The following is a 57,265-nucleotide window of genomic DNA, read 5'->3' as shown; positions in this document are numbered from 1 at the left end:
CCACTATTAGTCAGGTTAGCTTGACCAACACCCAGATCTACAGAAACGTCACCAACAGCACCAACAAGGCCTACAGAGTGAAGGAAATCAAATGCTTGTTTGCCTTGAGGAGTGCGTTGTACAGTTTCCCACCAAGGTGCAGTGTGTTGATCTGCAAAGCCGTAGCCCAGAGTCCAACCGTTCAGATCTACGAACGCTTTACCACCACGGTAAGTACCTGGCACGAAAGACCATACGTTACCGATGGTACCAACGCCCATCTGAGTCAGACCGATATCACCACGTACCGAACCAGTGTTGAACTTCAAAGCCACTTTAGTCGCTTTAAAAGAACCATTGGTATCTTGTGAGCCCCAACCGTCACAAAGAACGATTTCAGAACAGTTGCTAGTTTGCTCGTATAGTGTACCACTCAGGTAACCGCCAAGATCTACACCAACACCAGTCTCACCGCCAGTGTAACCAGACGCAAAGTTAACGCCTAAGTTCCAGTCACTGTAGTTGAATGCTGCATCAAAGCCATCACCAGTGTCAGTTTGACGGATACGAGTATCTGAAATAGCTACTGCAGAAAGAGATGCACCAGAAAGAAACTCATTCAGTTTCTCTACATATTGATCACCAGCCGCGCTTTCAGTAGCAGCTTGTGCAGGCATTGCTACAACACCCAGGATTGCAGCAGTCAAAGCAGACACTTTGAAAATGGTTGAACGTTTTTCCATGGAAAATAACTCCTAAAGGGATTTTTCAGAATTCCAAGTCATCGCCGTTATGGTTGGCCGCCGTAGCAATGACTCGTTTATTCGATTTTCTAAAACGACCCAAATTCATCGCTTTAGATTTTTTGTCACCGATTGAACTCTCCCTCAACCGATGAGTCTCAGACTACTTTCACCTGAAAAAACATCAACGAGAACTTTATTTGTTATTAAAAAAATATGACTCGGTGCAAAGTTCCATCCATGTTCGTGATCGAGATCCCTTATTTAGACAAACACATAAAAATAAAAACATAAAACATTAAAATACAATCACTTGTGAGCTTTTCGCAGTCAGTAAAAATACTAAAAACACTGTATTGAGATCGTTATCACATATTCATTTTCGAGACATAAAAATGAATTTCCAGTCGTTTTAATGGTCAAATTTCACCTCGTGAAATATCTGAATTGGATCGCAAAAGCGCTTGGGGCGGGGCATAAAAAAACGCCAGCGTGATGCTGGCGTTTGTGGAGAATTTGTATTCAATGAAATTAACGTGACAGCAATCTCACCATTCCGTCTTCATCTAAAATTTCAATGCCAAGTTGCTGTGCTTTAGCCAACTTAGAGCCGGCGGCTTCACCTGCAATCAAGAGATCGGTTTTTGCGGAAACGCTTCCCGTCACTTTTGCTCCTAATGCTTGAAGCGCCGCTTTTGCATCGTTACGGGACATTTGCGATAGGGTTCCGGTCAGAACAACAATTTTACCCGCCAGTGGTTGAGGTTCATTTTCGTCACGCTCTTCAATGGCAGGCCAAGTAATGCCACTTTCCAGCAATGCTTCAATCACTTCTTTGTTGTGCTCTTCACTAAAGAAGTTCACCACATGTTTAGCGACAATGACGCCCACATCTTGCACTTCGACTAACTGTTCTTCTGTCGCCTCACGAATCGCTTCAAACGTGAAGAAGTGGTTAGCGAGGTTTGCTGCCGTTGCCTCTCCTACTTCACGAATACCCAGAGAGTAGATGAAGCGAGGCAATGTGGTTTCTTTCGCTTTAGCTAGAGCGTCAACAAGGTTTTGTGCGGATTTTGGTCCCATACGGTCGAGTATGGTCACTTGGCCCGCTGTGAGCTTGAACAAGTCCGCAGGTGTGGTGATCAATTCTTTCTCAATTAACTGCTCAACAATTTTGTCGCCAAGCCCATCGATATCCAGCGCTTTACGCGAAGAGAAATGCTTAATGGCCTCTTTGCGTTGTGCACGGCAAATCAAACCACCGGTACAGCGAGCAACGGCTTCTCCTTCCACGCGCTCAACGTGAGATTGGCATACCGGGCAAGCATCGGGGAAAACGACATCCTTTGCATCATCGGGGCGACGACTATCCACGACGCTGACGATTTGCGGGATCACATCGCCTGCACGGCGAATAATGATGGTATCGCCAATCTTTACGCCAAGGCGCGCAATCTCATCCGCGTTATGCAATGTGGCGTTGGAAACGGTTACCCCGCCGACAAACACAGGCTCCAGTTTAGCAACCGGCGTAATAGCACCGGTGCGGCCAACCTGAAACTCGACATCTTGTAATACCGTTATTTCTTCCTGAGCAGGGAACTTATAGGCAATAGCCCAGCGCGGCGCTCGGGCGACGAAACCTAAACGCTCTTGTGTATCAATGGCGTCAACTTTGATCACCACACCGTCAATTTCATACGGCAAGTCATTGCGACGCGCGCCGATATCCTGATAGTAAGCTTTGACGTTCTCGATGCCTTCGACTTTTTTGACTTCCGGGCTGAGTGGAATGCCCCAGATTTTCAGTTGTTCTAAACGACCGATATGGGAATCACCAAACGCTTCGGACATCACACCCACTGAGTAGGCATAGAAACGAAGGGGACGGGTTGCGGTAATTTTTGGATCTAGCTGACGAAGGCTTCCTGCCGCGGCATTGCGCGGATTCGCAAATGCTTTTTCACCTTTTTTGATGTTTTTTTCGTTAAGTTTTTCAAAGCCTTCCTTAGGCATAAAGACTTCGCCACGCACTTCCAAACGCTTAGGCCAGCCTTCCCCTTGAAGCTGCAAGGGAACATTGCGGATGGTACGGACATTGTGAGTGATGTTCTCACCTGTCGCACCGTCACCACGGGTAGCGGCTTGCACTAAAACACCATTCTCATACATCAAGCTCACTGCCAGACCATCTAGCTTAGGCTCACAGCTAAAGATGAAATCACCTGAGATGTTCAGCCTGTCCTTCATGCGCTTTTCAAACGCTTCAAGCTCTTCATCACCGAAGGCATTGTCGAGAGACAGCATTGGAATTTCGTGACGAACCTGTTCAAAGGCGCCCAGAGGTGCACCGCCGACGCGCTGGCTTGGCGAATCTGCCGTCATCAACTCTGGGTACTCGGCTTCTATCGCCAGCAGTTCTTGCATCATGCGGTCATATTCCGCATCCGGAAGTTCGGGTTTGTCTTCGACGTAGTAAAGGTGGCCGTGATAGTTAAGCTGCGTTTTCAGCGACTGCAGTTTTTGTTGAATTTCCGTGGTCATCAATGCTGCCTAGTTTGCTTCACCACTTTTTAGTGGCTTGGATATTGAGAATGTGGGCCAGTATACCCGAACTCCCACAAGGCGCGAAAATACCGCTTGTTGATAATGCATCCAAGCGATTATGATGCTGGCAGATTTATCATTGAGTGACACCATGAAGGGTAACGCATTAAGACACAACGGCTGTTGGGGCACTTTGCTCGCGTTGCTGCTTGTCTTTTTTTCGCTGCCATCATTCGCGGCAGACTCTGTCGACACTAACAGCGATCACTCAAACTGTCTGGTGGTCACTCAGCATGAAGCCCAGACATCAGCACAAGATGCGCTCACTTCATTAAATGCTGAGCACCGGGCGCCCGCCAAATCGCTAACACCAAGCCTATCCACCTTACTCAGAAACGGCTCATGGCTGCCAGAAAGGCTTGCCAACACTGAACCTGAATATGAGCTGGTTATCGAGCTGGCAAACGTTGCCACTTTGCTTGATTACTATCATTACGACGACACATTCAGCCACTGGCACGACTGGACTCGCTCTCCCCCAGCGACCAGACACCGTATCGCTGGCTGGAAAGATTCCAACCTGCAATACCGGTTCATTTCTCAAGCTCAAGCCTGAACTTCAAATCCAAGCTGACTTCCATCGGCGCACTAAACACGCCCACTCACTAACCAGTGGACTAAAGATTTGACGTATTTGCCGTAAATGTTTTGCGGTGACGAGCGAGAGCTATGCAAAAAAACACTCAAAATACTAAGCCAAAGAGAACAGGCCGAGCGACCCTGTTAAACCACTATCCTGCATGGAAATACGTGGTGCTGATCACCACCATCATCATTATGCTGTTCAGCGCCCTGCCGTCTTGGTTTGGCGAAAGCCCGGCTATCATGATTTCCCACAAAGGGAATACGCCATCGGCTGTCGCGATCAAAAGCATCCTGGATAACAAAGATGTCGCCGTGACACGTATTGACCAACAAGGCAATAAAACCACCGTGGTGCTCAGCGAAGCATCGCAACAAAATGCGGCTAAGCAGATTTTGGCAAAACGTATGCCGGAAGATGACACCGTGACACTAGCCATGGTGCCAGCAGCACCAGCTTGGCTACTGGAGATGGGTTTCAAGCCAATCAAGCTTGGTCTTGACCTTCGCGGCGGCGTGCAATTCCTGCTGGATGTCGACATGCAGCAAGTTTTCCATGCTCATGCAACACAAGCCGCTGATGCGGTCCGCGAGCACGCGCGCGAGCTTCGTGTCCGTGGTGTGCGCGTTCAGGTTAATGCCGATAGTGACTTAAAAATCGTTGCACCATCCAGTGCTTCTGAAGGCGAACTGCGCCAATTCCTCCGCGAGCAATATCCGCAATGGGAAGTAAAAGGTAGCGGTGACAACACCCTGACAATGAGTTTGAAAGAAGCGGAAAAGCAAACACTCACTAACCTAACTGTGCAACAGAACCTGCAAACCATGCGCTCTCGTATTGAGGAGCTCGGCATCACAGAAGCAGCTGTTCAACGTCAGGGCGAACACCGCATCCGCATCGAACTGCCAGGCGTTCAAGACCCAGCCGCCGCCAAAAACGTGATTGGCGCAACTGCAAGCCTTGCGTTCTATGAAGTGGTAAGTGATTACAAACCTGGCTCTATGGTGATCCCAGAGCAAAACGGTCGCCCGGTGCACGTTAACCGCAAACCGGTTCTATCAGGTGAGCACATTGTCGATGCGCGCGCCAGCATGGGTGAAATGGGCATGCCGGAAGTGAACATTTCGCTGGATTCAACCGGCGGTAAAAAAATGTCTGACTTCTCAGCGCAGCATATCGGCAAACCTATGGCGACAGCTTACAGCGAATACAGCCGCAATGCAGAAGGTAAAACTGAGCAAGAAACGTCCATCATCAGCGTGGCGACCATTCAGTCCCAACTGGGTAACCGTTTCCGCATTACCGGCGTCGGTACCCTGCCTGAAGCACAGGATTTAGCGCTATTGCTGCGTGCCGGCTCTCTCACCGCACCAGTAACCATCGTTGAAGAACGCACCATTGGTCCTTCTTTGGGTGCTGAAAACATTCAAAACGGCTTTGCGGCACTGGCAATGGGGATGGGTTTAACCCTGCTGTTTATGGCTGTGTGGTACCGCAAGCTTGGCTGGGTGGCAAACCTCGCCCTTGTCGTCAATATGGTAATGCTACTGGGTCTGATTGCCCTACTTCCTGGGGCAGTACTTACGCTGCCGGGTATCGCTGGACTAGTGCTTACCGTCGGTATGGCAGTGGATACCAACGTACTTATCTTCGAACGTATTAAAGAGAAAGTCCGTGAAGGAAGAAGTCTGGCTCAGTCGATTGATTTGGGTTTCAGCAGTGCGTTCGCCACTATCCTCGACTCCAACATCACCACACTTATCTCTGCTGCAACCTTATATGCCATTGGTAATGGCCCTATCCAAGGTTTTGCTCTGACATTGGGCTTAGGTTTGTTGACCAGTATGTTTACCGGAATCTTCGCGTCTCGCGCAGTGATCAATCTGGTTTGGGGTAGAGATTCACGTCGCGGTGTGAGGGTATAACAATGATTACGATGAAAAACGCAACAAAACTTCGCCGTATTGGCAGCCTGATTTCCTGTGTACTCATGGTGCTTTCTATCTTTACCTTGAGCACCAAGGGCCTCAATTTCGGCCTCGATTTTACCGGCGGTATGATCAGTGAAGTTCAACTGGACTCAACGCTGACTGCCAACCAAATTCAAGACAAATTGGAAGCTGCGCTCAAACAGCCTGTGACCGTGGTGTCAGCCGGAGAAGCCGGTGATTGGGTACTTCGTTACGCCGCGCCGGAGAAATTGAGTGAGCAGCCTGAGCTCAAGCCTATCCTTGAGTCTTTCTCTCAAACTGTCGAGATGATTAACGTCAGTCTGGTCGGCCCACAAGTCGGTCAAGAACTGGCAGAGCAAGGAGGATTGGCCGTGCTTATTACTCTGTTGGTGATTCTGGGTTACCTGAGTTTCCGCTTCGAGTGGCGACTGGCATCCGGCGCACTCTTGGCACTGGTACATGACGTCGTTCTCCTGCTGGGCTTTTTCTCTATCACAGGAATGGAGTTCAACCTGACAGTGTTGGCAGCACTCTTGGCGGTGCTGGGTTACTCCCTGAATGATTCCATCATCATCTCTGACCGGATCAGGGAACTGCTGAAAGCGAACGTGACCTTGCCAATTGCAGAGCTCAACAACCGCGCGATTGCTTCTACTATGTCCCGCACTCTCATCACTTCAGGAACCACACTGATTTCAGTGGGGTCACTGTGGCTGTTGGGGGGAGAGCCACTATATGGTTTCTCCATCACCATGTTTATCGGTATTGTCGCCGGCACCTGGTCAACCATGACGGTCGCCACCATTATTCCGGAAATGACGAATCTGCGACCCGAACATTACATGCCAACACCGGTGTCTGACGCACCATAAAGCCTTAAATTCCAAGCCCGCTTCTGCGGGCTTTTTTATACCCACTCCATCATCCTGTAATCAATGTCTAACGAACACGGTCACTTACATATTAGGTATTCCTGCCGCTTGCAATCTGTCAGCGCGCTCAACAGAATGCTGTGCAAAATTGGATCAAATCTTTAGGCCATGTATCACCACACTTCAATAAAAAGCACTCGAGTAATCATCGCTTTACTTGCTTTGATGTTTTTTGTGTCGCTACCAGTGAAAGCCCAAACACCGGATACCGGATGGCTGACAAACCCTGCTCACCCACCGGTCAAAGCCCGCGTTGCGCTGACTGGCAATGCCAATGAATCAACCCACGCCGTTGAAGGCTTTCTGGAAATCAACCTCTCCGGTGGCTGGAAAACCTACTGGCGCTCTCCCGGAGAAGGTGGCGTTGCGCCAAGCCTGAACTGGAAAGCTTCAGAAAACATTAAAGATGTGGACTGGCAATGGCCTGCCCCACAACGTTTCGATTTGTTGGGTATTGATACGCTGGGCTACACAGGCGATATCATTTTTCCCATCACGCTCTACGTTGAGGACATCAACAAACCCGCAAACTTTGCAGGTACCTTAACGGTCTCTTCCTGTACCACAGTGTGTGTGCTCACGGACTACGAGTTTGAACTGGCATTTACAGCAAACAATCTAAAACCCAATGCAGAGTTGCTGCACACGCATGCGCAGGCCGCTAGCCAAGTCCCTAAAGCATCACCTCAACTGAAAAATATCAGCGCCATATGGGATGATACAAAACAGCAACTGCAAGTTTCCGCAAGTAAAGCTATCGATTGGCAATCACCCGATATCATTGTTGATGGCAGTTCGGACGCACTAACCGATGTGGCTTTTTCTGTGCCGACAATCTCAGTGAATGGCGAGACCGTCACTGCCACCTACTCCGTCAGCAGTTGGATGAAACAGCCTGCGTTAGCCGATGAGATTGTGACCATCACATTCATTGACAAAGATTTTCTGGCTGAACAGAAAATCACGGCAAAGGCGGGCACCATTGTTGAGGCAGTACCGGACTTTTCCTTTGCATCTGCCATGGCCTTCGCGCTGCTAGGCGGACTTATTCTTAATATCATGCCTTGTGTGTTGCCGGTGCTTGGCCTAAAGCTCAGCGCCGTGATTACCGCTCAGGGTCTGGCGAAAGTACAAATACGTAAACAGTTTCTTGCCTCAGCGGCGGGTATCTTGTTTTCATTTTGGTTACTCGCTGCCTTCCTACTGACCCTCAAACTCACTGGTAACGCGATCGGTTGGGGCATTCAATTCCAAAGCCCGCTGTTTATCGGTGTGATGGTGGCGATTACGATGCTGTTTGCTGCCAACATGTTGGGATTATTCGAGATCAGGCTGCCCTCTTCGGCGAATACCTGGTTGGCAACCCGGGGAGATAACTCCTATGTCGGGCACTTTACACAAGGCATGTTTGCCACATTACTTGCTACCCCGTGTTCTGCACCGTTTCTAGGTACCGCGGTTGCGTTTGCTCTAACCGCATCAACGCCAACCCTGTTTGCGATTTTTTCCGCGCTAGCTGTCGGTATGGCGCTGCCTTGGTTGCTCGTTGCCGCAATACCTTCCCTAGCAAAGAAATTGCCAAAGCCTGGCCCCTGGATGAACCGAGTGAAGTGGTTATTTGGCTTTATGATGCTCGCAACCAGCGTCTGGCTGCTGACATTGCTGGCCAATCATTTATCGCTGCTTTGGCTTATCATCCTGAGCTTCATCGTCATTGCCTTTTTCATCACCAGAACCCACAAAGTTCACGGTAAAAAAACAGCAGTAATCATCAGTGGCGTGGGCATTTTTCTGACGGCTGTGACGCTGGTCATTGCAAGCCTTACAGCCTCTAAATGGGTGACGCCTCTGCCACCTGATTTAGCGTGGCAAAAGCTCGATGAATCGCAGATAGCGCAAGAAGTGAAAGCAGGAAACACCGTGTTTGTGGATGTCACTGCAGATTGGTGTATCACCTGCAAAGCGAACAAAATTGGTGTTTTACTGCAAGAGCCCGTCTACTCCAGGCTTCAAGCCGAAGATATGGTGACATTTCAGGGTGATTGGACTTCTCCGAACGGTTATGTGACTGACTATCTGCGTAAATACGGCCGCTATGGTGTGCCTTTCAATATTGTTTATGGCCCAGCGGCGCCAGAAGGCATCCCGCTTCCTGTCGTGCTGTCTAGTGAAGATATCATTCGTGCCATCAATCATGCTAAAGGAGGTTGAAACCATGGACACTCCAAAAGACAAGAGTAAATGGAAACAGCCCGGATTCTGGATAAAGGAAATCCTGACACTAGTGATCTTGTTTTCCGTTGTTTCATTCGCTGTGGATCTTTGGCGCAGTCAAGACATGCCGAACGAGCAGTTGCCAAATGTTGCTTTACAGGATCTTTCAGGTGAAACCATAGATTTAGTCGCGCTAAGTGAAGACAAGCCCGTGGTTTTATACTTTTGGGCCACTTGGTGTGGCGCATGCAAATTTGTGACACCAACCGTGGATTGGTTAGCGGAAGATCATGATGTCGTCTCTGTTGCGATCACTTCAGGCTCAAATGATCGTGTCTCGGCCTACCTTCAACATCACGACCTGAAATTCGCCACCATCAATGATGAGCGAGGATCTTTTTCAGGTATGTGGGGCGTGCGCGCGACGCCGACCATAGTGATTGTTAAAGAAGGAAAAATCGCATCTATCACTACCGGTATCACCACACCGCCCGGTTTATTGGCTCGCCTTTGGTTGGCTTAACCCATCGCTTTCACAGGCTCTTTTTAAACAAAATACCCGGCCATTGATTAGTGACATGAATTCCTAATCATGCCGGGTATTTTTCATATCTATGAAAATTTGGAAAACCTTTTTCGAGCCACCTTTAATTTGTAGAAACCGACAAAATCCCGCCGCCTAATTTTCAACCAAATCAGTGTGTAATAACAAAAAAGCAACAAAAACAACCAACACTGAGAGGAAACAACATGTTACGCACTCGACTACTCCCTTTGGTAGCAGTGGTATCGGCGACAATACCTCAACTCGCCTTTGCACACGGCTATATGGACTACCCTCCCTCACGTCAGGAAATTTGTGACAGCGACGGTGGCTACTGGGAATCAACGGATGGCTCAACCATCCCGAACGCCGCTTGTCGCGCTGCTTTTAAAGAGTCAGGCTGGTATCCGTTTGTGCAAAAGCCGGAGTTTGCCAAGCTAGTTTCTGATTTCACCAATCAAGCTGCTGTTGAAGCGGGCGTACCAGATGGCGCACTGTGTTCGGCGGGTGACCCGAAAAAAGCCGGTATCGACATTCCCTCTTCTGAATGGCAAGCCACACCCATTGACCCAAGCTTGAACGGGAAACTCACTCTGCTATACCGCGCATCAACGCCCCACAATCCAAGCTTCTGGAAGTTCTACCTCTCAAACGCCGCTTACAACTCGGCAACTGATGCATTGAAATGGTCAGATCTGGATTTGATCGCTGAGTTTGGCAATGTACCCGTTGTGATCATCAACGAGAAAAAGTACTACCAAATGACTATCACCCTGCCAACAGACCGCACCGGCAACGCAGTGCTTTATTCACGCTGGCAGCGCGATGACCCAGCAGGCGAAGGCTTCTACAACTGTTCAGACATCAGCTTTGGTGGCGACATCGTTGTTCCAACATGGCAAAGCCTTGGTGCAGCAGTCAAAGCGACTGACGACGCCAATAGTGGAGATACCGTTTGGTTCCGCGTCTTCGATGGCAGTGGAACAGAAACCGTGTTCGAAAAGCTCGCTATTGACGTGACCAACCAAGACGAAGCGGTTTGGGCAGCTCAGTTAGCAGATATCATCAACAATGGTTCGACCGGTGTTCGCCTCGGTAAACTCTCACAAGACGGTTTGGTGTCTTGGAACAGCACCGATCTTTACGGCAATCTGGTTTACGTGAAAGACCAAAGCGCTACCTTCCAGCTCGATATCAAACGGGAAGTTGTGAACAATGTACCGGTTCTCAACGCCCCGCTGACAATGAATGTTGAAAGCGGTCAATCTACTCAAGTTGCTGTTTCAGCAACAGATGCTGACAACGATGTACTGACATTCAGTGCTAGCCAAGGCACTGTGACAGTCACTGGCAATGATGCAACCATTAGTTACACTGCGCCAGCAACCACCACTGACCTTAACGACACGATTACTGTGACAGTCACTGACGGCACTGCGAGTGCTCAGGCTGTGATCAGCGTAAACGTGAAGGGTAGCGGCGGCACTGGCGGTGAAACAAACTGGGATGCGAACGCAACCTACCTGGCTGGCGCCAAAGTGACACACTTTGGCGTAACTTATACGGCGCAGTGGTGGAACAAAGGTGAGGAGCCGGGAACGTCTTCCGTATGGGTAGCGGACAAAGGTGCTGGCGACCAAGCCTGGAGTAAAGATATTGCCTACAGCGGTGGCGATACTGTGGTTTATGAGACCAAAACCTACAAAGCAAAATGGTGGACCAAAGGTGATCTACCAACTAACGGTGGACCTTGGGCAGAAGTGAAATAGCCAAACCCAAGTGCCATGCATAAAGAACGCCCCTCGAAAGGGGCGTTCTTTATCTGTTCCAATTAAATCAAGCGTGTGCGTGGAACTGTTTTATCTTGTCGCGGTAACCATCAAGGCGCTGAGGCGTCATCATGTTTCGCTTGTCGTCTGTGACCAAACCACCAAGCTGGTCAGCAACTTGCTGGGCTGTTTGAAGCATGAGCTTAAAGTTCTGCTCGGCTTCACCGTAACAAGGCAGCGTCATAAACAGAGTAATGCCCGGTGTTGTGAACTGATGAATCGTTGCCAGCGGGAAGCTACCTGGGTTAAACATGTTTGCTGCGCTGAACAAAACTTTACCTGTGCCAGCTAAATCTGCGTGGCGGTGGAAAATTTCCATCTCACCAAAAATCATACCGTGTTGTTCGAGGCAGTTAATCAGCTCTTCGCCATCAAACTCACTGTTATTTGCAGCCTGAACGTTCATGATCAGTACCTGCTGCTCTGGCTCTTTTGGTGCTTCTTCTTCAACTTGTGGTACATCATCAACAACAGTTTCTGAAGCATCTTTATCTTCTGCAAAAGACACGTTTTCTGGTGCTTCAATCACTGGCTCTGCGACTGCGTCAACAACAGGGGCTTCTTCCTGAGGCGTTTGAATCGAATGCACAGGCAGATCAGTCTCTTTATCTTTATCTGCATCGCTGTCGTCAGCAGTAAATGTCGGCAAAGGAACATCGTCGTCTTTCTCTTTTGCTGACATGTCTTCACTCTGTCCAGCAAAAAGAGGATCGACATCTGGTTTATCACCGAAATTCAGACCAGGCTCTTTACGCTCAGTTTTAGGCTTGTCGCTACTAACAGACTTGATCACTCGAACTGAACCAATACCGTCCTGATCAAATCCTGTCTCATCTTTTTCTCTTAATTTACCAATTGGCTTTTCGCCAAATTTCGCGGGCTTTTCCTTACGGCTTGTCCACAAGCCATGAAGCAACAACGCGGCGATAGCCACCGCACCCAAAATGATTAAAACAAGGCGCAATTCCTGCATCATTTAATCTCAGCATTTATCCAATTAACGACGAGAGTCCGCAAGCGGTTGTGACCTATCTAAACACCTTGGTACAACCTTTGGCAATGTCGCACATACAAATTGCTGACTACTGTACCAAAAAGCGTATGAAAGTTAACGTCCATACCGCGAGAACACTGAAAAAGTCACTGTTCTGACAGTGAAAACGCGCCCAATGCGCATTTTCACTCACTTCACTATGCTGTTTGACAATGGCGCGGTTCAATAATTCACCAGTGGCGTAAATTGCCATTATCTGGTCTTAGACGTTAACATTCTCTCATCACGAGGCATCGATAGCGGTGCTGCATCGCTAGCCGGAACATCAAGATTGCGTTTTAAACCCCCGAAAACCCTAGGTTTCACAGCAATACGCCATCACCTGTAAAATGAAGCCAAAGTTGGCTTAGTTCCTGCTTTAGCAATAAAAACATTCAATTTTTGCCTTTGGGATAGGCACGGAAAGGAGATTCTATGAACCCAACTCAAATGGCTAAGCAGCCGGTATCTGGTGCGAGCTATTTTCTTCGCGGATTTTCCCTCATGTTTACGCCCGGGATCCGTCGCTTTGTGATTATTCCTTTGGTCGTAAACCTGCTTTTGATGGGTACCCTAATTGGTGTTGTGCTTTCTCAGCTCAGTGATTGGATTAATGGCTGGTTATCCTACTTACCTGAAATGCTGAATTGGCTCTCGTATGTCTTGTGGCCTCTGCTGGCATTAGCAATATTGGTTATCTGTTCTTACTTTTTCAGTACCGTTGCCAACTGGATTGCGGCCCCTTTTAACGGTCTTTTAGCTGAACATCTGGAAGCCAAGCTCACAGGTAAGCGCCCACCCGACGATGGCATTACCGGCATCATCAAAGATTTACCCCGTGTGTTTAAACGCGAATGGCAGAAGCTTGCTTACTACTTGCCGAAAGCACTGGGTCTGTTATTGTTGATGTGGATTCCGGCCATTGGCCAAACACTCGGCCCAGTGCTGTGGTTTTTGTTCAGCGCCTGGATGATGGGGATTCAATACTGTGACTACCCGTTTGATAACCATCGTGTCTCTTTCCCCAATATGAAAGCAACGCTTCGCGATAACAAAGGCTCTACCATGAGTTTTGGCGCTTTGGTGATGTTGTTCACCATGACACCGATTCTCAACCTTTTTGTTATGCCGGCCGCTGTCTGCGGAGCAACGGCGATGTGGGTTGATAAGTACCGCGGCGATCTCGCCCGCTATTAAACTCACTTCAATATTTCGGAAAAACACCTTTGCTCAACAGAACAAAGGTGTTTTCTGCTTCCAAATACACTATTTAGTGTTACCCGCATCTGAAACCATGCTGATAACAATAAGATATAACTAACGATTACTTTGCTTTCAGCCAAATCAGGATATTCTAAAACTCGTATATCCCCTGCAAACCGAAGGAACGAAGAAGATGGGTAAAATTTACGAAGATAATTCAACCACTATCGGCAACACGCCGCTTGTACGTCTTAACCGTGTATCAAACGGCAAAGTGCTGGTAAAAATTGAAGCTCGCAACCCTAGCTTTAGCGTTAAATGCCGTATCGGTGCAAACATGATTTGGGATGCAGAGAAAAGCGGCAAACTGAAGCCTGGTGTTGAACTGGTTGAGCCAACCAGTGGTAACACAGGTATCGCGCTGGCTTATGTTGCTGCAGCCCGTGGTTACAAACTGACTCTGACCATGCCTGAGTCAATGAGCCTTGAGCGTCGTAAACTGCTGAAAGCACTGGGTGCAAACCTGGTACTGACCGAAGCAGCGAAAGGCATGAAAGGCGCGATTGCTAAAGCAGAAGAAATTGTTGCTGCTGACCCAGAGAAATTCCTGATGCTGCAACAGTTTAACAACCCTGCTAACCCAGAAATCCACGAGAAGACCACAGGTCCTGAAATTTGGGAAGATACTGAAGGCGAAATCGACGTATTCGTATCTGGTGTAGGTACGGGTGGTACGCTGACTGGTGTTAGCCGTTACATCAAAAACACCAAAGGCAAAGCAATCACCACTGTTGCAGTAGAGCCTGCGGAGTCTCCAGTTATCACCCAAACTGTGAATGGTGACGACGTACAACCAGCACCTCACAAAATCCAAGGTATCGGTGCAGGTTTCGTACCTGGTAACCTGGATTTGTCTCTGGTCGACAAAACTGTACTGGTTACCTCTGACGAAGCGATTGCAATGGCACGCCGTCTGATGGAAGAAGAAGGTATCCTTGCGGGTATTTCTTCAGGTGCTGCTGTTGTTGCTGCCAACAAAATTGCAGAATTGCCTGAGTTCGCAGGCAAAAACATCGTAACGATTCTGCCAAGTTCTGGTGAGCGTTACCTGAGTTCTGCACTGTTCGCTGGTATCTTCACAGAGCTTGAAAACCAGCAATAACAGGCCTCGAGCTTCCAAATCCAATCGCATGATTGGCAACAAAAAAGCCCCGTTGGGGCTTTTTTGTTTGATTTTTTAATCCTGCTCTAGTAAAAATTCCCCGCCTTTTATTTTCGGCCTCGAAATTAATCATCGCCTCGAGTGTGAGTCAGGTGTTGTTTTGAGCGAAAATGTCACAAAAGTTTGACTTGGATTAAGCTAGGGCACTCAAATCTTGGTTAGTTTACCGTCCATCGATAGCCAAAACTGGTCAATCAGTTTAAGCTAACCGAAGATTTAATACATAAACCTAAATAAATAATGTATCGGGGTAAAACATGTATCAAAAGCAAGTAGAAATCACTGCTGAAAACGGTCTGCACACTCGTCCTGCGGCTCAGTTCGTAAAAGAAGCGAAAGGCTTCGATGCAAAAATCACTGTAGAGTCTGGTGGTAAAGAAGCAAGCGCAACTAGCCTGTTCAAGCTACAAACACTGGGTCTGACCAAGGGTACTGTTGTAACTATCAAAGCTGACGGTGCACAAGCTCAAGAAGCAGTTGATCACCTGGTTAAGCTGATGGACGAGCTGGAATAATCCAGCTCTTTTTCTATCCATTAGTATTTCAATTTGATCAATGTAGGGTAAAGCTATGATTTCAGGTATCCTGGCATCTCCTGGTATTGCTTTTGGTAAAGCGCTGCTACTCCAAGAAGACGACATCGTCATCAACAAAAATCCAGTTCCAGCTGACCAGCTAGACGCAGAAATCGCTCGTCTTTACGACGCACGCGAAAAATCTAAACAGCAACTTGAAGTGATAAAAGACAAGGCGCGCGAAACTTTCGGTGAAGAGAAAGAAGCGATCTTTGAAGGTCACATCATGCTGCTTGAAGATGAAGAGCTAGAAGAAGAAATCATAGCTTTCATTAAAGAAAACAATGCTTCTACCGAATACGCGATCTACAGCGTTATCGAAGAGCAAGCAGTTACCCTAGAATCTCTGGACGACGAATACCTGAAAGAGCGTGCTACTGACATTCGTGACATCGGCTCACGTTTTGTTAAGAACGCACTGGGTATCAACATCGTGTCCCTGAGCGCAATCAACGAAGAAGTGATTCTGGTCGCTAACGACCTGACTCCTTCTGAAACTGCGCAAATCAACCTGGACTACGTGCTGGGTTTCATCACCGATATCGGTGGTCGCACGTCTCACACTTCTATCATGGCGCGTTCTCTGGAACTGCCTGCGATCGTTGGCACCAACGACATCACTAAGCGTGTGAACAACGGCGACATGCTGGTTCTTGATGCAATCAACAACACGATTGTTATCAACCCAAGCGAAGAAGAACTGACCAAATTCAAAGCGATCCGTGATGAGTTCATCGCAGAGAAAGAAGAGCTGGCAAAACTGAAAGACCTGCCAGCTGTGACTCTGGATGGCCACCAAGTAGAAGTTTGCGGCAACATCGGTACAGTGAAAGACTGTGATGGTGTTAACCGTAACGGTGGCGAAGGTGTTGGCCTGTACCGTACCGAATTCCTGTTCATGGACCGCGATGCGCTGCCAACTGAAGAAATTCAGTACAAAGCGTACAAAGAAGTTGCAGAAGCGATGCATGGCCATCCAGTGATTATCCGTACTATGGATATCGGTGGTGACAAAGATCTGCCATACATGGATCTGCCAAAAGAAATGAACCCGTTCCTGGGTTGGCGTGCAGTTCGCATCAGCCTGGACCGTCGTGAAATCCTTCGCGACCAGCTGCGTGCAATCCTGCGTGCTTCTGCACACGGTAAACTTCGCGTGATGTTCCCAATGATCATCTCTGTTGAAGAAATCCGTGAGCTGAAAAAAGCAATTGAAGAGTACAAAGCGGAACTGCGTGCTGAAGGTCTGGCATTTGACGAGAACATCGAAATCGGTGTCATGGTTGAAACGCCTGCTGCAGCTGCAATTGCTCACCACCTTGCAAAAGAAGTTGAGTTCTTTAGCATTGGTACAAACGACTTAACCCAGTATACTCTTGCGGTTGACCGTGGTAACGAGCTGATCTCTCACCTATACAACCCACTGTCTCCAGCAGTACTGACCGTTATCAAGCAAGTCATCGACGCTTCTCACAAAGAAGGTAAGTGGACTGGCATGTGTGGTGAGTTGGCAGGCGATGAGCGTGCAACACTGCTTCTGATGGGTATGGGTCTTGATGAGTTCAGCATGAGTGGTATCTCTATTCCACGAATCAAGAAGATCATCCGTAATGCTAACTTTGCTGATGTTAAGGCAATGGCGGAAGAAGCACTGGCAATGCCTACTGCTGCAGAAATTACTGCGCACGTAGATAAATTCATTGCAGAGAAAACTGTCTGCTAAGATACAGCAGCAAAGAATTGATAACGCTTAGGAGCAAACACTATGGGTCTGTTTGACAAACTGAAGAAGCTGGTTTCTGACGACAGCAACGACGCAGGCGCGATCGAAATCATCGCACCACTGTCTGGTGAAATCGTAAATATCGAAGACGTGCCAGACGTTGTTTTCGCTGAGAAAATCGTGGGCGACGGCATCGCGATCAAACCAGCTGGCGACAAAATGGTTGCACCAGTAAACGGTACCATTGGTAAGATTTTCGAAACTAACCACGCGTTCTCTATCGAATCTGAAGACGGCATCGAGCTGTTCGTTCACTTCGGTATTGATACCGTTGAACTGAAAGGTGAAGGCTTCAAGCGCATCGCTGAAGAAGGTCAGACTGTTAAAGTTGGCGACCCAATCATCGAATTCGATCTGGCTATGCTGGAAGAGAAAGCGAAGTCTACCCTGACTCCTGTCGTTATCTCTAACATGGACGAAATCAAAGAGCTGAACAAGCTTTCTGGTGCCGTTTCTGTTGGTGAAACGCCAGTACTGCGCATTAAGAAGTAATTCTTGAATCGCAAGAAAAAGCGCAGCTTTGGCTGCGCTTTTTTGTGTCTGTTAAAAAGTGAAAGGGAGGCAATCGCCTCCCTTGTTGTTTAAAACGTCTCTGACAGTTGGTAAACACGAAGCCCTGCTTTCATTGCCTCTACATCAGCACAGCCTTCGAAGTTTACTGTGACCGGAGAGCAAGGCATCAGCGTGAAACTGCTGTCACTGAAGCGTCCCTCGCCTTCAAACTCAAGATGAACGAAGAATGCTGGCAGATCTGACGTCAATACCAGCCGCAAGCCATCCATCCCTTCTATGATTTCAACATCCACTGAAGCCTTAGGTAGTGGTAGGCGTTTATAAACATCATCAAACCAGGTATTGGTGCTCTCCTTGCCCTCGCATTCCATGACTACATGGAAGAAGCCCTGATGCTTACGCTCATCAATCACTTGTCTGTCGCATTGCCAAACTGTTTGGTTGTCATCTTCGCCCAACTTAGTTTCAAACGGCCAGGTGTCGATCACTTCACCTTGCCAGTCATACCAAGTCACCTGCCCTTTAGCATCCACATTCCGGTGTTCATCATTGATCAGACGAAGTGCCAACGCATCTTGCTCTTCCACAAATACCGCCGCCTGAACGTCAAAAAAGCGCTTGGCATGATAGTGGAGTTGCTTCCAGCGCCCCGTATACTCAATGCTTGACCACGAGCTCACTGGCCAACAATCGTTAAGTTGCCAGTAAAGAATCCCTCGGCACAGTGGTTTGTTGGCGCGCCAGTATTCACTCGCTGTTTTAATTGCCAGTGCCTGCTGGACCTGGCTCAGATATAACATCTGTGCGAAATCTTTAGGGAAGCGGAAGTAGCGGGTGAACATCTCCGTCATGATGCTATTGCCACGTCCATTCTTCTGGTGTTGCTCAAAGGTCGGTGATGTGACGTTCCAGTCATCTTCCGATGCGAAAGTTTTCACTGTTGGCAGAGATGGCCAGGACTGATAACCAAACTCACTACAAAAACGCGGCTTCACGGTGTGGTAGGCATCAAAGGACTTTCCTGAGTGCCACACATCCCAGAAGTGCATGTCACCCTTGTTGTCATCATGCCAGGCATCACCGAAGTCCAACTCACCATTACAAGGCGAACTCGCCCAGAAACGGCGGTAAGGATCCTCACGCTCAACCATTTCCTGAAGCACCCGGTTAAGGCGGTCATAATTCACCACGTACTTTTCGCGGTTGGTGCGCGACTCTGGATACCAACCGATCGCACCAATGACTTCGTTATCGCCACACCACAGGGCAATAGAGGCATGATCGCTGAGACGACGCACCTGGTACGCAACTTCCAACTCTACATCTTTCAGAAATTCTGGCGTTGAAGGATATAGCGCGCAGGCGAACATGAGATCTTGCCACACCATCAGACCTAGCTCATCGCACAATTCGTAGAAGCAGTCACGCTCATACATGCCGCCGCCCCAGACACGAATCATATTCATGTTCGCCGCTTTCGCATCTTCTAAAAGCTGGCGGTAGCGGTCTGGTGTTTGCAATCCCGGCATGGCATCCAACGGAATCCAATTGGCCCCTTTGGACATGATCGCTTTACCATTCATCACAAAAGTCATTGCCGAACCCGCTTCATCTGGCGTGGTATCCAAATGGAGTTCTCGCAAACCAATGCGTTTGGTGACCTGTTGACCATCAACCGATACGGTCAGTGAGTAGAGTGGTTGGCCACCATACCCAGCTGGCCACCAGCGCTCTGGGTGAGTTATCGTGAAGCCACATGCCAAAGACTCAGCATCCGCTGCAATGGTAGCGCTTTGCGACTCACCACAAGGAGATGTCAGCACACATTCAATAGCCACAGAATCAGTGCCGACGGTTTCTGCATCGATAGAAACGGTCAGATCGCATTGGCCATTACTTTGCCATTGCTGGGCAGTGCGAACACCTTTGAGTACCATATTGTGGATTGGCTGCAGCTTCACGCTGTCGTAGATTCCGCTAGCAAGCAGACAAATACCCCAGTCCCAGCCAGCGTGGCATTGGGTTTTGCGAAGGGTATTCATGTGAGGAATTTGATTATTACCCACCGCCCAAGGCACAGGAAATGGCAAACGTTCAGCACGTGCTTTCGCCTCAATATCGGCACGCTTCAAGGTGACAGTCAGAATGTTCTCACCTTGCTTGAGGTAAGGACGCACATCAACTCGATATTCTCGGAACATATTGGCGCACAGCAAGACAACCTCGCCATTCACTGCCACAGATGCCACGGTATCAACCATGCTGAGTATTAAGTCAACACGAGGTGCTTCCAGCGTTGATGAATCAGCCTCGAACGATTTCGTCAGGAGCCAATCATGCTCACTAACCCATTGAACGTCAGTTTCATTGCAGCCGTAATAAGGGTCAGGGATTTTATCAGCGACCAACAAGGCACTGTGAACATCACCAGGGATTTGGATCGGTGCGACAATGCTGTCATTCGTGAAGGATGCCAGTGTCCATTCACCATCGAGTATTAATTGGGTCACGCAATTTCTCCGGATAGTACGAGATGCCGCGAACCGCTATTTCCTTGATACTGCAAAGCGTCCTTATTGCCACGCCCATTCAACGACTCTCAAAACACAAAAACTGGGCTGAGAACACCACAGATATGAAAGGCCGTCGAGTAGAATAAGGGCGCATCAGACCGCCAATTGTCATTTCCAAAATCTGGCTCAAAAAACCGGAAAAGCCCTTTTAGCCGCGCTCACAAATTTACATAAAAAAAGCACCAATCAACGGTGCTTTTAATGTTATCAATAAAATTCAAAGCATTGATAAGTCAGATACTTTCTAGCGCTTCCATTGAAGGTGCATAGAAGTACGCGCCTGTGACCGGTGTGGTAAAGCGAAGCAGCATGTCGGTTTTACCATCGCGCTCACCGAACATGCTTTCCAACATGGTTTTGTGAACATGTTGGGTATGGCAATAAGCCAAGAACAGCAGGCCGTGATCACCTGACACAGAGCCATATGGCAGGCTGTGGCGAACCATTTTCAGACCTTTACCGTCTTCTTTGATATCTACTCGGCCAACGTGCGAAGTTGGTGGTACATCTTCAAGTTCAATCGAGTCAGCCTTGGTACGGCCAATCACTTTCTCTTGTTGCTTGATGGTCAGCGGCTCCCATGCTGCCAGTTTGTGCACGTAACGCTGCATCATAACGACACTGCCACCAGCACATTCGCCATCAGCGATAATCGCCACATCACGACGCGCTTCTGCGCCTTCCGGGTTTTCAGTGCCATCGATAAACCCTGTCATGTCTCGGGAGTCGAGGTAACGATAACCGTAGGTTTCATCAACGACTTCAACCTCTGAAGCAATAGGTGACAAGAACTTGCGTAGCAGGAAGAAGTTCAGATCATGACGGGTTGAGTGGGCGTGAAGGAAAATATCACACTCCGTTGCGGGCGCATGAGTATCACCTTCGCCCAGAGGGCGGAAAGCGGAGAAATCAGTCGGTGTCGCAATACCGTTTTCCGCGCAGAAAACTGGGGAAAAAGACACAGCTGCTTTCAGATCAGCATCGGGTTGCTGGGCATTAATATCATCAACAAGGGAGTGAAGTGAGCGACACTGAGCTAGAACTTCTGAAGCAGAGCCTTTGACTTTCAGAACTGTGTACAGTGCGAAAGGACCTGCATCTGCAACGATTGCCGGTTGAGAAACCGCCATGTATTACCTCCAAGTAAAAACTGCTAGTTTTCATTTTAGTTTTAAGAAAACTAGCATATTACCTGTGAAGCGCCGAGACTTTGTCTCAGATCTGTAAAGTGGGCTTTCTGGCACTTATACCGACGTAATTTCCACTTTTAAAGATGCAAATTCATCCAGTTGCTCGTTACTCTGGTTAACAGAAGCCGGCGTATTCAGTCCCGCACTGACAACGGGTGACATGATGGTTCGCCAGCCGCCATCGTCGCACTGTTCTTGAACCAGAAGAGAAATTTTCACCTCATCAGCCGTCACTTCCAAAAGCTCAGCTTTGCCAATGAGTGCACCTGTCGCTTCACCGTTATCAAACAGAACAGTTTCTTCTCCAGGCACTAATGATACGGAGGTTTGTGCACGGTGTTGCTTGCCTGCACGATCCATTTCGAAATTAACATCAACCTGCCAGTCAGCCATGGCTAAGGGGCTTAACATTGCGCTGAACAGGACAAGCCCTTTCTTCCACTCATTCATTTTTTTCTTCTCTTGTAATGGGGGCTTCAAATAAAAACCGAATGCGGCGGCTTCTTAATAGGTATAACGCTAGCCAAATCGCCATCAGTAACAGTAACGCCCCGCTCCAGTGGAACTCCCAACGCTGAACCATCAGGTGATTGACTTGCAGTATCAAATCACCACTCAACGCCGCTAGGAGGATGTACTTACCCAACCGCCAAATACGCTGAAAAAATGCAGGGAAACGATGAAGACTTCCAGCCATCAGCATCAAAGCCACAGCGGGAAACCCCAACGCCAGTCCGACATAAAGCGCATCATGACTTGGGTAAATCAGCGAGAGCAAATCTTTGCCTTGCTCCCGGCTGACGCCTGCAATCACAAACACTATCCAAGAACGCGCCAGAAAGAGGCCTGTCAGCCAGAACATCAGGTTTGGCTTCGCGTTTCCGTGTTTGTCGTAATAGTCAGGAGATTGGTACAAAAGCGTATTCATCTATCTTGTTTCTTCAGGATTATGCGCAGCCACCAGCAAAGGGAAGCATGCAAAAAAACATTGTTCATAACCCTCCTTGGCACTTTGTCAGTAGTAATGGGGAGCACAAAGCTCGGGCTCATCATTTTGCGGTGTAGCGCAGTATATTTCAGCCCAAGCTTTTAGCTCGCTCACATTTATCCGACAGTGACTGCTGTTCCGCTAACACTTACCATCAACATTCCACCATTGGGGCCGACCACTTCATAATCAAGGTCGATACCTACCACTGCGTTTCCGCCTGCGGCGCGTGCACGCTCTCTGAGCTCCTCAAATGCAATTTCACGCGCTTTAGCGAGTTCTTGCTCGTAAGCGGCAGAACGCCCACCAACAATATCGCGAATACTCGCAAAGATATCTTTGAAGATATTCGCACCGAGAATAGCTTCTCCTACGACGACACCGTGGTAATGCGTGATTTCGCGTCCTTGGATAGTCGGGGTTGTGGTTAAGATCATTTGTCCTTTCTCCCTTTTATTGTCATTAGAGGTCTGACACGATTCTCAGAATTTGGTTTCGTGGCAGTCCCTTATCATCGGTATAATCGCTTACAACGTAATACGGTTAAAGATGAATAAATAATGAGTAATGCGACACCCTCACCGGAGACCCAACAAGAAGCGATGAAAATTGCCAAGGCAACCCAAAAACCCGGGCAAACCAAAGAGCAGACAAAACTGATTGCTCAAGGCATTGAGAAAGGGATTGCGCTATACAAGAAACAGCAAAAAGCCAAAGCTCGGGATCGCGATAAAGAACGGAAAAAGCAACTCAAGCAAAAACACGTCGATACCGTATCCATAAACGATGTGACAGAAACCGTTGAACCAGTGTCTACGTCTCGCAATCTTTTGCCTTGGGGACTCCTGATAGTGAGTTGGGTGGGGTTTGCAGCCTATATACTGAGCAACCAATAACAGGGAATATACAATGAAAAAGACGCTCTCATTCGCCGCTGCCGGCGTAGCAATGATAGTCACACTCGGATGCGCACAAGGAGAAGACGCAGTGACCGATAAATCTCTTACCCCATGTGGCGACAAACCAAACTGTGTCTCAACACAGGACCCACGTGAAGATTTCAACGTTGCGCCATTTGAGTTGGCAGAAAGTGTTTCGATAGCACCTATTCTGGAAGTCGCGCTCAGCATGCCAGGCACTCGTATTGGCGATCAGGAGCCTGGCTATGTGCGTGTTGAGAGCGTCAGTAAAATCATGCGTTTCGTGGATGACCTGGAACTTCGTATCGATGGCGACCAGCTGATAGTCCGTTCTGAATCGCGCGTTGGGTACTCTGACTTTGGCGTAAACCGAAAACGCGTCGAAGCCCTAAGAACAGCGCTTCAGGAAAAAGGACTCATCAAGTAAATGGACATCCCTGCACTCAAGGCACACTGCGCATCGCTGGTGGGTATCCGTCATGATGTAAAGTGGGGCGGCGTTGATGTATACAGCGTGCACCAGACTAAGATGGTTTGCATTTTCTACGATGGAGAGAAGATGGCCTGCAAAGTGCCGGAAGATTTGTTCGTTATGATGGCGGAGATCCCGGATTGCCGTCCTGCACCGCATCTGGCTAGGGCTGGGTGGATAGAATTTGGCAAAACCTGCCCTCTGCCAACGGAGGAAATAGAGAATATCATTTCCCGTTCCTGGCATCTGGTGGTGGATAAACTGCCTAAGTACGTTCAGAAATCGCTAAGGCCAGCTCACGCCGAAGCCTGAAAACAAAAAACGCAGACTCGTTAGCTGCGTTTTTTGTTTTATACCGTAAGCGTTCCCATGATGTCCTGTTTACGGTCTTCAACCCACTCACGTTTGAACGGACCCCAGTCAGTCAGGCGGTAATATCCGTCATTATGGCGGCGTCCATCCTGAATGAATGACAATTCAATACCAAGCCCTGCCAGTGATTTGATCACGTCCTGAATCGTGCGACGTGGCCAGCCCGTGGCTTCAATTAAACGCGGAACGTTCGGACGTTCCATTTCTTCAACCAAAAAAGCGAGATACAGTCTTCTTGCAAAAACCGGATTCAGTTCCATTGAGACCTCCTAATATGACTGCTTTCCATTATTCAATGAATTGCAAAGGAGGTATTGCGCTTGATCAAATTGAAAGCCTATTCATCAGCATGTCGTTTGCTCGTTAGCGCTCTCCACACCATGCACCTTGAATTGCATTGATCAGGTTTTCCACTTTGCCACCTGCAATGCGGTAAAACACTGACTGCGACTCCTTGCGTGTCTCGACTAATCCCGCTTGTCGCAACACAGTGAGGTGTTGGGAAAAAGCAGACTGACTCAAGGCACTGTTCTCAAGAAGAGTCGAGACATTTTTCTCCCCTTCTCGTAACTGACAGAGCACCATCAACCGTTCTGGGTGCGAGAGAATTCTCAGCACTTTGGCCGCCTCATTGGCTTGTTGTTGTAGTTCTTTACCCATTGCTGGCAAACACCCTTTAAATTAGATTCATCTAATTAATTTACATCAGAACTCACTAATGTAGAAATTTTGAATGAAATTGATCTATGAAGCTATTCGAATAGAAGTTAATTCAATGATAGGTGAAGTCGCTTCACGCCTTGCTTTCAACACTTCGCAATGTCAATCTAGCACCCTCGACGTAGCACTATGAGGAAACAGTGAATGACCACAATGGTTTACGGGATTAAGAATTGCGACACCATCAAGAAAGCGCTGAAGTGGCTTGATGCGGAAGGCAAACCGTACACGTTTCATGATTATCGTAAAGACGGTATCGATCAGGAAATGTTAAAGCAATTTGTGGAAAAGCTGGGCTGGGAAGCACTGGTCAACAAGCGTGGTACCACCTTCCGAGGACTTTCCGAAGAACAAAAAAACAACCTGGATGAATCCAATGCCGTCTCTTTGATGCTGGTTCACCCTGCTATGATTAAGCGCCCTCTTTTGATTCACAACGACACGTATCACCTCGGCTTTAAAGCTGCAGAGTACGAAACAATATTTAGCGAATAACACCGTTTTAAGAACAAGGACACACAACCCCATGACAGACAGTGCGGTATTGTCTCTGGCCAAGGAATTAATAGGCCGTCCATCCGTGACTCCAGAAGATGAAGGATGTCAGGAACTGATGATCGAGCGCCTCGAAGCGCTGGGATTCAAAATTGAACGTATGGTGTTTGAAGACACCACCAACCTTTGGGCTCGTCGCGGTACCGAAGGCCCACTGTTTGCCTTTGCTGGTCACACCGATGTGGTACCGGCTGGCCCTTTAGAGCAGTGGAAAACGCCTCCTTTTGAACCGACAATCATAGACGGTTACCTGCATGGCCGCGGCGCGGCAGACATGAAAGGCTCACTGGCTGCGATGGTCGTAGCAACTGAACGCTTTATCGCAGAAAACCCAGATCATAACGGTTCACTGGCATTCCTTATCACCTCAGATGAAGAAGGCCCATTTATCAACGGAACGACCCGTGTTGTCGATACCCTGATGGCACGTGATGAAATCATCGACATGTGCATTGTGGGTGAACCAAGCAGCACCGACGCGGTGGGTGATGTGGTGAAGAACGGTCGTCGCGGCTCACTGACTGGTGATGTCACCTTCAAAGGTATTCAGGGCCACGTTGCCTACCCACACCTTGCGAAAAACCCGGTTCATCTTGCTCTGCCAGCTTTGGCAGAACTGACCAGCGTTCAGTGGGATGAAGGTAACGCCTACTTCCCGCCAACCAGCCTGCAAATTCCAAATGTCTCGGCAGGAACAGGTGCAAGTAATGTTGTCCCAGGTGAATTCCACGTCCAGTTCAACTTGCGCTACAGCACCGAATTGACCGCGCAGGACATCGAAACCCGCACTCACGCCATCTTCGACGCGCATGGTCTGGACTACGATATCAAATGGACCTACAACGGCTTGCCGTTCCTGACAGATGCAGGTTCTTTGCTTGATGCTGTCGTTGAAGCCGTGGACGAAGTGAACAGCGAGAAGCCTCAACTTCTTACTACGGGTGGTACTTCGGACGGTCGCTTTATCGCGCAAATGGGCAGTCAGGTGATTGAACTGGGTCCAGTCAACGCCACCATCCACAAAGTGAATGAGTGTGTGAAGATTGATGATCTCGAGAAACTAACTGACATGTACCAGAAGGTGCTGGAGAAAGTGCTGGCAAAATGAGTTGGACCCTTTCATCACTGACAGGACAATCACAAGACCATCTGTGTACTCTCGCAGAGGGTCTGATGCTGCATAAAGAAGTTCAGGCGGATTTCTTGGCCCTGCAAAGTTCGGCAGAAAAAGCGGGCTTTGAACTCACTATTGCCAGCAGCTTTCGTGATTTCAGCCGTCAGCAGATGATATGGGACAACAAGTTCAATGGTCTTCGCCCCATGCTTGATGGCGACGGAAATCCTTTGGATACCAGCCAACTCAACGATGACGATAAAGTGCGCGCCATTTTGCGCTGGTCGGCCTTGCCGGGGGCAAGCCGTCATCACTGGGGCACCGATATCGACATCTATGCCATAAACCTCCTGCCTGAAGGTATCTCCATCCAGCTTGAACCTTGGGAATACCTTACCGGACACCAAAAGCCTTTCTTTGATTGGCTTTTGGCCAACATGAAAACGCACGGCTTTTACCTTCCTTATCGTGAAGATAGAGGCGGTGTGGCATTTGAGCCCTGGCATATCAGCCACATCCCAACCACGCAAGGGGCGCTGGATATCCTCACGCCAGACGCACTCCGCACCGCGATCGCATCTTCTGACATCGCTGGACGGGAAACTGTGCTAAACCAGCTGGATTGGATATATTCTCAGTACGTCTCGAACGTTTGTGAGGTCTGAACATGGATATACTCACCAATCCCTACGTGATCATCTTTATTGTGGTCGCCGTTGTGGTCAGCAACATCATGGCACTGAAATACACGGCCAATGCCAAATTCGGTATGAAGCAAAAGCCTAAGCCAAAAGATGAAGACCAAAGCAACGAGCAAAAGAAAGAGCGAAAACCTTACGATGATGAGGATGACGACGACAAATCGTCTTTCTGGTGATCGAAAGCGGCGACCACAGGGTCGCCTTTTTTGTGTCTGAAACTTTTTGCGCAAACGTTTGCGTTTTCAGTAACAGCCCATGTTCAGTTCTGGTATCATGCAAGGCGTTTGGAGGGTGAGAGTCAGGAAGTCGCCGCTCTCACCGCATAGAATGTTGTCTTGCCAGTGACGAAGCCTCGTCCGGCCACTTTTAGATAGGAATGTCTCAATGAGCCTTGCGGATCAAGTTCTCGCCGTTAACGACGATCTTCCCATTCGTACCCACCAACCTGTTCATAGCGGTAAAGTCCGCTCTGTCTACTGGCTGACAGAAGAAGACAGCAAACGTCTTATTCAGGAAAAAGGCTATGACGTCGCCCCTGATGCGCCACTGGCCATCATGGTGATCAGTGACCGTATCTCCGCATTCGATTGTATCTGGCATGCCGAAGGCGGCCTGAAAGGTGTCCCTGGCAAAGGCGCTGCACTGAATGCCATTTCCAACCATTGGTTCCGCCTTTTCAAGGAAAATGGACTGGCAGACAGCCATATTCTTGATATTCCCCACCCGTTCGTTTGGATTGTTCAAAAAGCCAAACCCGTTATGATTGAAGCGATTTGCCGCAAATACATCACAGGTTCCATGTGGCGTGCCTACGCAAAAGGCGAGCGTGAATTCTGCGGCATTGAATTGCCTGAGGGACTGGAAAAAGACAAAGCCTTGCCAGAACTTCTGATCACGCCATCAACCAAAGGTATCCTGAGCGGCATTCCAGGTGTGCCTGAAGCGGATGACGTCAACATCACCCGCAAGAACATCGAAGACAACTTCGCTGCATTTAACTTCTCATCTGCCGATGACATTGCGCGATATGAAACCCTGCTCAAAGAGGGTTTTGGTGTGATCAGCAATGCACTGGAAGCGATTGACCAAACTTTTGTAGACACCAAATTTGAGTTTGGTTATGTCACTGATGCGGCGGGCAAAGAAAAGCTCATCTACATGGATGAAGTGGGAACACCGGACTCTTCACGTATTTGGGATACCACGGAATACAAAGCTGGCAATATCGTGGAAAACTCCAAAGAAGGCTTCCGCCAGTTCCTCCTGAACTACTTCCCAGATCCAGACATTCTGCTCAACAAAGAACGTATGCCAGAGCGTGAAGCTTTAGCACGCGATAACGACCTGTCCGTTGAAGCGCTGATGGACATTTCGCGCACCTACATTGGTATTGCAGAGAAAATCACTGGCGCACCGATTCATCTGAGTGACAACCCGAAACAGGAAATCATTGATATCCTGAAAGAAGAATACGGTTTGATCGACTGATTCCTAACAAAGCGATGGACAAAAAAAGAGGACGCCAAGGCGTCCTCTTTCTCATTCTGTGCAGACTTATTGGTTGTTCAAACGCTCTACAGCTGCAGTGAATGCCGGCGCGATACCTGCCAACACATCTTCACCTACAGGCTTGCCTGAACTGTCCGTCACGTTAATCGACGTACGGTTACCTAAATCACCCAACAGGATGTTGTAGTTCTTCTTGCTAAGTTGCAGTGGCAACACGCCAATTTCTTCCCAGAACTCGTCGTCCGGAGACTTGTATTCCACACTCAGCGTACCTTGTGAACGGTTTCGGTCTTCGATAGTGAAGCCAAGCTCACTCAGCATGTTAGGGAAACGCTCCCAGAACACTTCGTAGGGCGCACGGGCAATAATGACCGGCGAACCGCCACGGTCTTTGCCCAGACTGATTGGAATGTTCTTCACCAACTCCAATGCACGCAGGCGTGCTTCTTCACGCAGGTCGGCATCGTAACGGGCAGTGATCATGTTGGTCATCTGGGCGTTGTAACGGTCACGTGATGCCTGAGTCAGGTTATCTGGTGAACCGTTGCGTTTCCATTCCACCATTTCGATGTGGAAACCTTGGCGGCCACGATCTTGAGCAGGCGTCACTACGTAACGGCTCTCGATAACTTCTTCATCTTCATCAATCGTCCACACTAACCAGTCAGTCTCAATACCATCCGGCGAGGAGGTTCGAACCGGGATCTGGGAGTTAGCGACCATGTCTTCGATGGTTGACCAAAGACGCTGGGCTTGATCTTCACGAGGCATCCACACGGTGACGCCTTGTCTGTCACGCTCATAGCGCGCGCCCGGGATCAATTCGAGAATTTGCTGAGGGGGGCGGATATCAATATCACGACCTACCGGGCCTTGGAAATCATTGGCTGGAATGCGGTAAGCACCGGAAAACTCAGGCTGCTGATCGGGAAGGTTTTTCCAATCTGACAGCGGTGGTGTTTCAAGGTATTTAAAATCATCCGACGCCTGACGGCGCGAATCAGCGCTTGAGCAGGCCGCCAGCATGGCGACCATCACAGCACTCAAGCCGAACTTAAAAACAGGTTTCATTAAAACTCCAAAGAAGCGTTACAGCACGCCTGCATCTACAAGAGCCTGCTTCACTTTAGGCTGCAGTTTTGCATCCAAAGTGGTCAGCGGCAGACGCAGTGTTCCGTCCGCAATCAAGCCCATTTCATGCAATGCCCACTTCACTGGAATTGGGTTCGCTTCGACGAAAAGATCAGTGTGCAGAGGCATTATCTTCTCATTGATTGAACGGGCTTCGTCCATTTCTCCTGCCAGCGCCAGTTTGATCATTTTTGCCATTTGCGCAGCAGCAATGTTGTTGGTTACTGAAATCACGCCATGGCCACCAGCGGCAACAAAATCCAGGCCAGTGAGATCATCACCACTCAGTAAGATAAAATCTTCGCCACAAAGTTCACGGTGAATACGAACACGGTCCAAATCACCAGTCGCATCTTTGATGCCAATAATGTTTTCAAACTCAGAAAGACGTGCGACAGTCTCAGGCAACATGTCAGCGACAGTGCGACCTGGTACGTTGTACAGAATCTGTGGAAGTTCGCTCGACTCAGAGATAGCTTTAAAATGCTGGTACAGACCTTCCTGAGAAGGTTTGTTGTAGTAAGGCACTACGCTCAGGCAGCCTGCGATACCAGAACCCGCAAACATTTTGCTGAAGGTAATCGCTTCGTGGGTTGCATTCGCACCAGTACCTGCGATGACGGGAATGCGTCCATCGGCGAATTCGAGTGTCTTCAGAACAATCTTGATATGCTCTTCTACGGTGACAGTGGCTGATTCACCTGTCGTCCCGACAGAGACGATGGCGTCAGTGCCTGCATCAACATGAAAATCAACGAGATTTTTCAAACTGGCGTAATCGACTTCACCAGAGCTATCCATAGGCGTGACAAGTGCCACGATACTTCCTGAAAACATTTCCATCTCCAAAAACGCGTTTTGACCCATGGTACTTTTGGCGACAGGCAAAAACAAGCACGCAGAGGTGCCTTATACCCTGTGTTTGCGCGGTTGATCACCGAGAAAATGAACGATATTGTGCGCTTGGACGTATTGCCACTCGCGACAATGATTTACGCACGTATTCTAACGAGACGCATGCTCACTCGTTGCGACATGAAAATTAAGAAGGAAGAAACATGCAAACGCTCGAAGCCGGTGCAGTAGCACCAGAATTCTCGCTGCAAGACCAAAACGGAAACACTGTCTCTTTGAGTCAGTTCAAAGGCAAAAACAAGGTGCTGGTTTACTTCTACCCGAAGGCGATGACACCGGGTTGCACAACTCAAGCCTGCTCACTGCGTGACAGTAAAGCAGAACTGGATGCACTGAACACCGTCGTTCTTGGCCTCAGCCCAGATCCAGTGAAAAAGCTGAAAGGCTTTGAAGAAAAGAAAGAGCTGAATTTCACCTTGCTGAGTGATGAAGACCACGCTGTTGCCGACGCTTTCGGCGTTTGGGGCCTGAAAAAGTTCATGGGCAAAGAGTACGATGGCATTCACCGTCTGAGTTTCTTGGTGGATGAGAACGGTGTTATCGAACATGTGTTCAACAAGTTCAAAACCAAAGACCACCACGACGTGGTGATCAACTACCTGAAAGGCGAATAAGCCCTACAGGAACGAAAAAGGCCGTCAATGACGGCCTTTGTTGTTTTTGCGACTAACGCAACTATGGTCGCTATTTTTCTGGAAACGGAATGGCCAGTGCTTCCGGGTAACCTCTCAGCACTGTCAACGTTTTCGCTTTCTCTACTACCTGTGCTTCAGTCAATGACTCGGTCAGCGACAGTGTTGGAATATTCCACCCAGCAGGCAATGTCACACCGTGAAGCGCTTCTAACTGCTCAAGGATGCGGTCAGCTGCTTGCAGTGCGGATGAGGCTTTAACCAACTCGACACGTGCGTAGCGCCCACCTTCAAAGGAGGCGTCAGCCGCACGCAAACTCGGGTCGTCTCCCGGAATTTGCTGAGCGCCACAAAGCGGCTTTCCACCCACTTCGGCTTGCTCAAATGCAGGTAACCAATTGGCGAAGTGGGAAATGGCACGGGAAGTACGCTCACGAATTTCAGACCATTCCCAGCCACCATCAGCTTTCACCTCCATGCTTTCAGGCAGCGGCGGATAAGCAGTTTCTGCATCACTTTTCACCAAACCACCTTCGAACAAGGTGATCTCCTGCGTCATCCCATGAAGCTGGATGAAACCTTGTGGGTACGGCGTGAGTTGTGCCATCCCTTGAGGCGTGCCGCGTTCTCCGTGAATAATCACTTCGGGCCATTGGCCGGGTTTTGATGGCCAATGAGCCACATATGCCGCCTTGTACTCGACCCAACGCTTTCTCGGCGAGGAGACCATATCGTCCAGCTTGCCTGTTCGGAAACCGGCAGCATTGATAAGGTAATCAATACGTTGCGATACCACTTCGCTATCCACGTTCTGCGCGTGAATAGTCCAGCCTTCATGCTCTTTAACCAAATCAATGACTTTATGACCAAGTTTCATCTCACAATGTGGTGAGTTTTCAAGCCCCAGGGCAGCAGTGGCAGCCAAACGGAAAACACTCAGACCATACTCCTGAACCACAACGATCGGGTATTTAAAATTGTCATGCGGCATGTAGTGCGCCACAGGAATCATCCATTCCTGTGGCGTTTGAGGTGATTCAGGCAGTGGTAACTGAGCCAAAGCGGCCATATCTTCGCGGGAAAACAGCGTGTAGTAATCGTCAGGGTGCCCCAATACGGCATTATTCTGGTCTTGCTCAACCAGCGCTTTGTAATGCGCGGTAAGTACGTCGAGACGCTTCAAAATCGCTTCAGGTTCGCCCGGGTCTGAGGTCGGGATGGCAATAACCGTTGGACGTCGGTTAACAGAGTGCGGGTAGGCTCGAACGGTGGCAATAGATTGCTCCAAAAGTGTCACACACTGCTGTTCAGAAATCTCGCGATACAGGTTTCCCCCTGCGTGCAGGTGACAAATTGGTGGCCCACTGACGAGGCTTTCCCCTGCTTCAAACAGCACGGTATTGATGCCTAAACCCGATAGCTTCAACGCTGCAGTCGAACCGGCAACACCACCACCCACAATGCCAACAGTAAACGGTTTGTTTGACGTCAACACACTACCCTCAACACACAATTCGGTCTTTTTGTTCATTCTAATCGCAGCCAGTCCTTAAGCACTGGCAAAAATAAAGAGAGACCCAAATTCAGGTCCCTACTTTTGTGTACTCACTTTATCACGGTGAAGATCATTTTAGTTGTTAGTTTCTGCTATTGCTTCTTCCGGTTCATTGGAAGGCAGCGCGTTCCATACCGCTTTCACCAGAGTTGCCAGTGGGATAGCAAAGAAAACGCCCCAGAACCCCCAAAGCCCTCCAAACACCAGCACAGCAACGATAATCGCCACTGGGTGGAGATTCACAGCTTCCGAGAAAAGAACTGGCACCAACACATTACCGTCAAGCGCCTGAATAATACCGTATGCCAGCATCAGGTAACCCAGCTCTGGGCTAATGCCCCACTGGAACAGTGCGACCATAAAGATGGGCAAAGTGACCGCTGCCGCGCCAATGTAAGGAATGAGAACAGACAAGCCCGTAGCCACACTCAGCAGCGCTGCGTAACGGAGGTCCAGAATCGCGAAGGTGATGTAACTGGTGATACCCACGATAATAATTTCCGTCACTTTGCCACGGATGTAGTTAGAGATTTGTTCGTTCATCTCCATCCCTACTTTGTTGGTCAAGCGGCGGTTTCTCGGCAGTAACGAGGTAAACGAACGCATCATTTCCTCTTTGTCTTTAAGCAGGAAGAAAACCAGCAATGGCACCAAAATGAGGTAAACCGCCAAAGCTGCGAGGCTCACGAGCGAAGACAATGAGCTTTTCACTACGCTTTCACCCATACCCAGCACACGGCTTTGCAATGTGTCAATAAAGGTATTCACCATATGCGGTTGAATAAGTTCAGGATACTCATCAGGAAGATGGGAAACATAGCTTTGGAAATCGTTGAACATTTTCGGAATGTCAGCGATGAGGTTGATGATCTGGTTCCAGATCGTTGGCATCAACCCAAAAAAAGCGAGGATCATAAAACCCACAAAAAGCAAGAGGACCAGGATCACCGACAAGGTGCGGTTCAGTCCTAATTTCACCATTTTGGCAACAGGCCATTCCAACAGATAGGCCAATACGATAGCAACAAGAAGTGGGGCAATCAGGTTGCCGAAAAAGTAGATGACCACAAAGCCCATGATGAGCAGTGCAATCAAGCTTACTGCGTGCGGATCTGAGAACCGTCGTTGATACCAACGGTTAAGCATTTCTAGCATGTAGTTTCCTGTTTATAGTTTGGTGACGTTAATCACCGTCGCTCCCTGAACAGGCTGGCACTCAAATTCAAAACCACTCTTCTCCAAGTAGCGGGGAATATCCTTCAAGGCGCCACTGTCCGTAATATATAGCGCTATTTGCTGTCCTTGCTTCAGTGATGCACAGGCTCTTTTCGCCAAAAGCAGCGCCATAGGGCAACGCTGCTCACGCAAATCAAGGGATTGAATTTCCATTCTTTCTCGCTGACCGCTATTATCGTCGGCATTGTATACTCAAACAACGCGGATAAGTAGTTTGGGTATTCTGACAACCTCGCCGCGAAAGCCAGAACCTCTCGCCAGCCTCGTTGTCTATCTATATCAACACCCCAAAGATTTCGCGTGCTGGAGGCACCAACGTCAGTCATGCAGCTTTTCAAAAAAGCCACAACGAGCCTTCTTATTGCATCACTTGCCCTCACATCACCTGTGATGGCGACGTCGTATAACGATCTCCCCGAAATCGGCACTGCCGCTGCGGGCACTTTGACTGTTCAGAAAGAAATCGAATACGGCGACGCTTACATGCGTATGCTTCGTGGCAGCCAGCCTATCGTGAATGACCCGGTTTTGTCCGAATACATTTCCGCTTTAGGGGCATCTCTGGTTGCCAATGCTAATGATGTTAAAACACCTTTTGAGTTTTTTCTGATACGGAATCGTGACATTAATGCTTTCGCCTTTTTTGGTGGTCACGTTGCCTTACACACAGGTCTGTTTCTCCATGCGCAGAGCGAAAGTGAACTCGCCTCTGTGGTCGCGCACGAAATCGCACACTTAACACAGCGCCATCTGGCCCGTGCCATGGAAGAGCAAGCAAGACAAACACCGCTAACCATGGCGGCACTGGTTGGTTCATTGATGCTGGCAATTGCAGCGCCCCAAGCGGGCATTGCTGCGGCTCAAGCCACCACAGCAGCTTCTATTCAGAGCCAAATCAACTACACCCGAAGCAACGAGAAAGAAGCCGACCGTATCGGTCTGGAAACCCTTTCGCGTTCAGGGTTTGATGTAAATGCGATGCCTGTGTTCTTCACCCGCATGGCTGACCAATACCGCTTTGCTTCGAAACCGCCACAGTTCTTGTTGACTCACCCGTTGCCAGACTCGCGTATCACCGACTCTCGCTCCCGTGCGCAGCAATATCCGCAACGTACTGTTCCGTTGTCGCCGGAATACCATCTTGCCCGTGCCCGTGTGATCGCGCGTTTTGCCGGTATCGACAGTGCTGCCGCCATCGACTGGTTCGATCGCCAACTTAAAAAAGCCTCCCCTGCCCGCGCTCAATCGCTTAACTACGGTAAAGCACTGGTATATATCGACAGCAGGCAGTTTGATAAAGCTGGAAAGCTTTTAGCTCCACTGTACAAGGCGCAGCCAAATAACCGCTTCTATTTGGATGCGATGACAGATTTAGATGTCGCACAGAAACACTATGACGCAGCCCTGAAACGTCTTGAAAAAGCGCTCGCTACCCAACCAAACAATGCCGTATTACTTTTGAACCATGATTACGTGTTGGTAAAAGCAGGGCGTTATGAAGAGGCGATTAAAGGTTTAGTGAAAGTGACACACCGTTTCCCAACCAATACCAACGGTTGGTCGTTGCTTCAGGAAGCTTACGACAGTGAAGGTGTCCGCCATGGCGCCCTTGCAGCACAAGCAGAGCTTTATGCCCTTCAAGGACGTTGGCACAAAGCCATTAACAATTACACACAAGCCAGTCAGCTTGTGGAGCTTGGCAGCCTTGATCAGGCTCGCTACGATGCACGTATAGATCAGCTCAGGGTGCAGGAAGCGCGTTTCGCTGAGTTGCAACGCTAAGTCACCGCCCGAACAACAAACTAAAACGAGAAAGGAACTGTCATGTCAGTCACTATTTACCACAACTCCCGTTGCTCAAAGAGCCGCCAAACTCTGGCGCTGCTGGAAGAAAAAGGCATTCAGCCAGACGTTGTGGCTTATCTGGAAACACCGCCATCTGCAGACACCATAAAAAGCCTGCTGGAGCAATTGGGCTTCGACTCCCCACGACAAATGATGCGCACCAAAGAAGCCATCTATAAAGAGCTGCAGCTGGCTGATGCGACAGACGAGCAACTGATTCAAGCTATGGTTGAAAATCCAAAACTGATTGAACGCCCAATTGTTGTCGCAAACGGTAAAGCAGCGATGGGTCGACCACCAGAAAACGTATTGACCATTCTGTAATGACTGAGGTTCTGGTTCTCTATTACAGCCGACATGGCGGGACAAGAAGCATTGCCCGCCTGATTGCCCGTGGCATCGAAGCGTCAGGCGCGGTGGCAAGATTACGCACCGTCCCCGACATTGCCTCCGTTGGCGAAACACCATCTGCTGAGATCCCGGAAGATCCGTATGTGTCGATAGAGGATTTGAAAGCTTGTCATGGTTTGGCGCTCGGAAGCCCTGTTCGCTTTGGCAACATGGCCGCACCGCTCAAACACTTTATCGACAGCACGGCCAAAGAGTGGCTCGCGGGCTCCCTGATCGGAAAGCCAGCCATGGTGTTTACCTCAGGTTCAATGCTGCATGGCGGTCAGGAAACCACACTGAACACTATGATGCTGCCACTGCTTCACCACGGTATGGTGATTGTCGGACTGCCTCACTCAGAGCCCGCCCTGCACACAACACAAGGCGGCGGTTCCCCCTACGGCCCTTCACACATCACGGGCGAAGGTCGGCGCCAGCCTGATGCTGAAGAGAAAAACCTCGCCATTGCAGGCGGTAAACGCCTGGCTGAGATAGCCGCGCGCCTCAAAGATTGATAAAAGGAGTTATCCCGTTGTTTTCTTCCAGTTCAACACTGAGGCCTCTGGCTCTCGGCGCATATTTGGCACTGATTGGTTGGGTCGCTTTGTGGCATGGTGTGATTTCACCGCACCCACATGTGAACCCAATCGGCGTAGCTATCGCTTGGATACTCCCACTGCTCTTGCCACTAATTGGCATTATGAAAGGCAAAGCGTACACCCACGCCTGGGCGAACTTCATTTTGATGTTTTACTTCCTGCATGCGCTGACCATTCTGTGGGTCGATGTAGGTGAACGCTGGCTGGCTGCTATAGAACTGGTGCTGACTTCGTTTTCTTTTGTCTGCAACGTGTATTACGCCAAGCGCAAAGGGCAGGAAGAAGGGCTGGGACTGAAGAAACTTTCCCAAGTCGAGAAAGAAGAAAAAGCGCGTTTCGAGCAGTAAGCCTCAAATCGCAAGTGATAAAAAAAGCAGGTTTCTCAACCTGCTTTTTTTGACTCCAGCGTATGAAACTTAGCTGTTGCTTAGCCAATCCACTCATACTGAATCGCAGCCTCTACGGGCTCTGCAACGGGTGTTGGCTCAACAGGCACAATCACACCATCAACACTTTCAGTCACAACAGGAGCTTCTTCCACCAGAGGTTGAGACAGTACTTCCACACGGCGCAGACGACGGTCTACCATCATCTCATTATGAAAGATATCTTCAGACGCTAGCAGGCTGATACGGAAAGTCGCAGTACCATCAACAATCGACTCTAATCGCAACGAAGCCACTGAGTTTAAGCCTTTCAATGTACGTTCGATAACAAAGAAATCTTCCGCATCATCTAGACCTGACACTTCCAACGCTTTCGCACCGCTATCAGCAACACCAAGATTCACGGCAAGGCGACCTGCATAAAAATCAGCCATCTCATCAATCATGGTGGCGAATGCTTGATCTGGCGAACCGGAAGCGCGACCTTCAACAGGTGCATCCTGACCGATACTTGCTGCATTTGGGAAAAGTTGCCAGCTAATGCGGTTATTGTGCACTTTGACAACGGCAACACCTGCCGGGTTGTATCTCGCACTTGCCTGAGCGATAGGTCCTGCGAATCCACCCCAAAGATCAGGAATAGACACAGCAACCACATCGTCAAAATCACCTACAGGCATCAAAACAGTTAAACCGCGGCGTTCGCCTTCCGCTTTCAGCTCATTGATGAGTGGAGATGCAGATTGTTCCCACACCACATTGCGCTGAGAAGCATTATCTTCCACCAGCCAGAACAGGACTTCCGGACGCGGAGTGCCCCAGTAAGTCGCTTGCGCTTGCGTCAACAGTGTGCGGATCTTCCGGTCATCAAAACCAAGCACCAAAGAACGTTGACCTTCGACATTGCCATAGCCGAGCTGGGTAATGTATTGGTTCACCGTTGGGAGTGCTTTTTGAATAACCGGATTGTTACCCACCTCAGACTGGCCAGACGCGCGGATCAATACATCAACAAATGCTGTTTCTTTCGCAGCTTGTTCCGTTGCTGCATCGCTGTCATCCAACACCACTTCAGCACTGAACAGTGAAGCGGCCATTGCACTGGTTTGCCCCAGTACGAGTGCCAAAACGAAAATGAAGGTTCGTAACATATATTTGCCAGATAACTCGATTTTTAAACGTTGATCATAAAGTGAAGCCCTACTGTCAGCAATGGCTAAACACCGAAATTGAGTGTCATATACCCAAACAACCTGAAGATGCAGGATTCAGCGAGTTTGACTGGCGTTGTGATCGCGGCGTACCTTTGTAGGTGTAGTTATCTCCATCAAAAAGGGACAACAAAGAGCACGGCGTCAGTCAACTCGCCCGAAGGGAGGGCCTCAATGCGCCCACTTCTTCGTTAAACTCCACGGAAATAGAATGACTAGTCCTCGCGGAGTTCGCCTCGAATTGAACGCATTGATGACCTCTGAATACGAGCATCTTCAGGTTGTTTGGGTATACCACTGCTCAGGCCAGCAAAAACAATCTCTCTGTTACTTCATTGACAATTTTTCCGACAGAAAGTTTGTCTCTCAGTGTGAAGTATACTGACAGTATGCAATAACTCACTTAATTGCCCCTATAAATCATGATAGTATCCCGCGATTTTTTAAACTTCAGGAAGGTGCGTCATGATGCAAGTGTTACAAGGGGCACAAATGCTATTTGTTGCCTTTGGCGCGTTGGTGCTGGTTCCACTCCTTACGGGACTTGACCCTAACGTCGCTCTTTTCGGTGCCGGTATTGGTACCCTTCTCTTCCAAATCATCACCAAACGTTCTGTCCCCATTTTCCTCGCTTCCTCTTTTGCCTTTATTGCACCCATCTTGTTCGGTGTTCAGACCTGGGGTATCCCAGCAACCATGGGTGGTCTAATGGCAGCAGGTTTGGTGTACGTGTGCATGGGCGGGTTTATCAAAGTGCGTGGTGTTGGTTTCATCCACAAGCTACTTCCACCAGTAGTGGTTGGCCCGGTGATCATGGTGATTGGTTTGGGTCTGGCACCTGCAGCCGTCAACATGGCGGTAGGTAAATCCGGCGACGGTGCCATTCAACTGGTTGATGGCTCAGTAGCACTTTGGATTTCAGCGGTTTCGCTCATCACGACTATCGCTGTGTCGGTGTTCGCCAAAGGCTTCTTTAAGCTGGTGCCGATTCTCGCAGGTATTGTGTCAGGCTATGTGGTTGCGCTTTTCTTTGGCGTGGTTGATTTTTCTCCAGTCCAAAATGCAGCGTGGCTGGCGATGCCAAACTTCACTGCACCGGAATTCAACATCAACGCGATTCTGTTCATGATTCCGGTAGCCATTGCCCCTGCCGTTGAACACGTTGGCGACATGCTAGCGATTTCAAATGTGACCAACAAAGACTACCTGAAAAAGCCGGGACTTCATCGCACCATGGCGGGCGATGGTGTTGCCACCATGGCCGCTTCGATGTTTGGTGCACCACCGAACACCACTTACAGTGAAGTCACAGGCGCCGTGATGCTCACCCGCGCTTTCAACCCCGCCATCATGACCTGGGGTGCCATCACGGCGATTGTGCTGGCCTTCGTTGGCAAGTTGGGTGCGATTTTGCAGACCATTCCCGTTCCTGTGATGGGCGGCATCATGATTTTGCTGTTTGGCTCTATAGCAACCGTCGGTCTGAACACCCTGATCAAAAATCAGGTCGATCTACACAAAGCGCGTAACCTGGCTATTGTTGCAGTGACACTGGTCTTCGGTATCGGCGGTATGGCCTTTGGTATTGGCGAATTCAGCCTGCAGGGTATCAGCCTTTGCGGTATCGTTGCGATTTTGCTGAACCTCATCCTGCCGCACGACATGGGTGAAACCCACGTTGTCGACAACGCGCAGATGGAAGATTAATTCACCGCACCAAACGAAAAGAGGCTTCCAAATGGAAGCCTCTTTCATATTTCGATTTCGTGCTATTTATTTGGTGCCGAAAATCTTATCGCCTGCATCGCCCAGACCTGGCACGATGTAGCCTTTGTCGTTCAGTTTCTGGTCGATTGCTGCAGTATAAAGCTCTACATCCGGGTGTGCTTTTTCCAGTGCATCAATACCTTCAGGTGCAGCTACCAGTACCAGCACTTTGATGTTGTCACAACCGTGCTCTTTCAGCAGGTCGATGGTTGCGATCATAGAACCCCCGGTTGCCAGCATTGGGTCAACCACCAGCGCCATACGCTCATTGATATTGCTCGCAAGCTTGTGGAAATAAGGAACCGGCTCCAGCGTTTCTTCATCACGGTAAATACCGACCACGCTGATACGTGCGCTTGGAATGTGCTCCAATACACCGTCCATCATGCCCAAGCCTGCACGCAGAATTGGCACAACAGTCACTTTCTTACCCTTGATGCGGTCGATTTCAACCGGGCCATTCCAGCCTTCAATGGTAACTTTTTCAGTTTCGAAATCTGAAGTCGCTTCATAGGTCAGCAGGCTGCCTACTTCTGTCGCCAACTCACGGAAACGCTTGGTGCTGATATCACCCTCACGCATAAGACCGATTTTGTGTTTTACCAGCGGGTGCTTAACTTCGACGACTTTCATGACAGACTCCTGCAAAAAACAAATTCCACGAATTATACACAAGAAAATTCGGTGGAATAGTTACATACAACTGGTTGCGCTTTTTTAAGCCAAATTCGCTGCGTTGAACCTGACGCAAACGTTTTCCTTTTTGAAATACCGCTGTTAAAATGGCGCCGCTTTTTAGTCCATAACTCGGTAAGGATCCCCAGTGAGCGATAATAAGTCTTCTCTAAGCTACAAAGATGCAGGTGTAGATATCGATGCAGGTAACGCCCTGGTCGACAGAATTAAAGGCGTTGTTAAGCGCACTCGTCGTCCTGAAGTCATGGGTGGCATCGGTGGTTTCGGTGCACTTTGTGAACTGCCTACAAAATACAAGCAGCCAGTCCTGGTTTCAGGTACTGACGGTGTAGGTACCAAACTTCGCTTGGCGATGGATCTGAAAAAACACGACACCATTGGTATCGACCTGGTGGCAATGTGTGTCAATGACCTGATTGTTCAGGGTGCTGAGCCACTGTTCTTCCTTGATTACTACGCAACAGGCAAGCTGGACGTTGATACAGCTGCTGACGTGGTAACGGGTATTGGCGAAGGCTGTTTGCAAGCTGGCTGTGCACTTATCGGCGGTGAAACCGCTGAAATGCCAGGCATGTACCACGGTGAAGATTATGACGTGGCAGGTTTCTGTGTTGGTGTCGTTGAGAAAGAAGAAGTGATCGACGGCACTAAAGTCGCTCAAGGTGATGCGATCATCGCTGTCGCTTCATCAGGTCCTCACTCTAACGGCTACAGCCTTGTACGTAAAATCATTGAAGTTTCAGGCGCAGACGTTAACGCGGAGCTTGACGGCAAGACACTGGCTGACCACCTGCTGGAACCGACCCGCATATATGTAAAACCTGCCCTGAAGATGCTTGAAAGCTGCGATGTTCACGCTATCTCACACATCACAGGTGGCGGTTTCTGGGAAAACATCCCGCGCGTGCTGCCTGAAGGCACCAAAGCCGTGATCGATGGAAACAGCTGGGAATGGCCTGTTATTTTCAACTGGCTGCAAGAAAACGGTAACGTGACCGAGCACGAAATGTACCGTACCTTCAACTGTGGCGTGGGCCTTGTGATTGCACTGCCTGCAGAACAAGCACAGAAAGCTATCGACATCCTGAATCAGGAGGGCGAAAGCGCATGGCTGCTGGGCACCATCGAGAACGCTGCGGCTGGCGAAGAACAGGTTGAGATCAAGGGGTAACCATGAAAAAGCTGGTTGTTCTGGTTTCTGGAAACGGCTCAAATCTTCAGGCGATCATTGATCGCTGCCATGGCAATAACGGCATTGAAATTTCGGCTGTCATTGCAAACAAAGAAGACGCATACGGCCTTACCCGTGCGAAGGATGCCGGGATTGAGGCAGTTGTAGTTGCCAGCAAAGGGATTTCAGACCGAAGCCAATATGACAGTCAGCTCATGGCTACTATCGATGAATACTCGCCAGACCTCATTGTGTTGGCGGGTTTCATGCGTATCCTGACGCCAGAGTTTGTCCGTCACTATCAGGGCAAGATGCTGAACATTCACCCTTCCCTATTGCCGAAATACACTGGCCTCAACACCCACCAGCGTGCCATTGACGCAGGTGATGACGAGCACGGCACTTCAGTGCATTTTGTGACAGAAGAGCTCGACGGTGGTCCCGTCATTCTTCAGGCCAGAGTGCCGATTTTTGAAGATGACGACGCAGACAGCGTCTTTGCCCGTGTTCAGGAGCAAGAGCACCGTATCTACCCATTGGTGGTGGAATGGTTCTGCCAAGGCAGACTCAACATGGCGGATGAAAAAGCCGTGATGGATGACGAAGTGCTGGGACAGTCCGGCTACGCAGCTGATTAACTCCGTTTTTTCGGACACAAAAAACGCGCCCTTACGGCGCGTTTTTTATCGTCTGAAGATGGCACTACGAATCGGATTCGCTAGCCGCCTCTTCTGCCTGTGCTGCAATATCAGCACGGTTGCAGGTAATCACTTCACCCAAATGGAACACACAATACTCACCCGGCTGCATCTTGTGCCAGGTTTCATTGTTGGTCAGTGGCTGAGTCGCTATCACTGTCACCACGTCATTCGGCGTCGTCTCTTCCTGAAAGTCGACCGTCACCTCTTCATCGATCAGACTGGCTTTACCAAACGGCGCACGACGGGTTATCCAGTGAAGGTTATTGGAGCAATACGCCATCACATAGTCACCGTCACTGAACAGCATGTTAAACACGCCTAGTTCACGAAGTTTGTCACAACGGCTGGCGATAAAGCGGAACACTTCCGTCATATCGTCCGGCTTGTCGGGGTAATGCTTTTCAATTTCGTGCAGTAAATAGCAGAAGGCTTTTTCACTGTCCGTTTCTCCAACAGGCTTGAAGTGCCCTGTCGGCAAATCTTCGTAATCTGACAATTGCCCATTGTGAGCATAAGTCCAGTAACGTCCCCAAATTTCACGGGTAAACGGATGAGTATTCTCCAGATTGACTTCACCACGGTTCGCCTGGCGAATGTGGCTAATAACCGCGCAGCTTTTGATCGGATAACTCTGAACAAGCTCAGCAATTTTTGAGTCGCAGCTCGGGTTCGGATCTTTAAACGTTCGGAACCCTTTGCCTTCGTAAAAGACAATGCCCCAGCCATCACGGTGAGGGCCAGTATTGCCCCCACGCTGGATCAAGCCGGTAAAGCTAAAACAAATGTCCGTCGGTACATTGGCACTCATGCCAAGCAGTTCACACATTCCTTTACGTTATCCTTATTTTTCCATTTCTTTTTCAACAAGCTGGATCAGGATGTGGATGATCTTAATATGCACTTCCTGAATGCGATCCGCGTAGCCAAAATGTGGTACACGGATTTCGATGTCTGCCAATCCGGCCATTTTACCGCCATCTTTACCCGTCAGCATGATGCTCTTCATGCCTTTCTCTTTTGCAGCATCAATCGCTTTCAGCACGTTACCTGAGTTACCTGACGTCGACAGGCCAAACAGTACATCGCCTTTTGCGCCTACCGCCTGAACATAGCGAGAGAAAACGTATTCGTAGCCAAAGTCATTCGATACACAAGAAAGGTGGCTAGGATCAGAGATTGCGATCGCCGGATAACCAGGGCGGTTTTCACGGTAACGACCCGTCAGCTCTTCAGCAAAGTGCATCGCGTCACAATGCGAACCGCCATTGCCGCAAGACAGTACTTTACCGCCTGCTTTAAAGGAATCAGCCAGCAGTTTCGCTGCCGCTTCGATGTCTGCAATATTCTTGTCGTCACTTAGAAACACGTTAAGCACCTGAGCTGCTTCGTTAAGCTCTGAGCGAATGAGATCTTGGTACATGGGCAATTCTCTATTTATTGGTTTAGTCGTCCACTACCAGCCGCGCGATTAATGGCGACCAGAAGGATTTATTAGCAGGGCAAGCGCCCGAAGATATGAGAAGCAGTGTACCCGCAAAAAGATGAAGCTGTCGATAATCTGCCTCACCTTATGCATCTCTCGTAAAAACAATCGTCTGAAAACTGAACACTGTTTCATTGTACTTCTCTGTGAAGTGAGGTGCACATTTTTACCGGTCACCGTTTTACATTCTCTTAAAAACCTGCTTACAATTAAGTGGTATGACCTCTTACCATTATAAGATTGGGTTGAAGGATAAGGAGAACCGAAAATGGCGACAACCCTGTACCTGATAACGTTTCTGGCACTGATGGCGATACTGGCGTATCACCGCGCTGGCTTGAAACTATTCACCGCCGCAGCAGCGGGAATGTTAATTGTTGGCTCTGTGATGGGCATTGTTGGCCAAATCAGCTGGCTGGTGTTCATCGCAATCGCCATTCCTTTGAACGTCCGCTCATTCCGCGAGTCATGGCTGAGCAAACCTGCACTGAAGATGTTTAAAGGCGTGATGCCAGAAATGTCTCAGACCGAAAAAGAAGCTATTGATGCAGGCACCGTCTGGTGGGAAGCCGATCTTTTCCGCGGCGCGCCAGATTGGAACAAGCTGCATGACATTCCTGCACCTCGCCTGAGTGCTGAAGAGCGCGCATTCCTCGACGGTCCAGTCAACGAAGTGTGCCGCATGGTCAATGACTATCAGGTCACCCATGAGCTGGCAGACCTGCCACCGGAAGTCTGGCAATACCTGAAGGACAACAAATTCTTCGCCATGATCATCAAAAAGGAATACGGTGGTCTGGAGTTTTCTGCTTACGCACAATCACTGGTCCTGCAAAAACTGACCGGTGTTTCAGGAGTTCTCTCTTCCACCGTTGGTGTGCCAAACAGTTTGGGACCTGGTGAGCTACTGCAACACTATGGCACCACAGACCAAAAAGATTACTACCTGCCACGCCTGGCCAATGGCCTAGAAATCCCATGTTTTGCACTGACGAGCCCTGAAGCAGGCTCTGACGCAGGTTCTATCCCGGATGAAGGTGTTGTCACGAAAGGCATGTGGCAAGGCAAAGAAGTGCTGGGGATGTCCATCACCTGGAACAAGCGTTACATCACGCTGGCGCCAGTCGCGACCGTTCTTGGTCTGGCATTCAAGCTGAAAGATCCAGAAGGCCTGCTGGGCGATCAGGAGGATATGGGCATCACCTGTGCGCTGATACCTACGGATATTGAAGGCGTGGACATTGGCCGCCGTCATTTCCCGCTGAACCTGCCGTTCCAAAATGGCCCTACCCGTGGTGAGAATATTTTTGTACCACTTGATTTCATTATCGGTGGTCCAGAAATGGCAGGCCAGGGTTGGCGTATGCTGGTTGAATGTCTGTCAGTTGGCCGTGGTATTACCCTGCCTTCAAACTCGACAGGTGGCCTCAAAACGGCTGCGCTGGCAACTGGTGCTTATGCCCGCATTCGCCGTCAGTTCAAATTGCCTATCGGTAAAATGGAAGGTATTGAAGAGCCATTGGCACGCATCGGTGGTAACGCCTATGTCATGGATGCTGCCAGCGCGTTGACCGTGGCTGGTATCGACTTGGGTGAGAAGCCATCAGTTATTTCTGCCATTGTTAAATACCACTGTACCCACCGCGGTCAACGTGGCGTGATTGATGCTATGGACGTCGTCGGCGGTAAGGGTATCTGTATGGGTCCTAAAAACTTCCTGGCCCGTGGTTATCAAGGTGCACCGATTGCCATTACAGTTGAAGGTGCGAACATTCTGACCCGCTCGATGATCATCTTCGGCCAGGGTGCTATCCGCTGCCATCCATTTGTACTGGAAGAAATGAACGCAGCTTACAAAGAAGACGAGCGCGAAGCTCTGGCTGGTTTTGACCAGGCATTATTTGGCCATGTTGGTTTTGTAATCAGCAACCTGGTTCGTTCAGTCTGGTTGGGCCTGACTGATGGCCGCACTTCCAGCGTGCCACGTAAAGACGAAACGGCGCGCTACTACCAACAAATGAACCGCTACGCGTCTAACCTCGCCCTGTTATCTGACATCTCAATGGCAGTGCTGGGTGGCAACCTGAAGCGTAAAGAGCGTCTTTCTGCCCGTCTGGGTGATGTTCTGAGCCAATTGTATCTGGCTTCGGCTACCATGAAGCGCTATGCCGACGAAGGCTACCAAAAAGCGGATCTGCCTTTGGTTCACTGGGGCATGCAAGATGCTATGTACCAAACTGAAGAAGCTCTGGATGATTTCCTTGCCAACTTCCCTGCCCGTTGGGTAGCTGCGCCGCTGCGTGTTCTGTTATTCCCATTCGGCACCCGTCGCACCAAACCAAGCGATTCGCTGGACGGTAAAGTGGCAGCAATTCTGCAAACCCCAGGTGAAACCCGCAGCCGTATCGGCCGTGGTCAGTTCCTGGAAGCATCTGAGCACAATGCGGTCGGTAAGATTGAAAAAGCCCTGCTGGATATCCTTGCCGCAGAGCCTGTCTACCAGAAAGTGTGTGACTCGACGGGTCAAAAACTGCCATTTATGTTCCTCGATAAAGTGGCGGAGATTGGCCTTCGTGAGGGTGCAATTTCAGAGAAAGAAGCAGACATCCTGCGTATTGCAGAGGAAGGTCGCATCGAAACTATCAACGTTGATGACTTTGATCCTGCAGATCTCGCTGCAGCGAGCAAAACGTTGGATAAAGTGGTGCACGCTGCCTAACATCAAACCCAATAACGACAAAAGGAGAAGCTTAGCTTCTCCTTTTTCTTTGCGCTGGGTAAACGGATTAAGCCGCTTTGTCCGGTTCTTCCGGTGGCGGCGCTTCCAGCTCCTCTTCCGTCTCTGCTGCAAGCTTCTTACGCTTGATCATACGAACGACGAACCAACCACCGACCGCCAAGATAAGCAGCAAGATATTGCCACCAATAATGGTGATCATCGCCATCTTTCTGTCTGCTTCACGTTTCTCAGCCGCAATACGCTCATCTTCTATCCGTTTACGCTCCGCTTCTCGTTCTTCGCGCTCAAGCTTCGCCTGCTCGATCGCCTCATAATCTGCCACGGCAAACGTCTGCTCTGGAAGATGGAACATCAAAGGGCGTCCGGAAAGCTTATCCGTGCCATATAGCCATGCATGCCATTTATGACGTCCCGGCTCTTCGAAGTTATCGATATCGACGGTGAGCGCCGTGTAATCTTCGCCCGCTACGCCCTGATAGACAGATAGCTTGCCATTGGGATCCCTAAACTCTGAATGTGCAGCGATTGAACCTGGCTCTATGCTTGCGGTATCAGACTCCACCAGAAGATGGTGAGGCAGCGCTTTTTTGCGGCTTTGTTTAAAGGTCGCCATCAGTGGCGTTGGATACACCAAGACTTCCTGCTCCAGAGTGCGGAAAAACACGCCGTTACCCGAAGTGACTCGCGCGCGGTATTTCCCAGGATGAGCATTCACAGGAAGCTCGACGGTAAACACGCCGTCACCTGCATATTCATCCAAACCTGCGCCATCATCTTTGAAGCGGCCCAGAGACATTTCCTGCGGGCGCTGGTCCACCGGAATGTCATCCACACTTTCCAGATACTCTGTAAAGGTAACGGTCAATTCAACACGGTCGAGAAAGTCCCTGAGATTCAGTGGCACATCACCTTGCATTAAACGGGCGGTAAACTTCAGGGTTTCGCCTTGGTAGAGACGGCTTGGGAAGGTATCTACCTTCATACTGAGTTCAGAGAGAATACGGATTTTGTTTTCAGGAGTGACTTTACCAATCGCCTGCCACGGGCCTGGCATTGGGTTTAGAATCGAAATAATGTCCATGTCCGGCTCTTTATGCCATGACACATTATCGGGATGACGGAATTCATATAGCTTGGAGCCATCCGGCTGCACAAGCACAACCGGCTGACTGGGTTTTTGGCGATAGATAACAAAGGCAACCTGAGTAATGGTGGAATCGATACGGAAACGATTGTTCAGTAACCGTATGTCACGATCCGATGTCTGCTCCGCTGCGACGTTGAACGCCATCAGCAGAGTGAGCAGCAACCCAGCCCACCTTGTTTTCATACACTCTCCTGTTGCCTCCACAAACAGCTGCCATTCTTTTCGATGATATCGAGCTGCTTTTCATGTTCACTTAGTTCATCGGCAGAGGCACTGATAATCTTTAGTTTTTTCGTACCGGCTTCGACACGTCGAATGGCTTCACCTTCACCGCCTTCTTCGTTTGAATCACTACCACTGAACTTGAGCGTTGTCTGGCCACCTGTCATCAACAGGTATACATCAGCCAGAATCTCGGCATCGAGCAATGCGCCGTGTAGGGTACGGTGCGAGTTGTCTATGCCGTAACGTTCACAGAGAATATCAAGGTTGTTCCGCTTGCCCGGGAAGATCTTCTTCGCCATGGCAAGGGTATCGGTCACCTTGCAGAAGTCGTCCGTCTTACCAATCGACGGATCCAGCATCTGGAATTCATAGTCCATGAAGCCGGTATCAAAGGGCGCGTTGTGGGCAACAAGTTCCGCGCCTTTGATAAATTCGAGGAATTCGGCATGAATATCGCCGTATTCCGGCTTGTCACGTAAAAACTGATCGGTAATACCGTGTACGGAAATCGCTTCCGGATCGATTTCTCGATCCGGTTTGATGTACACGTGGAAATGGCGACCGGTCAGTTTGCGGTTGATGATTTCCACCGCGCCGATTTCAATAATGCGGTGTCCTTCATAATGGGGACCACCTTCACGGTTCATACCCGTGGTTTCGGTATCGAGAACGATAATTCTGTCGTAACTGGCTTTCATAGCGGCACTTGTGTCAGACTTGGCGATTAATTTCCACAGATACTAACAAATATGGTCAAGCAGGTAGAAATTTTCACGGACGGTTCTTGTCTCGGTAATCCAGGACCGGGTGGTTATGGCGTGGTCATGCGTTATAAACAACACGAGAAAGAGATGAGCGAAGGCTTTGCGCTCACCACCAATAACCGCATGGAACTGCTGGCGGCCATTGTGGGTCTGGCGAGCCTGAAAGAATCTTGCAACGTCACGCTGACTACCGACAGTCAATACGTGCGTCAGGGGATCACCCAGTGGATACACAATTGGAAGAAACGAGGTTGGAAAACTGCAGATAAAAAGCCAGTAAAAAATGCCGACCTATGGCAGCGTCTGGATACCGAAACCCAGCGCCATACTGTGGATTGGCAATGGGTGAAAGGTCATGCAGGTCATCCAGAAAATGAGCGCTGTGATGAACTGGCAAGAACCGCCGCAGAAAACCCGACAGGGCCAGATGAAGGTTACATCCCTTCCGAGTAAATATCTCAACCGCCGGTGCGGTAGTTCACACTCACCGGCGACAGCGATTTTTTCAGCTTCCACTTCGGTTTGATAGGTTTCAGTGGATAGGTTCGCTTACGTGCAACAATGAAATAGAGCGAGCCAATAGCAGGCAGAAGCCCCGAACAGGCATTTTCAAACCATACGCCACAAGTTCGGTGCCGTGTTGCTGGAATCAGTCCGAAACACGACATTTCAACGATTTCGTAGTTTAACACTCCCAACCAGTCCCTCACCCGCAATGGCGTAAACATTCGTCCATTCCAAGGCAGTCGATTCTTGCGCCAAGGTATCAATCGGCCGATCCCCATCAAACTACTGGGATTAACTCCTGAAAGGATCAGATAGCCATCGTCTATCATGACTCTGTCGATCTCACGCAGCAATCGGTGAGGGTCATCCGTGTAGTCAAGTTGGTTGGCGAGAATGCAAACGTCAAAGGCTTTGTCGAGAAAAGGCAAATCGTAGTTCTCGGCCTCCATGTTCCGCAAAGGATTGAGCTTGTCGATACAGACCTGATGCTGAATGTTACAATGCCCGGTGACCATTTCACAGCTAAGGCCACCAAGCTTTAGCATGTGATAACCGAACAGTCTGGGCAACCATTCGTCCAGCCGCGTTTGCACGTGCGTGCACGCCCATTCGCCGTGCGCGAATTGGTCCCAAGTGTACGGGTATTCCAGTGGACGTTGGCTGCGTGCTGGTTTCATAGTGTTTTAGAGTTATAGCTGGAGAGATTCAATGCTATCTGTAACAAGCATACCTGCATTCAATGACAATTACATCTGGCTGCTAAAAAATGATGACAATCATTGTGTTGTCGTCGATCCCGGTGATGCCAAGCCAGTACTTGAAACCCTTAACAATGAAGGGCTGACGCTGAATGGGGTACTGGTCACTCATCATCACAATGACCATATTGGCGGTATCCGCACCTTACTGGAACACTTCCCAGCCCTCTCCATTTATGGCCCAGCGACCGATCGTTTCCCTATGGTCAACCATCCTCTGAAACACGGTCAGAGTTTTACACTGTTCAACACTGACTTTACAGTTTTCCACGTTCCGGGACATACACTCGACCACATTGCTTATTATGCTGAGAGAATGCTTTTTTGCGGGGATACGCTATTTTCTGCAGGTTGTGGTCGGCTGTTTGAGGGCACCCCAAAACAAATGCACCAATCCCTGACACATCTGGCGTCTTTACCGGATGACACACTGGTGTTTTGTGCGCATGAATACACGCTTTCAAACCTGAAATTTGCTCTCGCGGTCGAACCGAACAATACTGCGCTTAACGAATATGTTGTTGAAGCTAAGGCACTTCGGGAGAAAAACACCCCCACTTTGCCGAGTTCGATTGGGAAAGAAAAGTGTATCAACCCTTTCCTACGCGCCCATATCGACAGTGTCAAAGCGGCTGTAAGTCAAGGTGCGACTGACTCTACGGATACCGAAACTTTTGCGGCGCTCAGACGTTGGAAAGATGAATTTTGACACAAGTCACTTGTAAGCAAGAGTTCCGGCCGAGTATCATCATCGGCCATTTTTTGAAAGGTCAGAGATTAATGAAGTTCCGTTATGTGTTAGTGGGATCGATGTTCCTCGCAGGATGCCAGATTACCGGCCAAAGTGATGTCGCGACCACGACTAACACGCCAGAGCAACAGGAAGAAGCACTCCTAAAGACTGACATCGCTCAGACGCCAGTTGAAACCGAAAAGGTCGAGGAGACCACTCCTGTCATCACGCCTCAAACACAGGACGATGTCTGGGAACGGATTGCCATGCAACTCGAGATGCCCGTACCTGAAAACAAGCGCGTTAATTACTACCGCAACTGGTACTTAAAGCACCCGCAACACCTCAAAACAGTCGCCGAACGCGCTGAACCTTTCCTGTATCTCATCACTGAAAAAGTTGAAGAGCGCGGCATTCCACTCGAGATCGCGCTTCTGCCAGTCGTAGAAAGCTCATTTGATCAATTTGCGTACTCCCATGGCCGCGCAGCGGGTTTATGGCAATTTGTGCCAGACACAGGCCGCCGCTTTGGTCTGGAACAAAACTGGTGGTATGACGGCCGTCGTGATGTCGTCGCTTCAACGGATGCTGCATTAGATTTGCTGGAATACCTTCACAAGAAATTTGATGGCGACTGGTTACATGCACTGGCCGCCTACAACACAGGTGAGGGTCGTGTGTTCCGCGCGATTAGAAACAATAAAGCCAAAGGCCTTCCAACCGACTTCTGGCACCTTTCTCTGCCAAAAGAAACCAGTGGTTATGTGCCTAAGCTGATTGCTGTAGCAGATGTCGTTAAGAACAAAGAGCGTTATGGCTTAGACTTACCAGCTATTGCCAACAAGCCTGTTGTGGAGCAGGTAGAACCTGGCGTGCAGATGGATTTGGCACTGGCCGCCAACTACGCCGGCCTGTCTCTGTCTGAGCTCCAAAGCCTGAACCCTGCCTATAATCACTGGGCGACAGCACCAGACGGTGCAAACCATTTGCTGTTACCTAAAGAAAATGTGGCTCGCTTTAATAGCAACCTAACGGAAAACAATAATCAGGGCGTGAAAGTGACCCGCTATAAAGTAAAAAGCGGTGATTCTCTGGGCCTGATTGCAAAACGCCACAATACAACGGTAAAAGTGATTCAACGTGCCAATAGCTTAAAAGGCACCAATATCCGTGTGGGAGAGCACTTGCTCATTCCTGTATCGCTGAAAGACGAAAGCCAATACACACTGAGTGCTCCACAGCGTTTAGCAAAACTCACCAGTAAACAACGCGGTGACATTAAACTCACCCACACAGTGCAAAAAGGTGATAACTTCTGGACGATCGCCCGTAAACACGGCGTGTCACATACTTCGCTGGCGCGCTGGAATGGTATGGCACCGAAAGATCCGCTGCGCATTGGTCAGGACTTGGTGATTTGGAAAAAAGCCGATGAAGGCGCACGTATCCGTACTATCTTCTACCAAATCCGTGAAGGCGATTCACTGAGTGGTATTGCTGCGCGCTACAAGGTGTCGGTGTCGGATCTGGTGAAATGGAACTCGCTGAAGAAGAACGCGTATATCCAGCCAGGACAAAAATTGAAGCTGTATATCGATGTCACCAAAGTAAGTGCTTAGCTTCTAGTTAGTAAAAAAGCGCGCAGCGTTTTCGCTGCGCGCTTTTTTTTGTATCAACAAAATTGATTACATCACCATAGGGTGTCGCTTCATCATCCTGATACCTTCCCGCTTAAAGCAATCCACCACCGGGTTTTCTGCCATATCGGCTCGCCAAACAAAAGAGAGTGAGCGTGAAATATCCAGTTCCGGTACATTCAACGCCACCAACTTTCCATCTTCAATATACTGCTCAACATCTAAGTAGGGTAAGCAGGTGACATAAGGCCCATTGGCAACAAGACTTCGGATAACTGGAATATGTTCATACTCGCGCCAAACATCAAGGTCAGCGATATGGCGAGAAATCGCACTCTCAAATGCCATTCTTGTTCCCGAACCATGTTCACGCAAAATCCATTGCGCCTGCTCCAGCTGCGCCATACTTACGCGTTCACGTTTGGCAAAAGGATGATGGGCCGCTGCCACAATCGTTAGGTGATCCGTGCACCATGGCTCCTGATGCAGACGATTGTCATCTACACGACCTTCAATAATCCCCAGATCATAGCGGTAATCCAATACACCCTGAATAATAGAGCTGGTACTTCGCACGCCTAAGGAAATTCGAATTTCTGGAAAGTCATTATCAATAATACTGATAAGGTCCGGAACCAGGTGTTCTGCTGGGGTTTGACTTGCCCCAAGGCGGATTTCGCCGCTCAACAGGTGCTGGTCATAGAAGCCCATTTCAATCTGCTTGGCGTCTCTCAACAGCCGCTTGGCCTTTGGTCGAAGCCATGCTCCCCAATGCGTCAGGATAAGACGTTTCCCTTTCCTTTCAAAAAGCGGCCTGCCCAACATTTTCTCGAGCTGAGACAGCGACATACTGGTCGCAGACTGGGTCAAAGCCAGTAAATCTGCCGCCTGACTGACGCTGCCGCAATCCGCAACGGCATCGAAAACTGCCAGTTGTTTAAGTGAATAGCGCATGACTTCCCTCCCCAGAAAAGCAGCGAACGTTAAACCTCTTTATTTTTATGGATTTATTGTACTCACCCTAAAAAAATCATCAATAAAATTGAATGCAAAACAAAGGATTATCAATTGTACTTGACCACTCAATCACACTTACTCTGAAAGGGAAGTCAGGTATACCGCCCGACTCGAAGAAAAAGGAAAACACCATGAAACAACACAGGAGGGGAAGAAATGACAACTGCGTATTCTGATCACGACTTCGTCTCAGTGAAAGGCTTCTCTGCGGCTGAAATGATGTCCGAGGCAGAGCGCTATGCACTGAAGAAAATCAGCAAAAGAAGTGGAGCCACCATCAGTCTCGCTGTGCTAGCTGGCGCCTTTATCGGCCTCGCGTTTCTTTTCTACATCACAGTCACCACAGGTAATGACAGCGCAAGTTGGGGAATGACCAGGCTGATTGGCGGACTCGCATTCAGTATGGGCCTGATACTTATAGTGATCTTTGAAGGCGAGCTGTTTACCAGCACAGTACTTTCTAGTATCTCCTGGGCCAACAACCAGGTAGGCATCGGAAAGCTTTTCAGTACCTGGGGCAAGGTCTACCTAGGCAACTTTATCGGCGCGATGATTTTGTTAGCGCTGGTAACAGCAGCAGGGCTATACCAACTGGATGGCGGTCAATGGGGGCTGAATGCACTCAATATCGCACAGCATAAGCTCCATCACACTTGGCTTGAAGCGTTCACGCTCGGCGTGCTCTGTAACATTCTTGTCTGCACAGCGATTTGGCTAACCTTTTGCTCTGCAAATCCTGTTGTCAAAGCTGTAATGACTATGCTGCCTGTCGCCATGTTCGTGTCCAGCGGTTTCGAGCACAGTATCGCCAACATGTTTATGGTTCCGCTGGGTATCGTCATTTCTCACTTTTCACCGGACGCTTTCTGGACGCAATTAGGTGTATCAGCATCAAGTTACGCTGACTTAACTGTTTCCCACTTTATCGTTAATAACCTTATCCCAGTGACGCTTGGCAACGTTGTCGGTGGTGCTGTACTGGTTGGCCTTGCCAACTGGGGGATTTATACAAAGCAAATGCAACAACCTGAAATGCTGGCCGTCAACTCGCCAGTGACACTCAATAAAGCCAGTAAGGATTCTGCCATGATGAACAAAATGAAAGTTAAAGATCTGATGAATACCAGCCCTATCGTATTGAAAGCCACTGATCGCACTGCAGATGCTATTGATGTGCTGCTTTCAAACCAATTGACTGGTGCTCCGGTTTGCGACAATCAACTGCACGTGGTCGGCTTCTTCTCAGTGCACGATGTGATGGTCAACCTATGGTGTGAGGACTACCTACCAGATGCAGAACAATGCGTAGGCGACTTAATGAACGACGATGTGACAGCTCTTAGCGCCAACGAAAGCCTGATTGATGTCGCTGAATTTTTAGTCGTCGACAAAGAAAAAGCCTTTCCTGTTTCTGATATGGGTATTGCAACCAGCCTAAGCTATAAACCACTTAAAGACCGCGTTCGTGAAGCGAAAATGAGTAAACCTCATATCCTTCCAGTACTGGAAAACAATCGTCTGGTTGGCGTAATCTCTCGCTCAGATGTATTGAAAGCGATGCGCCCACTCTACAATGCGAATGAAACAATCAGTCAAATGTCGCAGGCAATCTGAAAAAGAAAGGCAGCGTTAATCGCTGCCTTTTTCTTTTGCCTCATCAAACACAAAGCTCGCTTCGAGCCTCGCGTGATCGGAGGCGGGAGTATCGATAGATTTAGCGTGCTGTAACGTCACCCCACGATAAAATACGTGGTCCAACGGATGGCTGAAAACCCGTAGCCTTTCATCTGGCTGAAAATTCGCTTCCTTTAGCCCAATTGAACTTAACTTATCTCTCACGACAGACAGTCGTTCATTACTCCAGGTGTTTAAGTCTCCTGCAATAATCAAAGGCCCCTTAAGTGGCTCTACCGCTTCTACCAACACATCCAGTTGCTCAGAATACTCAGTCACGCCATAAGTAAAATTGATACTGTGAAGGTTAATTACAGACAACACTTCCCCATTGGAAAGCGGGAAAGCACTGTACAACGCACTCTTTGGTAATCGTAAGTAGGGTTCAACCTTGGTATAAGCACAGACTTTCTCTGGAATAGCTTCAGACAACGTCATCACGCCTGCTATTTCCCCATTAATCGCAAAAGCATAAGCCTGATTACTATGCCAGCCACTTTGTTCTAGATAGCTAAGCATTTGTGGTTTGGTTTGCGCTTCCTGAAGCAAAATGATGGTGTTGTCCGCCGCCAGCGACTTAAGTTCAGTATCCCAACCTTCCAACTGCTGTTTATAGATATTCCATACAGCGATGTTCAAAGGCTTCGAGACATCAATCTCCGAAGAGCTTTTATACTCGCGGCATTTCACAGCACCTTGACCGGAAGCAAGCTGAGGTGAGTCAGGGACATCAACGAGAAAGTAGATGAGAGCAATGCCTAGTAGAAGAAATGCGGTAGAAAGAATAACCCAAAGGCTTCGAAGTTGATTCATAGTGTCGATTAGTGTTTGAGAACTAAACCAGCCTGAAGGATACACATAAACCACCACTCCCGCACAGGGATTTAAGAGCAAAGCCAAACACCAAAACACAAAAAGCCTCAGCATTTCTGCTGAGGCTTGAAGATGGCACGGGTGGAGGGATTCGACGGGGCTTGCCATCGATCGGACTGGCGATCCAGCCCCCCAACAATTGGCTCACAGAGCCAAACTCTATATATGAAAAAGCCTCAGCATTACTGCTGAGGCTTAAAGATGGCAGGGGTGGAGGGATTCGAACCCCCAACACGCGGATTTGGAATCCGCTGCTCTGCCAATTGGAGCTACACCCCTGTTGCTGTTTTTAAGAGTTAGCTTCTCTTTAAGAAGTGGCGGAGCGGACGGGACTCGAACCCGCGACCCCCGGCGTGACAGGCCGGTATTCTAACCAACTGAACTACCGCTCCACACTTAAATTGGAAGCCTGGCGATGTCCTACTCTCACATGGGGAGACCCCACACTACCATCGGCGCTGTTACGTTTCACTACTGAGTTCGGCATGGAGTCAGGTGGGTCCATAACGCTATGGTCGCCAAGCAAATTCGTTAAAATCTTGGAAAGTGACTTTGTTTGTTCTCGTTCTTACACATTCAACGTTCTATTCGAGTCCGTCAAAACCCCTTGGGTGTTGTATGGTTAAGCCTCACGGGCAATTAGTAT

The 57,265-nt window shown here is 49.2% G+C and carries 56 protein-coding genes, 2 tRNA genes and 1 rRNA gene (1 of these 59 cut by a window edge); 32 read left to right on the top strand and 27 right to left on the bottom strand.

Annotation, left to right across the window (positions count from 1 at the left end):
* Together QL223_RS04450 and ligA are read right to left on the bottom strand one after the other, a co-directional pair.
* Positions 1-722: the 5' portion of a porin gene (locus QL223_RS04450; protein WP_281544031.1), read on the bottom strand. It extends 571 nt beyond the left edge of the window; 722 of the gene's 1,293 nt are visible here — the first part of the coding sequence; it begins with the start codon at positions 720-722; the stop codon falls past the left edge of the window.
* A gap of 531 nt (positions 723-1,253) precedes the next feature.
* Positions 1,254-3,266: an NAD-dependent DNA ligase LigA gene (gene ligA, locus QL223_RS04445; RefSeq protein WP_281544030.1), complete on the bottom strand. Its 2,013-nt coding sequence runs from the start codon at positions 3,264-3,266 to the stop codon at positions 1,254-1,256.
* Positions 3,267-3,420: 154 nt separating this feature from the next.
* On the opposite strand from ligA, the gene QL223_RS04440 reads away from it, so the two are divergent.
* The 6 genes from QL223_RS04440 (at position 3,421) to QL223_RS04415 (ending at position 11,323) form a co-directional block, all read left to right on the top strand.
* Complete coding sequence (locus QL223_RS04440; protein WP_281544029.1) at positions 3,421-3,885, top strand: hypothetical protein; 465 nt, start codon at positions 3,421-3,423, stop codon at positions 3,883-3,885.
* 113 nt (positions 3,886-3,998) lie between these two features.
* Complete coding sequence (gene secD, locus QL223_RS04435; protein ID WP_083939860.1) at positions 3,999-5,837, top strand: protein translocase subunit SecD; 1,839 nt, start codon at positions 3,999-4,001, stop codon at positions 5,835-5,837.
* 2 nt (positions 5,838-5,839) lie between these two features.
* Positions 5,840-6,736 (top strand): protein translocase subunit SecF, encoded by an 897-nt coding sequence (gene secF / locus QL223_RS04430; RefSeq protein ID WP_002537927.1) that lies wholly within the window; start codon positions 5,840-5,842, stop codon positions 6,734-6,736.
* 168 nt (positions 6,737-6,904) lie between these two features.
* Positions 6,905-9,007, top strand: coding sequence for a protein-disulfide reductase DsbD domain-containing protein (locus tag QL223_RS04425; RefSeq protein ID WP_281544028.1), 2,103 nt, complete (start codon positions 6,905-6,907; stop codon positions 9,005-9,007).
* A gap of 4 nt (positions 9,008-9,011) precedes the next feature.
* Positions 9,012-9,533, top strand: coding sequence for a protein disulfide oxidoreductase (locus tag QL223_RS04420; protein WP_281544027.1), 522 nt, complete (start codon positions 9,012-9,014; stop codon positions 9,531-9,533).
* Positions 9,534-9,760: 227 nt separating this feature from the next.
* The gene (locus tag QL223_RS04415) at positions 9,761-11,323 is read left to right on the top strand and encodes a lytic polysaccharide monooxygenase (protein WP_281544026.1); all 1,563 of its coding nucleotides are present in this window, start codon (positions 9,761-9,763) and stop codon (positions 11,321-11,323) included.
* Positions 11,324-11,390: 67 nt separating this feature from the next.
* On the opposite strand, the gene zipA is transcribed toward QL223_RS04415, so the two are convergent.
* Positions 11,391-12,359: a cell division protein ZipA gene (gene zipA, locus QL223_RS04410; RefSeq protein WP_281544025.1), complete on the bottom strand. Its 969-nt coding sequence runs from the start codon at positions 12,357-12,359 to the stop codon at positions 11,391-11,393.
* Positions 12,360-12,851: 492 nt separating this feature from the next.
* On the opposite strand from zipA, the gene cysZ reads away from it, so the two are divergent.
* From cysZ to crr, 5 genes are all read left to right on the top strand, one after another.
* A complete protein-coding gene (gene cysZ / locus QL223_RS04405) occupies positions 12,852-13,613 on the top strand; it encodes a sulfate transporter CysZ (protein ID WP_281544024.1) in 762 nt (253 codons plus the stop codon).
* Between the two features lie 199 nt (positions 13,614-13,812).
* The gene (gene cysK, locus QL223_RS04400) at positions 13,813-14,781 is read left to right on the top strand and encodes a cysteine synthase A (protein WP_281544023.1); all 969 of its coding nucleotides are present in this window, start codon (positions 13,813-13,815) and stop codon (positions 14,779-14,781) included.
* A 317-nt stretch (positions 14,782-15,098) separates the two neighbouring features.
* Positions 15,099-15,356 (top strand): HPr family phosphocarrier protein, encoded by a 258-nt coding sequence (locus tag QL223_RS04395; RefSeq protein WP_002537934.1) that lies wholly within the window; start codon positions 15,099-15,101, stop codon positions 15,354-15,356.
* A 55-nt stretch (positions 15,357-15,411) separates the two neighbouring features.
* On the top strand, positions 15,412-17,139 hold the full coding sequence (ptsI, locus tag QL223_RS04390) for a phosphoenolpyruvate-protein phosphotransferase PtsI (protein ID WP_281544022.1): 1,728 nt from the start codon (positions 15,412-15,414) through the stop codon (positions 17,137-17,139).
* A 42-nt stretch (positions 17,140-17,181) separates the two neighbouring features.
* The gene (gene crr / locus QL223_RS04385; protein ID WP_002537936.1) at positions 17,182-17,691 is read left to right on the top strand and encodes a PTS glucose transporter subunit IIA; all 510 of its coding nucleotides are present in this window, start codon (positions 17,182-17,184) and stop codon (positions 17,689-17,691) included.
* 89 nt (positions 17,692-17,780) lie between these two features.
* Here crr and QL223_RS04380 read toward each other — a convergent pair whose 3' ends face one another.
* From QL223_RS04380 to QL223_RS04360, 5 genes are all read right to left on the bottom strand, one after another.
* Positions 17,781-20,222, bottom strand: coding sequence for a glycoside hydrolase family 2 protein (locus tag QL223_RS04380; RefSeq protein WP_281544021.1), 2,442 nt, complete (start codon positions 20,220-20,222; stop codon positions 17,781-17,783).
* A gap of 296 nt (positions 20,223-20,518) precedes the next feature.
* Positions 20,519-21,415 (bottom strand): Dyp-type peroxidase, encoded by an 897-nt coding sequence (locus QL223_RS04375; protein WP_281544020.1) that lies wholly within the window; start codon positions 21,413-21,415, stop codon positions 20,519-20,521.
* A gap of 114 nt (positions 21,416-21,529) precedes the next feature.
* The gene (locus QL223_RS04370) at positions 21,530-21,925 is read right to left on the bottom strand and encodes a hypothetical protein (protein ID WP_062663039.1); all 396 of its coding nucleotides are present in this window, start codon (positions 21,923-21,925) and stop codon (positions 21,530-21,532) included.
* Positions 21,918-22,403 carry a DUF2919 domain-containing protein gene (locus QL223_RS04365; RefSeq protein ID WP_281544019.1) on the bottom strand — a complete coding sequence of 162 codons (486 nt, stop codon included), beginning with the start codon at positions 22,401-22,403 and terminating at the stop codon, positions 21,918-21,920. Before QL223_RS04365 ends, QL223_RS04370 begins: the two co-directional genes overlap by 8 nt.
* Before the next feature lie 176 nt (positions 22,404-22,579).
* Positions 22,580-22,900 carry a heavy metal-binding domain-containing protein gene (locus tag QL223_RS04360; RefSeq protein WP_002537941.1) on the bottom strand — a complete coding sequence of 107 codons (321 nt, stop codon included), beginning with the start codon at positions 22,898-22,900 and terminating at the stop codon, positions 22,580-22,582.
* A gap of 123 nt (positions 22,901-23,023) precedes the next feature.
* Here QL223_RS04360 and QL223_RS04355 point away from each other — a divergent pair, with 123 nt between their 5' ends.
* From QL223_RS04355 to QL223_RS04345, 3 genes are read left to right on the top strand one after another with little or no spacing between them, the layout of a single operon-like run.
* Positions 23,024-23,359, top strand: a complete 336-nt coding sequence (locus QL223_RS04355) for a DUF2956 domain-containing protein (protein WP_046302877.1) — start codon at positions 23,024-23,026, stop codon at positions 23,357-23,359.
* A 13-nt stretch (positions 23,360-23,372) separates the two neighbouring features.
* Positions 23,373-23,810 (top strand): DUF1499 domain-containing protein, encoded by a 438-nt coding sequence (locus QL223_RS04350; protein ID WP_002537943.1) that lies wholly within the window; start codon positions 23,373-23,375, stop codon positions 23,808-23,810.
* A complete protein-coding gene (locus QL223_RS04345; RefSeq protein ID WP_281544018.1) occupies positions 23,811-24,167 on the top strand; it encodes an MmcQ/YjbR family DNA-binding protein in 357 nt (118 codons plus the stop codon).
* A gap of 38 nt (positions 24,168-24,205) precedes the next feature.
* On the opposite strand, the gene QL223_RS04340 is transcribed toward QL223_RS04345, so the two are convergent.
* Together QL223_RS04340 and QL223_RS04335 are read right to left on the bottom strand one after the other, a co-directional pair.
* Positions 24,206-24,487, bottom strand: coding sequence for a helix-turn-helix domain-containing protein (locus tag QL223_RS04340; protein ID WP_002537945.1), 282 nt, complete (start codon positions 24,485-24,487; stop codon positions 24,206-24,208).
* A gap of 103 nt (positions 24,488-24,590) precedes the next feature.
* Positions 24,591-24,887: a metalloregulator ArsR/SmtB family transcription factor gene (locus tag QL223_RS04335; RefSeq protein WP_002537946.1), complete on the bottom strand. Its 297-nt coding sequence runs from the start codon at positions 24,885-24,887 to the stop codon at positions 24,591-24,593.
* Positions 24,888-25,091: 204 nt separating this feature from the next.
* Between QL223_RS04335 and QL223_RS04330 the strand changes: the two genes are divergently transcribed.
* The 5 genes from QL223_RS04330 (at position 25,092) to QL223_RS04310 (ending at position 28,805) form a co-directional block, all read left to right on the top strand.
* Positions 25,092-25,442: an ArsC family reductase gene (locus tag QL223_RS04330; protein ID WP_039849830.1), complete on the top strand. Its 351-nt coding sequence runs from the start codon at positions 25,092-25,094 to the stop codon at positions 25,440-25,442.
* Positions 25,443-25,473: 31 nt separating this feature from the next.
* Positions 25,474-26,610: a succinyl-diaminopimelate desuccinylase gene (gene dapE, locus QL223_RS04325; RefSeq protein WP_281544017.1), complete on the top strand. Its 1,137-nt coding sequence runs from the start codon at positions 25,474-25,476 to the stop codon at positions 26,608-26,610.
* Complete coding sequence (locus QL223_RS04320; protein ID WP_281544016.1) at positions 26,607-27,281, top strand: M15 family metallopeptidase; 675 nt, start codon at positions 26,607-26,609, stop codon at positions 27,279-27,281. Before dapE ends, QL223_RS04320 begins: the two co-directional genes overlap by 4 nt.
* 2 nt (positions 27,282-27,283) lie before the next feature.
* Positions 27,284-27,493 (top strand): DUF2897 family protein, encoded by a 210-nt coding sequence (locus tag QL223_RS04315; protein ID WP_002537949.1) that lies wholly within the window; start codon positions 27,284-27,286, stop codon positions 27,491-27,493.
* A gap of 208 nt (positions 27,494-27,701) precedes the next feature.
* Positions 27,702-28,805 carry a phosphoribosylaminoimidazolesuccinocarboxamide synthase gene (locus tag QL223_RS04310; protein ID WP_281544015.1) on the top strand — a complete coding sequence of 368 codons (1,104 nt, stop codon included), beginning with the start codon at positions 27,702-27,704 and terminating at the stop codon, positions 28,803-28,805.
* A gap of 66 nt (positions 28,806-28,871) precedes the next feature.
* Here QL223_RS04310 and bamC read toward each other — a convergent pair whose 3' ends face one another.
* Entirely contained in the window at positions 28,872-29,897 is a 1,026-nt protein-coding gene (bamC, locus tag QL223_RS04305) for an outer membrane protein assembly factor BamC (RefSeq protein WP_281544014.1), read from the bottom strand.
* Between the two features lie 18 nt (positions 29,898-29,915).
* Entirely contained in the window at positions 29,916-30,794 is an 879-nt protein-coding gene (gene dapA, locus QL223_RS04300) for a 4-hydroxy-tetrahydrodipicolinate synthase (protein ID WP_046302952.1), read from the bottom strand.
* Positions 30,795-31,015: 221 nt separating this feature from the next.
* Here dapA and bcp point away from each other — a divergent pair, with 221 nt between their 5' ends.
* Complete coding sequence (gene bcp / locus QL223_RS04295; RefSeq protein WP_002537953.1) at positions 31,016-31,486, top strand: thioredoxin-dependent thiol peroxidase; 471 nt, start codon at positions 31,016-31,018, stop codon at positions 31,484-31,486.
* A 70-nt stretch (positions 31,487-31,556) separates the two neighbouring features.
* Here bcp and QL223_RS04290 read toward each other — a convergent pair whose 3' ends face one another.
* The 3 genes from QL223_RS04290 to QL223_RS04280 all read right to left on the bottom strand — a co-directional run bounded on the left by QL223_RS04290 (position 31,557) and on the right by QL223_RS04280 (position 34,448).
* Positions 31,557-33,035 (bottom strand): FAD-dependent oxidoreductase, encoded by a 1,479-nt coding sequence (locus QL223_RS04290; protein WP_281544013.1) that lies wholly within the window; start codon positions 33,033-33,035, stop codon positions 31,557-31,559.
* A gap of 99 nt (positions 33,036-33,134) precedes the next feature.
* The gene (locus tag QL223_RS04285) at positions 33,135-34,214 is read right to left on the bottom strand and encodes an AI-2E family transporter (protein ID WP_002537955.1); all 1,080 of its coding nucleotides are present in this window, start codon (positions 34,212-34,214) and stop codon (positions 33,135-33,137) included.
* A 12-nt stretch (positions 34,215-34,226) separates the two neighbouring features.
* Entirely contained in the window at positions 34,227-34,448 is a 222-nt protein-coding gene (locus QL223_RS04280) for a sulfurtransferase TusA family protein (protein ID WP_002537956.1), read from the bottom strand.
* A gap of 171 nt (positions 34,449-34,619) precedes the next feature.
* On the opposite strand from QL223_RS04280, the gene QL223_RS04275 reads away from it, so the two are divergent.
* From QL223_RS04275 to QL223_RS04260, 4 genes are read left to right on the top strand one after another with little or no spacing between them, the layout of a single operon-like run.
* Entirely contained in the window at positions 34,620-36,077 is a 1,458-nt protein-coding gene (locus QL223_RS04275) for a M48 family metalloprotease (RefSeq protein ID WP_281544266.1), read from the top strand.
* A gap of 42 nt (positions 36,078-36,119) precedes the next feature.
* Entirely contained in the window at positions 36,120-36,464 is a 345-nt protein-coding gene (gene arsC, locus QL223_RS04270; protein WP_281544012.1) for an arsenate reductase (glutaredoxin), read from the top strand.
* Complete coding sequence (gene wrbA, locus QL223_RS04265) at positions 36,464-37,045, top strand: NAD(P)H:quinone oxidoreductase (protein WP_281544011.1); 582 nt, start codon at positions 36,464-36,466, stop codon at positions 37,043-37,045. Before arsC ends, wrbA begins: the two co-directional genes overlap by 1 nt.
* A 17-nt stretch (positions 37,046-37,062) precedes the next feature.
* Entirely contained in the window at positions 37,063-37,476 is a 414-nt protein-coding gene (locus QL223_RS04260) for a DUF2069 domain-containing protein (RefSeq protein ID WP_281544010.1), read from the top strand.
* Between the two features lie 80 nt (positions 37,477-37,556).
* Here QL223_RS04260 and QL223_RS04255 read toward each other — a convergent pair whose 3' ends face one another.
* Positions 37,557-38,666 carry a DUF2066 domain-containing protein gene (locus tag QL223_RS04255; protein WP_281544009.1) on the bottom strand — a complete coding sequence of 370 codons (1,110 nt, stop codon included), beginning with the start codon at positions 38,664-38,666 and terminating at the stop codon, positions 37,557-37,559.
* Positions 38,667-39,191: 525 nt separating this feature from the next.
* Here QL223_RS04255 and QL223_RS04250 point away from each other — a divergent pair.
* Complete coding sequence (locus tag QL223_RS04250; protein WP_046302860.1) at positions 39,192-40,433, top strand: uracil-xanthine permease family protein; 1,242 nt, start codon at positions 39,192-39,194, stop codon at positions 40,431-40,433.
* Between the two features lie 66 nt (positions 40,434-40,499).
* On the opposite strand, the gene upp is transcribed toward QL223_RS04250, so the two are convergent.
* Positions 40,500-41,126 (bottom strand): uracil phosphoribosyltransferase, encoded by a 627-nt coding sequence (upp, locus tag QL223_RS04245; RefSeq protein WP_062709968.1) that lies wholly within the window; start codon positions 41,124-41,126, stop codon positions 40,500-40,502.
* 190 nt (positions 41,127-41,316) lie between these two features.
* On the opposite strand from upp, the gene purM reads away from it, so the two are divergent.
* The gene (gene purM / locus QL223_RS04240; protein WP_281544008.1) at positions 41,317-42,360 is read left to right on the top strand and encodes a phosphoribosylformylglycinamidine cyclo-ligase; all 1,044 of its coding nucleotides are present in this window, start codon (positions 41,317-41,319) and stop codon (positions 42,358-42,360) included.
* Positions 42,361-42,362: 2 nt separating this feature from the next.
* The gene (gene purN, locus QL223_RS04235; protein ID WP_281544007.1) at positions 42,363-42,998 is read left to right on the top strand and encodes a phosphoribosylglycinamide formyltransferase; all 636 of its coding nucleotides are present in this window, start codon (positions 42,363-42,365) and stop codon (positions 42,996-42,998) included.
* Between the two features lie 64 nt (positions 42,999-43,062).
* Here the strand turns inward: purN and QL223_RS04230 are convergent, their stop codons facing one another.
* Both QL223_RS04230 and lpcA read right to left on the bottom strand, forming a co-directional pair.
* Complete coding sequence (locus QL223_RS04230) at positions 43,063-43,887, bottom strand: class II glutamine amidotransferase (protein WP_281544006.1); 825 nt, start codon at positions 43,885-43,887, stop codon at positions 43,063-43,065.
* A 15-nt stretch (positions 43,888-43,902) separates the two neighbouring features.
* A complete protein-coding gene (gene lpcA, locus QL223_RS04225) occupies positions 43,903-44,481 on the bottom strand; it encodes a D-sedoheptulose 7-phosphate isomerase (protein ID WP_251877834.1) in 579 nt (192 codons plus the stop codon).
* 331 nt (positions 44,482-44,812) lie between these two features.
* On the opposite strand from lpcA, the gene fadE reads away from it, so the two are divergent.
* Positions 44,813-47,263, top strand: coding sequence for an acyl-CoA dehydrogenase FadE (gene fadE / locus QL223_RS04220; RefSeq protein WP_281544005.1), 2,451 nt, complete (start codon positions 44,813-44,815; stop codon positions 47,261-47,263).
* Positions 47,264-47,330: 67 nt separating this feature from the next.
* Here the strand turns inward: fadE and QL223_RS04215 are convergent, their stop codons facing one another.
* Together QL223_RS04215 and dnaQ are read right to left on the bottom strand one after the other, a co-directional pair.
* Positions 47,331-48,614 carry a TIGR03503 family protein gene (locus tag QL223_RS04215; RefSeq protein WP_281544004.1) on the bottom strand — a complete coding sequence of 428 codons (1,284 nt, stop codon included), beginning with the start codon at positions 48,612-48,614 and terminating at the stop codon, positions 47,331-47,333.
* Complete coding sequence (dnaQ, locus tag QL223_RS04210) at positions 48,611-49,354, bottom strand: DNA polymerase III subunit epsilon (protein ID WP_046302854.1); 744 nt, start codon at positions 49,352-49,354, stop codon at positions 48,611-48,613. Before dnaQ ends, QL223_RS04215 begins: the two co-directional genes overlap by 4 nt.
* A 51-nt stretch (positions 49,355-49,405) precedes the next feature.
* Here dnaQ and rnhA point away from each other — a divergent pair, with 51 nt between their 5' ends.
* The gene (gene rnhA / locus QL223_RS04205) at positions 49,406-49,873 is read left to right on the top strand and encodes a ribonuclease HI (protein WP_046302853.1); all 468 of its coding nucleotides are present in this window, start codon (positions 49,406-49,408) and stop codon (positions 49,871-49,873) included.
* A gap of 5 nt (positions 49,874-49,878) precedes the next feature.
* Here rnhA and QL223_RS04200 read toward each other — a convergent pair whose 3' ends face one another.
* Positions 49,879-50,604 (bottom strand): methyltransferase domain-containing protein, encoded by a 726-nt coding sequence (locus QL223_RS04200; RefSeq protein WP_046302852.1) that lies wholly within the window; start codon positions 50,602-50,604, stop codon positions 49,879-49,881.
* A gap of 31 nt (positions 50,605-50,635) precedes the next feature.
* Here QL223_RS04200 and gloB point away from each other — a divergent pair, with 31 nt between their 5' ends.
* Positions 50,636-51,394, top strand: a complete 759-nt coding sequence (gloB, locus tag QL223_RS04195; RefSeq protein ID WP_281544003.1) for a hydroxyacylglutathione hydrolase — start codon at positions 50,636-50,638, stop codon at positions 51,392-51,394.
* A gap of 71 nt (positions 51,395-51,465) precedes the next feature.
* Complete coding sequence (locus QL223_RS04190; protein WP_281544002.1) at positions 51,466-53,037, top strand: LysM peptidoglycan-binding domain-containing protein; 1,572 nt, start codon at positions 51,466-51,468, stop codon at positions 53,035-53,037.
* 66 nt (positions 53,038-53,103) lie between these two features.
* Here the strand turns inward: QL223_RS04190 and QL223_RS04185 are convergent, their stop codons facing one another.
* A complete protein-coding gene (locus QL223_RS04185; protein ID WP_002537981.1) occupies positions 53,104-54,009 on the bottom strand; it encodes a LysR substrate-binding domain-containing protein in 906 nt (301 codons plus the stop codon).
* Between the two features lie 219 nt (positions 54,010-54,228).
* Here QL223_RS04185 and focA point away from each other — a divergent pair, with 219 nt between their 5' ends.
* Complete coding sequence (gene focA, locus QL223_RS04180) at positions 54,229-55,686, top strand: formate transporter FocA (protein ID WP_281544001.1); 1,458 nt, start codon at positions 54,229-54,231, stop codon at positions 55,684-55,686.
* A 15-nt stretch (positions 55,687-55,701) separates the two neighbouring features.
* On the opposite strand, the gene QL223_RS04175 is transcribed toward focA, so the two are convergent.
* The 4 genes from QL223_RS04175 to rrf all read right to left on the bottom strand — a co-directional run bounded on the left by QL223_RS04175 (position 55,702) and on the right by rrf (position 57,142).
* Positions 55,702-56,559: an endonuclease/exonuclease/phosphatase family protein gene (locus QL223_RS04175; RefSeq protein WP_281544000.1), complete on the bottom strand. Its 858-nt coding sequence runs from the start codon at positions 56,557-56,559 to the stop codon at positions 55,702-55,704.
* Positions 56,560-56,821: 262 nt separating this feature from the next.
* Positions 56,822-56,898 (bottom strand) — tRNA-Trp (locus QL223_RS04170).
* 36 nt (positions 56,899-56,934) lie between these two features.
* Positions 56,935-57,011: transfer RNA gene (locus QL223_RS04165), tRNA-Asp, on the bottom strand.
* Between the two features lie 15 nt (positions 57,012-57,026).
* Positions 57,027-57,142 (bottom strand): 5S ribosomal RNA (gene rrf, locus QL223_RS04160).
* Positions 57,143-57,265 lie beyond the last annotated feature (123 nt).

This window comes from Grimontia sp. SpTr1 (genome assembly GCF_947387585.1).
Lineage (GTDB): Bacteria > Pseudomonadota > Gammaproteobacteria > Enterobacterales > Vibrionaceae > Enterovibrio > Enterovibrio indicus.
This window is presented reverse-complemented; position numbering and strand designations above follow the sequence as displayed.

Coding starts and splice junctions, on each gene's coding strand:
- ligA (WP_281544030.1), bottom strand. CDS start 3,266: ATGACCACGGAAATTCAACAAAAACTGCAGTCGCTGAAAACGCAGCTT.
- QL223_RS04440 (WP_281544029.1), top strand. CDS start 3,421: ATGAAGGGTAACGCATTAAGACACAACGGCTGTTGGGGCACTTTGCTC.
- secD (WP_083939860.1), top strand. CDS start 3,999: ATGCAAAAAAACACTCAAAATACTAAGCCAAAGAGAACAGGCCGAGCG.
- secF (WP_002537927.1), top strand. CDS start 5,840: ATGATTACGATGAAAAACGCAACAAAACTTCGCCGTATTGGCAGCCTG.
- QL223_RS04425 (WP_281544028.1), top strand. CDS start 6,905: ATGTATCACCACACTTCAATAAAAAGCACTCGAGTAATCATCGCTTTA.
- QL223_RS04420 (WP_281544027.1), top strand. CDS start 9,012: ATGGACACTCCAAAAGACAAGAGTAAATGGAAACAGCCCGGATTCTGG.
- QL223_RS04415 (WP_281544026.1), top strand. CDS start 9,761: ATGTTACGCACTCGACTACTCCCTTTGGTAGCAGTGGTATCGGCGACA.
- zipA (WP_281544025.1), bottom strand. CDS start 12,359: ATGATGCAGGAATTGCGCCTTGTTTTAATCATTTTGGGTGCGGTGGCT.
- cysZ (WP_281544024.1), top strand. CDS start 12,852: ATGAACCCAACTCAAATGGCTAAGCAGCCGGTATCTGGTGCGAGCTAT.
- cysK (WP_281544023.1), top strand. CDS start 13,813: ATGGGTAAAATTTACGAAGATAATTCAACCACTATCGGCAACACGCCG.
- QL223_RS04395 (WP_002537934.1), top strand. CDS start 15,099: ATGTATCAAAAGCAAGTAGAAATCACTGCTGAAAACGGTCTGCACACT.
- ptsI (WP_281544022.1), top strand. CDS start 15,412: ATGATTTCAGGTATCCTGGCATCTCCTGGTATTGCTTTTGGTAAAGCG.
- crr (WP_002537936.1), top strand. CDS start 17,182: ATGGGTCTGTTTGACAAACTGAAGAAGCTGGTTTCTGACGACAGCAAC.
- QL223_RS04375 (WP_281544020.1), bottom strand. CDS start 21,415: ATGGCGGTTTCTCAACCGGCAATCGTTGCAGATGCAGGTCCTTTCGCA.
- QL223_RS04370 (WP_062663039.1), bottom strand. CDS start 21,925: ATGAATGAGTGGAAGAAAGGGCTTGTCCTGTTCAGCGCAATGTTAAGC.
- QL223_RS04365 (WP_281544019.1), bottom strand. CDS start 22,403: ATGAATACGCTTTTGTACCAATCTCCTGACTATTACGACAAACACGGA.
- QL223_RS04360 (WP_002537941.1), bottom strand. CDS start 22,900: ATGATCTTAACCACAACCCCGACTATCCAAGGACGCGAAATCACGCAT.
- QL223_RS04355 (WP_046302877.1), top strand. CDS start 23,024: ATGAGTAATGCGACACCCTCACCGGAGACCCAACAAGAAGCGATGAAA.
- QL223_RS04350 (WP_002537943.1), top strand. CDS start 23,373: ATGAAAAAGACGCTCTCATTCGCCGCTGCCGGCGTAGCAATGATAGTC.
- QL223_RS04345 (WP_281544018.1), top strand. CDS start 23,811: ATGGACATCCCTGCACTCAAGGCACACTGCGCATCGCTGGTGGGTATC.
- QL223_RS04340 (WP_002537945.1), bottom strand. CDS start 24,487: ATGGAACTGAATCCGGTTTTTGCAAGAAGACTGTATCTCGCTTTTTTG.
- QL223_RS04335 (WP_002537946.1), bottom strand. CDS start 24,887: ATGGGTAAAGAACTACAACAACAAGCCAATGAGGCGGCCAAAGTGCTG.
- QL223_RS04330 (WP_039849830.1), top strand. CDS start 25,092: ATGACCACAATGGTTTACGGGATTAAGAATTGCGACACCATCAAGAAA.
- dapE (WP_281544017.1), top strand. CDS start 25,474: ATGACAGACAGTGCGGTATTGTCTCTGGCCAAGGAATTAATAGGCCGT.
- QL223_RS04320 (WP_281544016.1), top strand. CDS start 26,607: ATGAGTTGGACCCTTTCATCACTGACAGGACAATCACAAGACCATCTG.
- QL223_RS04315 (WP_002537949.1), top strand. CDS start 27,284: ATGGATATACTCACCAATCCCTACGTGATCATCTTTATTGTGGTCGCC.
- QL223_RS04310 (WP_281544015.1), top strand. CDS start 27,702: ATGAGCCTTGCGGATCAAGTTCTCGCCGTTAACGACGATCTTCCCATT.
- bamC (WP_281544014.1), bottom strand. CDS start 29,897: ATGAAACCTGTTTTTAAGTTCGGCTTGAGTGCTGTGATGGTCGCCATG.
- dapA (WP_046302952.1), bottom strand. CDS start 30,794: ATGTTTTCAGGAAGTATCGTGGCACTTGTCACGCCTATGGATAGCTCT.
- bcp (WP_002537953.1), top strand. CDS start 31,016: ATGCAAACGCTCGAAGCCGGTGCAGTAGCACCAGAATTCTCGCTGCAA.
- QL223_RS04290 (WP_281544013.1), bottom strand. CDS start 33,035: ATGAACAAAAAGACCGAATTGTGTGTTGAGGGTAGTGTGTTGACGTCA.
- QL223_RS04285 (WP_002537955.1), bottom strand. CDS start 34,214: ATGCTAGAAATGCTTAACCGTTGGTATCAACGACGGTTCTCAGATCCG.
- QL223_RS04280 (WP_002537956.1), bottom strand. CDS start 34,448: ATGGAAATTCAATCCCTTGATTTGCGTGAGCAGCGTTGCCCTATGGCG.
- QL223_RS04275 (WP_281544266.1), top strand. CDS start 34,620: ATGCAGCTTTTCAAAAAAGCCACAACGAGCCTTCTTATTGCATCACTT.
- arsC (WP_281544012.1), top strand. CDS start 36,120: ATGTCAGTCACTATTTACCACAACTCCCGTTGCTCAAAGAGCCGCCAA.
- wrbA (WP_281544011.1), top strand. CDS start 36,464: ATGACTGAGGTTCTGGTTCTCTATTACAGCCGACATGGCGGGACAAGA.
- QL223_RS04255 (WP_281544009.1), bottom strand. CDS start 38,666: ATGTTACGAACCTTCATTTTCGTTTTGGCACTCGTACTGGGGCAAACC.
- QL223_RS04250 (WP_046302860.1), top strand. CDS start 39,192: ATGATGCAAGTGTTACAAGGGGCACAAATGCTATTTGTTGCCTTTGGC.
- upp (WP_062709968.1), bottom strand. CDS start 41,126: ATGAAAGTCGTCGAAGTTAAGCACCCGCTGGTAAAACACAAAATCGGT.
- purN (WP_281544007.1), top strand. CDS start 42,363: ATGAAAAAGCTGGTTGTTCTGGTTTCTGGAAACGGCTCAAATCTTCAG.
- QL223_RS04230 (WP_281544006.1), bottom strand. CDS start 43,887: ATGTGTGAACTGCTTGGCATGAGTGCCAATGTACCGACGGACATTTGT.
- lpcA (WP_251877834.1), bottom strand. CDS start 44,481: ATGTACCAAGATCTCATTCGCTCAGAGCTTAACGAAGCAGCTCAGGTG.
- fadE (WP_281544005.1), top strand. CDS start 44,813: ATGGCGACAACCCTGTACCTGATAACGTTTCTGGCACTGATGGCGATA.
- QL223_RS04215 (WP_281544004.1), bottom strand. CDS start 48,614: ATGAAAACAAGGTGGGCTGGGTTGCTGCTCACTCTGCTGATGGCGTTC.
- dnaQ (WP_046302854.1), bottom strand. CDS start 49,354: ATGAAAGCCAGTTACGACAGAATTATCGTTCTCGATACCGAAACCACG.
- rnhA (WP_046302853.1), top strand. CDS start 49,406: ATGGTCAAGCAGGTAGAAATTTTCACGGACGGTTCTTGTCTCGGTAAT.
- QL223_RS04200 (WP_046302852.1), bottom strand. CDS start 50,604: ATGAAACCAGCACGCAGCCAACGTCCACTGGAATACCCGTACACTTGG.
- gloB (WP_281544003.1), top strand. CDS start 50,636: ATGCTATCTGTAACAAGCATACCTGCATTCAATGACAATTACATCTGG.
- QL223_RS04190 (WP_281544002.1), top strand. CDS start 51,466: ATGAAGTTCCGTTATGTGTTAGTGGGATCGATGTTCCTCGCAGGATGC.
- QL223_RS04185 (WP_002537981.1), bottom strand. CDS start 54,009: ATGCGCTATTCACTTAAACAACTGGCAGTTTTCGATGCCGTTGCGGAT.
- focA (WP_281544001.1), top strand. CDS start 54,229: ATGACAACTGCGTATTCTGATCACGACTTCGTCTCAGTGAAAGGCTTC.
- QL223_RS04175 (WP_281544000.1), bottom strand. CDS start 56,559: ATGAATCAACTTCGAAGCCTTTGGGTTATTCTTTCTACCGCATTTCTT.